Below are 56,497 nucleotides of genomic sequence, written 5' to 3'. Positions count from 1 at the left end.
AGGAGCAGGCCCACCAGCAGCACCTGCCACAGGCCGAGGCCCACGGCGACGGCGGCGATCACCGCGCCGAGCGCGCCCATGCCGTAGCCGAGGACGAGCGCGGGACGGCGCCCGCTGCGTTGCGCGAGCCGGGCACCGGGCAGGGCGAGCAGCGCGGCACCGGCCACGGCCGCTGTCTGCGCGAGTCCGCCGACGGCCTCGGACCCCGACAGCGACGCGGCGATCAGCGTGCTGAACGCGAGGCCGATCGTCACCGCCGCCGAGCCCAGCACCTGGGTGCCGGTCAGCACGCGGACGACCTTGCGCTGCACGCGTTCGACCTGCGGCGCGACGGTCACCATGATCGCGATCGTGGCACGGCCGGACCCCGCCGCGACAGGTCCATCGGGGGCGGTTACTCGCCCGGCTGCACCGACTTCTCGAAGAAATCGGCCATTTCGTCCGGCTTGAGCTCGTCGGCGTTCTCCTCGGCGTTCTTGGTGAGGATGCCGAACATGGGGCGGTCCTTGGCCCGGAACACGAGCACGCCGGTGCCGCTGGAGGTCGCCGCGCGGTAGTCGCCCTGCAGGCCGTTGCCGGTCCAGTCGGCCTCGACGCGGTCGGTCTGGAACGACTTGGCGATGGCGTCGGCGTTGTTCTCCGCGCCCGTGACGCTGTCGGTGAGGATGTACTGCACCGCGTAGCCGTCGCGGATCGTGCAGCTCACGACGGTGCCCTTGATCTCCTCCATGCCGGTGATCTGCGCGGAGTCGGCCTTCTCGCAGCCGCCGCCGTCGGGCACGTGACCCGCGAGCTGGCGCAGGCACTTCGTGAAGCCCTGGTCGTCCTGCGAGACGTCGTCCTTGCACTCGTCGGCGCTCGGCAGGCTCGGGCCGGACAGCGCGACGGTCGCGCCGATGATGGCCGCGACCGCGACGACCGCCGCGCCGACGCCGATGAAGACCTTCTTGTTGTCCTTCTTCGGCGCCTGCTGCTGAGGGAAGTTCGCGGGGTAGCTGCCGCTGACGTTCGGGTTCACCGGGTACGGGCCGGTGACCGGGTAGGTGCCGCTCGCCGAGTACGCGCCGCTCGGGTAGGACCCGCTCGGGTACGAACCGCTGACCACCGGGTTCGGGCCGCTGACGTTCGGGTTCACCGGGTGCGGCCCGGTCACGGCGGGGCTGACCGGCGCGGTCACGACCGTGGGCGGTTCGACGAACTTGGGCTTGTCGTCCTCGGCCTTGAGCGTGATCATCTCGCGGTCCACGACCAGAGCGCCGGTCGCGACGATCGTCTCCGGGTGGTCGGGGTTGGTCGGGACGATGCCGACCTTCTCCGCGATCATCTGCGCGACCAGCGGCATCCGGCAGGAGCCGCCGACGAGGTAGACGTGCTCGGGCGTCACCCCGGCCCTGCGGACCGTCGAGATCAGGACCTCGGTGGTGCGGATCAGGCTCGACCGGACCAGCGCCTCCAGCTCGGCGCGCGTGATGACGACCTTCTCGAACGGCTCCGGCATCAGCACCTCGACCTGAGGCAGCTCGGAGAGGTCCTCCTTCGCGAGGCGCAGTTCCTCGCGCAGGCCCAGGCGGGCGCGGTGGTCGTCGAGCGTGGTGGGGCGCAGCAGCCGCTGCCAGCCCGCCGGGTCCTTGTGCGACACCATGCGGCCGATGTGCTCCAGCAGCGCCTGGTCGACGTCGAGACCGCCGACGTCGCTGAGGCTGCCGTCGGCGAGGATGCGGTGCTGGGCGTCGAGCACGGACACGTCGAACGTGTCGGCGCCGAAGTCGTAGACGGCGAGCGGGCGGCCACCGCCGAGCGACGCGACCGCGATGGCCTCGGGCACCGGCACGAGCTCGCCGGTCATGCCCGCGAGCCTGGCCGACGACAGCAGCCGGTTGCGCCTGCTCGGGCCCCACTCGGCCGGGTGCGTCAGGCGGATCTCGTCGAGGTGCTCGCCCTTGAGCAGCGCCGTGACGGCCGTCATGACGCGCTCGTAGATGGCCGCGAGCGCGTCGTTGACCGGGAGGTTCCGCTCGCCGAGCTTGAGCGTCGCCTTGTCGATGTGGCGCTTGGGGTTCGCCTCGTAGCGCGACGGGTCCTCGCGCGAGCGCCGCTCCGCTTCCCGGCCGACGCGCAGGGAGCCGTCCTCGTCGAGGTAGACGGACGAGGGCATCGTCGGCCCACCGTCCACATCCACCACACCGTGGTCGGACAGCACCGCAACCGTGTTGGCGGTGCCCAGGTCGACGGACAGGACGCGCACCGTGCTCCCCTCGCAGGACGTACCGGGTGATCGTGCCACAGCGGGCTTCGGCGGGTACTCGGACCTGCGTAATCAGAAATTGTCGGACCCGGTTGCCATGATGGTCGCCATGGACGTGATGGAGGCATTCTCACCGGCGACCAGGCAGTGGTTCGCCGGGGCCTTCGCCGCGCCCACCCAGGCGCAGACAGGGGCGTGGGCGGCCGCGGCGGCGGGCGAGCACGCGCTGGTCATCGCCCCGACGGGCTCGGGCAAGACGCTGGCGGCGTTCCTGTGGGCGCTCGACCGGCTGGCGTCGGCGGGCCCCGCGGCGGAACCGAAGCGGCGGTGCCGGGTGCTGTACGTGTCGCCGCTGAAGGCGCTGGCGGTGGACGTCGAACGCAACCTGCGCGCGCCGTTGACCGGTATTCGCCAGGCCTCGCAACGGCTGGGGCTGGCGGAGCCGTCGATCACGGTCGGCATGCGCACCGGGGACACGTCGCCGGAGGAACGCCGGGCGTTCGGGCGCACCCCGCCGGACGTGCTGGTGACGACGCCGGAGTCGTTGTTCCTGCTGCTCACGTCGTCGGCGCGGGAGTCGTTGCGGGGCGTGGAGACGGTGATCGTCGACGAGGTGCACGCGGTGGCGGGCACCAAGCGCGGCGCGCACCTGGCGTTGTCACTCGAACGGCTGGACTCGTTGCTGGAGCGCCCGGCGCAGCGGATCGGGCTGTCCGCGACGGTGCGGCCGGTCGAGGAGATCAGCACGTTCCTGTCCGGTGGGCGCCCGATCACGGTCGTGCAGCCGAAGACGCCGAAGACCATCCAGGTCGAGGTGGAGGTGCCGGTCGAGGACATGGCGCTGCTCGGCCAGCCGACGGGCGAGGTGTCGGGGTCCGCGGCCGGTGCCGAGCAGCGCACGTCGATCTGGCCGTCGGTCGAGGCGCGGGTGCTGGAACTGGTGCGGGCGCACCGGTCGACGATCGTGTTCGCGAACTCGCGGCGGCTCGCGGAACGGCTGACCGCGCGCCTGAACGAGCTCGCGGAAGAGGCCTCCGAGCTGGAGTCGTTCCCGGCCGAGGCGATCGGGCAGTCCGGGATGACGGTGCAGAAGACGGCGTCCGTCGCCCGCGCGCACCACGGGTCGATGTCGCGTGAGCAGCGCACGGCCGTGGAAGAGGATCTGAAGTCGGGCCGGTTGCCGTGCGTGGTGGCCACGTCGTCGCTGGAGCTCGGCATCGACATGGGCGCGGTCGACCTGGTGGTGCAGGTCGAGGCGCCGCCGTCGGTCGCCTCGGGGCTGCAACGCGTCGGGCGGGCCGGGCACCAGGTGGGCGCGGTGTCGCGGGGCGTGATGTTCCCGAAGTTCCGCGGCGATCTGGTGTCGTGCGCGGTGGTGGCGGAACGGATGCGCGACGGCGCGATCGAGGCCGTGCGGTTCCCGCGCAACCCGCTCGACGTGCTGGCGCAGCACGTCGTCGCGATGGTGGCGATGGAGTCGTGGCCGGTCGCGGACCTGACGGCGCTGGTGCGGCGGGCGGCGCCGTTCGCCGGGCTGCCGGACTCGGCGATGGACGCGGTGCTCGACATGCTGTCGGGGCGGTACCCGTCCGAGGAGTTCGGCGAGCTGCGGCCGCGGATCACCTGGGACCGGGTGAACTCCGAGCTGCGCGGGCGGCCCGGGTCGCAGCGGCTGGCGGTCACGTCCGGCGGCACGATCCCCGACCGGGGGCTGTTCGCGGTCATGACGCCGGCCTCGGAGAACGGGCCGGGCTCGCGGGTCGGCGAGCTCGACGAGGAGATGGTCTACGAGTCCCGCGTCGGCGACACGTTCCTGCTGGGCACGTCGTCGTGGCGGGTCGAGGACATCACGCACGACCGGGTGATCGTGGTGCCCGCGCCGGGACAGCCCGCGCGGATGCCGTTCTGGAAGGGCGACGCGCCGGGCCGTCCGCTGGAACTCGGCCGGGCGATGGGGAAGTTCCTGCGCGAGGTGTCCACGATGGAGGATGCGGCCGCGCGCGAACGGGCCACGTCCGCCGGGCTGGACGAGTGGGCGACGGACAACCTGCTCGCGTACCTGGGCGAGCAGCGGGAGGCGACCCGGCACGTCCCGAACGACAGGACCGTCCTGGTGGAACGGTTCCGCGACGAGCTGGGCGACTGGCGGCTCGTCGTGCACTCGCCGTTCGGCGCGCAGGTGAACGCGCCGTGGGCGCTGGCGATCGCCGCGCGCCTGCGGGAGAAGCGCGGGGTCGAGGTGCAGGCGGCGCACTCCGACGACGGCATCGTGCTGCGGCTGCCGGACGCGCTGGACTACGAGGGCGTGGAGGTGACGGCGGGCGCCGAGGACGTGCTGCTCGACCCGGACGAGGTCGAGCAGATCGTGGTCGCGGAGGTGGGCGGCTCGGCGTTGTTCGCGGCCCGGTTCCGCGAGTGCGCGGCCCGCTCGTTGCTGCTGCCCCGCCGCGATCCGCGCCGGCGCACGCCGTTGTGGCAGCAGCGGCAGCGGTCGGCGCAGCTGTTGTCGGTCGCCTCGAAGTACGAGCGCTTCCCGGTGGTGCTGGAGGCGATGCGCGAGTGCCTGCAGGACGTGTACGACGTGCCGGGTCTGCGCGAGCTGATGGCGGACGTCCGCGCGCGGCGGGTGCGGGTGGTCGAGGTGGAGACGAAGTCGCCGTCGCCGTTCGCGCGCAGCCTGCTCTTCGGGTACGTCGGCATGTTCCTCTACGAGCTCGACGCGCCGCTGGCCGAACGCCGCGCGGCCGCGTTGTCGCTCGACTCGACGCTGCTCGCGGAGCTCCTGGGGTCGGAGGCGATCCGCGAGCTGCTCGACCCGGACGTGGTGGCCGAGGTCGAACGCGCCCTGCAACGGTTGAGCGAAGACCGGCGCCCCCGGCACGCCGAGGACACCGCGGACCTGTTGCGGTTCCTGGGAGATCTCTCCGACGCCGAGGCGCTGGACCGCGGCGTCCCGCGCGAGTGGCTGGACGAACTGCTGGCGCAACGCCGTGCGATCCGGGTGCGCATCGCGGGCGAGGAACGCACGATCGCGATCGAGGACGCGGGCCGGGTCCGCGACGCTCTGGGCGTGGCCCTCCCGGTGGGCGTGCCCGAGGCGTTCATGGAGCCGGTGGCGGACCCGCTGGGCGACCTGCTGAGCCGGTACGCCCGCACGCACGGCCCGTTCCCGGCGTCGGAACCGGCCGCCCGCTTCGGCCTTGGCGTGGCCGTGGTGACGGCGGTGCTGGAACGGATGGCGGCGACCGGCCGGCTGGTACGCGGCGAGCTGCGCCCCGGCGGCACGCACACCGAGTACTGCGACGCGGACGTCCTGCGCCGCCTCCGCCGGGCCTCGCTGGCGTTGCTGCGCTCCGAGGTGGAGCCGGTGGAACCCGCGGCGCTGGGCCGGTTCCTGCCGCAGTGGCACGGCCTGGGCCGCCGTCTGCGCTCGGCCCCGACGATCGACGACGTCTTCTCGGTGGTGGAACAGCTGGCGGGCGCCCCGCTCCCGGCGAGCGCGCTGGAGTCCCTGCTCCTGCCGTCCCGCCTGCCCGGCTACTACCCGGCCCTGCTGGACGAGCTGACGGCGTCCGGCGAGGTGACCTGGACCGGCTGCGGCGCCCTGACCGGCGGCGACGGCTGGATCGCCCTGGCCCCCACCGACGTGGCCGACCTCCTGCTGCCGGACCTGGTGCCGGAGTCGATCCCGGAGTCCCCGCTGCACACCGCGGTCCTGGAGTCCCTGGCGGGCGGCGCCCTGTTCTTCCGCCAGGTGGTGGACCGCACGTCCCTGTCGGTGGCGTGCACGGACGCCGAAGTGGTCGGCACGCTCTGGGACCTGGTGTGGGCGGGCCTGATCACCAACGACACCCTGTCCCCGCTGCGGGCTCTGGTGTCCGGCGGCGGCGCGGCCCACAAACCCCGGCGCACCGCTCCCCGAGGCCGCTACGCCCGCCTGCGCGCGGCTCGCCCGGACATGCCGTCCCGCACAGGCCCGCCCACCGCTGCGGGCCGCTGGTCCCTGGCCGTGGTCCCGGCCCAGGACCCGACCCGCCGGGCCCACGCCCGAGCGGAGGCGTTCCTGGAACGCCACGGCGTCCTGACCAGGGGCGCCCTCGACACCGAACGGGTGACCGGAGGCTTCAGCGGCGTCTACAAGGTCCTGCGCGCCATGGAGGAGTCCGGCCAGGTGATCCGCGGCTACGTGGTCGAGGGCCTGGGCGCGGCCCAGTTCGCGGCCCGCGGTGCGGTGGACCGGATGCGTGCCCTCTCCCGCCCGCCGGGCCAGCAGGCCCCGTCCGACCAGCCGGCCGTGGTCCTGGCCGCGGCCGACCCGGCCCAGCCCTACGGCGCCGCCCTCCCCTGGCCGCCCCCGCTGGGCGAGGGCAAACACCGACCGGCCCGCAAGGCAGGCGCGCTGGCCGTCTTGGTTGACGGCACCCCGGCCCTCTACGTGGAACGAGGAGGCAAGTCCCTGCTGTCGTTCACCGACGACGAACCGACCCTCCGCATCGCCGCGAACGCCCTGAGCCGAGCGGTCCGCGACGGCTGGCTGGGCCAGCTGGCCGTCCAGCGAGCCGACGGCGAGGTGGCCCTCACCTCCCACCTGGCCACGGTCCTCCAGGAGGCGGGCTTCCGAGCCACGCCCAAGGGCCTCCGCCTCCGAGCATGATGCCAGAGCGTGCGTGCCCGCTCGCGCATTCCTTGCCACAGCACCGTTTCACGCCCGGCTAGGGCGCTCGTCTCACGCAGCCCGCCGAACGTCCTGCCGCGCCCACGCCCCTGCTCAGCCCGGCCTCACCCAGCACGCTGGACGTCCCGCCGCGCCGCTCCTGGGCTCAACTCGCCTTCGCCCAGTCCGCTGGATGTCCCGCAGCGTCCTCTCCCTTCCCCTTCCTACGCGGGGAACAGGGAGCTGTAGGCGTTCAGTGCCGGCTGTCCGCCCAGGTGTGCGTAGAGGACGGTGGAGTCGCGGCCGATCTCCCCCGACGACACGAGGTGGATGAGTCCCGCCAGGGACTTCCCCTCGTAGACCGGGTCGGTGATCATGCCTTCGAGGCTCGCGCCGAGGCGCATCGCGTCCACGGTGAACTCGTCGGCGATGCCGTAGGTGCCGGCGTGGAAGCGGTCGTCGAGGAGGATGTCCTCTTCGGACACCGTGACCTCGCGCAGCTTGGCGGTGTTGTGGGCGATGCGGGTGATCTGGGCGAGGGTCTCGGCGGGCTTGGCGGAGGCGTCGATGCCCAGCACGCGGCGGCCGGTCTCGCCGGCGAAGCCCGCGACCATGCCCGCCTGGGTGCTGCCGGTGACCGAGCAGACGACGATCGTGTCGAAGAAGACGCCGAGCTGCGCCTCCTGCTGACGGACCTCGTCGGCCCAGTTCGCGAAGCCCATGCCGCCCAGCGGATGGTCGGAGGCGCCGGCCGGGATCGGGTAGGGCTTGCCGCCGTGCGCGCGGACCTCTTCGATCGCCTGTTCCCAGGCGGGTTTTACGCCGATGCCGAACTCGGCGCTGACCAGCCGGACGTCGGCGCCCATCATGCGGCTGAGCAGGATGTTGCCCACCCGGTCGCTGCCGGTGTCGGCCCAGTCGACCCAGCTCTCCTGCACCAGCACTGCCTTCAGGCCGGCGCGGGCCGCGGCGGCCGCGACCTGGCGGGTGTGGTTGGACTGGATGCCGCCGATCGACACGAGGGTGTCGCAGCCGGTGGCGAGGGCGTCGGCGACGAGGTACTCGAGCTTGCGGGTCTTGTTGCCGCCGTAGGCGAGGCCGGAGTTGCAGTCCTCGCGCTTCGCCCAGACCGCGGCGCCGCCGAGGTGGGAGGTCAGGCGGTCGAGGCGGTGGACGGGCGAGGGGCCGAAGAGCAGCGGGAATCTGTTCACAGTTCCTCCTTCAGGGTGCTCCAGTTCTGGTCGACCAAGGTCGCGGCCTGCAGGTCGTCGCCCTTCTCGCAGGCCTCGATGATCTGCTGGTGCTGCGTCACGGAGTGGCGCGCGTGCGGCGAGGAGAAGCGGCTGTGCTCGATCCTGCGCACCAGCGGGGTGTAGCGGTCGATGGTCGCGGTGATCGCGAAGTTGTCGCAGCAGCGGACGGCGACGGCGTGGAACTCGTCGTCGGCGGCCAGCGCGGCGGCGGCGTCGTCGGCGTCGAGCGCCTTCTTGAAGGCCTTGTTCGCGGCGCGCATCGCGGCGATGTCGTCGGCCGTCATCTTCGGCACCGCGATGCCGATGGCGAGGGAGTGCATGGACTGCACGACGACGAGGGCGTCGCGCACGGGTTCCGCCTCCAGCGCGGTGACCCTCGTGTACGCGTGCGGCTTGGTCTCGACCAGGCCCTCGTCGGTCAGCGTGGCGAGCGCCTCGCGCACCGGGGTGCGGGACAGGCCGAGCTTCTCGGCGAGCTCGACGTCCTTGATCGGCGTGCCCGGTTCCAGGTCGCCGCGCACGATGGCCGTGCGGATCTCCGCCGCCGCCCGCTCCTTCAGTGACCCATATCCAATATATTGCATATTGGTGAGGGTAGGGGCGGGACCTGGTGATCGCAACAACAAGCCCCCGAGCCGGAACGACTCGGGGGCTTGAAGGACGTGCGACGAGGGTCAGACGACGGGCAGGGTCCGGCCGAGGACGGCGAACGGGCGCGGGTCGCCGGTGAACTGGTAGTGGCGCAGCACGTCGACGAAGCCGACGCGGCGGTAGAGCTTCCACGCCTTGCTCGGGCCTTCGGGCGTGGAGAGCAGCACGCGGGAGGACGGCACGCCCTCCATGAGGCGGCGCAGCAGGTCCTCGCCGAGGCCACGGCCCTGGGCGCGCGGCAGCACGTGCAGTTCGGTGAGCTCGAAGTAGTCGGTGAGCCAGTCCTCCACGACAGCGGGCGGCGACACCTGCATGAGGCCGCGCCGCACCTGCTCGTGCCACCACTGACCGGCCGCGCCGCGGTAGCCGTAGCCGATGCCGACGAGTTCGTCCTGTTCCCCCAGCGCGACGACGCAGCGCCAGTCCTCGCGCATCATGTGCGCGAGCCACATCGGGGCGCGCTGCTCGACGGTGCCGGGCGGGTAGTTCATGGCCGTCACGTACAGGGCGAGGGCCTCGCCCAGCCGCACGTTCAGCTCCTGCGCGGTGAACTCGACGATGCGCTCCAGGCGCGGCGACGCCGTCATGCCGGCACCTCGCCGGTGGACACGGCCACGGTGGCCACGCGGCCGCCGGTCAGTGCGACGAGGTCCGCGAACGTCGTGGGGTAGACGGCGTGCGGATGACCCGCGGCGGCCCAGATCTCGGCGTAGCCGGAGAGCGACTCGTCGACGAGGGTCTCGATCGGCGCCGGGTGCCCGACCGGTGAGACGCCGCCGATCACCTGGCCGGTGTGCTCGCGAACGAACTCGGGGTCGGCGCGCTTGACGGCGTCCGCGCCCACGAGCGCGGCGACCAGCGACGTGTCCGCGCGGTGCGCGCCCGACGTCAGCACGAGCAACGGGGCGGCCTCGCCGTCGCGCACGGCGGCGAAGACCAGGCTGTTCGCGATCGCGCCGACCTGCACCCCCACCGCTTCCGCCGCGGCCGCCGCTGTCCGCACGGCGTCCGGCAGCACGACGATGCGTCCGGCGGTGGCGGGCGGCAGAGCCTCCGCGACCTTGCGGATTCCGGGGTGTTCGAGCGCACTCACGTCTCCATCAGACCACGACTCGCGCCCACGTGGTGGGGCGGGTTGAGGAATCCATCGGCCGGGAGCTACGCTAGCGGGGACTCGAACATGTGTTCGAGTCTCACCATGCCTCGGAGGTGGGGTGGGGGAAGCACCCCACCTCCGAGAGCCGCCGGCTTCCCCTCGGCGGTGACGTCGTTCGCCGACGCCACGAGGAGGCCGAGATGACAGCCGAAATCACGAATCCGGCAGCCTTCCCAGTCCCCGTCCCGATTCCGTCGCCACGACCCCTGTCGTCACCGCCCGCGTCCGCGCTGGCCCTGCTGCGACAGGCCCACGACTCGCTCACCGAGGCGGAGGGCACACCGGAGCCCTCCGAGCGGTTCGCGACCGCCTACCTCGCCGCGTTGCGCGCCGCCGCCGCGGTGCTCGCGTTGCGGGGCCGTCCTCATCGCGGGCGTTCCCGGCCGACCAGCGCGTGGGTGCTGCTCTCGGCGATCGCCCCCGAACTGGGTGAGTGGGCGGCTTTCTTCGCGTCGTGGTCGTCCACCCGGGCCGCCGTGCTCGCGGGGATCACCAGGCACGTCAACGCGCGCACGGCCGACGACCTGGTGCGCCAGACCGCTCAGTTCGTGGCGCTCGTCGATCGCGTGATGAGCGAGGCACGAAGGTGAACCATCTGGAAGTTCTGCGGCGGGAAGCGGAACTGCTCGCCATGTCCGCGATCGGTCAGCCGCCGCACAAGGGCGTGCCGGCCTGCCCCGGGCTGAACCTCGGGGAGACCGTGCGGCACGTCGGCGGTGGTTACCGCTGGGCGCTGGCGTGGATGGACCTCGGCCGCGAACCCGGGACCGGCGAGTGGCAGGACCACCCGGAGCCTGGCGGCGACCCGCTGGAGTTCATGCGCTCGGGCGCGCGGACCGTGATCGCGCGGCTCGAAGCGCACGACGAGGACGAGCCGTGCGCGACGTGGTGGCCTCAACAACAGGACTACGGGTTCTGGCGGCGACGGCTCGCCCACGAGACGACGTTGCACCGCATGGACGTCCAGGGCGCCGCGGGCATGGAGGCCGGCGCCGTCACCGACGAGGTGGCGGTCGACGGCGTCGACGAGGTGCTCGCGTTGTGGCTGGGCCACAAGCTGGACGTGCTCGGGGTGCTGGGGTCGCGGGACGCCCTCGTCACGATCCAGGTCGAGGACCACCTGTGGCTCACGCGCTGCGGTCCGCATGGCGCGTCGGCGTGGCGGGTGGTCGACCCGGAGGACGTGCACGTCGCGGACGCGCAGGTGTCGGCGAGTCCGATGACGATGTACCGCTGGTTGTGGGGGCGGTTGCCCGACCGGTTGGTCGAGACGATCGGCGACCACGACGCGATCGCGCAGCTGTGGGCGTTACTGCGGCTCGCGACCAAGTGACACCGACGCCGTCTCCCCGCCCGTTGCCGAGATCAGCCGGTAACGGGCGCGGCGGCCGTCGAAGTCCAGCAGCGCCACGGAGTTCCCGAAGTGCGGGCCGCTGGTCTTGCGCCAGTGCACCAGGTCCTGCGGCACACCCACGAACGTCGCGAGCCGCCGGAACACCTTCGAGGCCGGACGGGACCACGACAGCCGGAACCCCGGCCGCAGGATCTTCGGCGCCTCGTTGTGGATCGGCGAGCACACCAGCTGCGCGACGAACGCCTTGGTCGGACTGGCGAACTCGGCCTCGGCGACGTAGCTGTGGTGGACGTCGCCGGAGAGCACGCACACCGTCGCGGCGCCGTTGTTGCCCGCCTTCTCGATCATGCGGGAGAGCCGGTCGAACGACGCGCGGAACGCGGGCCAGTGCTCCAGGTCGACGGCCTGCCGGAACTTCTCGGCGGCCCGGCCCTGCCAGCCGGGCTTCTGCGCGCCGATCTCGTTGATGGACTGGATGTGGCTGAGCGCGTGCGGCATCAGCCACGGCAGCGACGAGCCGATCAGCAGGTGGTCGTACTCGTCGTCGTGCTCGGTGTTGCGTTCGATCCAGGCGAACTCGTCGTCGCTGACCATCTGCCGCGCACCCTCGTCGAGGATGCGGCCGCAGCGCGTGTCGACCATGAGCAGCCGGGCCCGGCCGAAGTCGCGGCGGAAGCTCCACCACGTCGACTTCTTGCCGTCCACCTCCTTGTCGGCGGCCTCGGCGAACTCCTCCAGCAACGGCAGCACGTCCGTGTCCTGGGCCTTCACCTTGGCGTACAAGGGATCCTTCGCCAGCTCGGCCGGGCCGAGGTTGCCCAGGTGCTGGTAGACCCAGTACGACGCGATGGCACCGCGGACCCTGTCCTTCCACCACGGCTTGTCGGCCATCTGCTTGCGCCACGTCTCCGAGGTGTTCCAGTCGTCGCGCACGTCGTGGTCGTCGAAGATCATCGCGGTGGGCACGACCGACAGCAGCCAGCGGATCTCCGGGTCGCCCCAGGTCTCGTGGTAGAGCCGGGCGTACTCACCGAAGTGGACGACCTCGCCGTCGGGTTCCTCCGTGCCGTCACGACGCTTCTTCAGCCACTGCTTGGTTTCCTCGGTGGGCTCGTCGGCGTAGACCTGGTCGCCCAGAAGGATCATGGCCTGCGGCCACTCCTCCTCCGGCGTATTCATCAGGCGTTGCGCGAACGCGTCCAGCGCGTCGGGCCCGAGCGGCTGGGTGGGAGCGGCGCGGCACGACCCGAAGGCGATCCGCCGGACCTCGCCGGTGCGGATGACGGGTTTCGGGAACTCGTTGCCGGGTTCCGGCCAGACGAGCTCGTCGTCGAGCCGGACCTCGTACTCGGTGCGCGGCCCCAGATCTTCCAGCCGCACGAGCGCGAAGTGCTGATCACCTGCCTGGAACGTGCGCGCGGCACGTCCGTTCACCGCGACCTCGCACGAGGTGTCGGTCTCGACCCACACCGTCGCGGACGTTGCGTCGACATACCTGAGAAGGGGTCCGAGCACCAGCTTCGCCACGCGCGAGACAGTACCCTCGCACGCGTGGAAATCACGTTCGAGTCGGCGGATCCCTCCGCGCTGGCCGCGTTCTGGTCCGAGTTCGCCGGCGACGAGATCGAGCTGACGTTCGTGTGGAGCGACGCTCCGAAGATCGAGAAGAACCGGGTCCACATCGACCTGGCCTCGACATCGCCCGAACACCAGGCGGACATCGTCGCGCGCGCCCTGAAGCTCGGCGCCGAACCCGCCGACGTCGGCCAGGCCGACGTGCCCTGGGTGGTGCTGCGCGACCCGCAGGGCAACGAGTTCTGCGTCCTCGAACCCCGCCCCGAGTACCCCGGCGTGATCGCGGCCGTCGTCGTCGACTCCCCCGATCCGCAGGCGTCGGCCGAGGCGACCGGCCACCCGGTGGTGCGCAGCGGTGACGGGTTCGCGTCGGTGCGGCCCGAGCCTGGCCCTTGGCTCGAGTTCGTGCGGACCGACGACCCGGAGCCGATCACGAACCGCGTGCGCATCAGCTACGCCGATCCCGCCTAGCCGGCGCTGATATCCGATACATCGGATATCAGCGCCGTTCAGGGCGTTGCGACCAACCGGTTGGTCAGAGCGCGGCGAGCCGTTCACGCAGGGTGTCGAGGCCCATCGCGCCCATCTCCAGCGCTTCCTTGTGGAAGAGCTTGAGGTCGAAGTCGGCGCCCTTGCGGGTCCGCGCGTCCTCCCGGGCGGCCAGCCACAGGCGTTCGCCGATCTTGTACGACGGCGCCTGGCCCGGCCAGCCGAGGTAGCGGTCGATCTCGTCGTGGACGTGCGCCGCCTCGGAGAGGGTGCGGGTCAGCATGAACTCCAGGCCGAGTTCGGGCGTCCAGCGCTCGCCGGGGTGGAAGCCGGTGCCGGCCGGGATCTCCAGCTCCAGGTGCATGCCGATGTCGATGATGACGCGCGCCGCGCGGAACAGGTGCGCGTCGAGCATGCCGAGCAGGTCGCCGTCGTCGCCGAGGTAGCCGAGCTCGCGCATGAGGCGCTCGGAGTAGAGCGCCCAGCCCTCGCCGTGGCCCGACACCCAGCACATGAGGCGCTGGAAGTCGTTCAACGTCGAGGACTGGTACACGGCCGTCGCGCACTGGAGGTGATGGCCCGGCACGCCCTCGTGGTAGACGGTCGAGGTCTCGCGCCACGTCGGGAACACCGACTTGCCCTCGGCGATCGACCACCACATGCGGCCGGGACGGGAGAAGTCCGCGGTCGGCGGCGTGTAGTAGGCGCCCACGGCACCGCCGGGCGGGGCGATCTTGCACTCGAGGTTCATCAGCGCGTCGGGCAGGTCGAAGTGCACGTCGCGCAGGTCGAGCAGGGCCTTGTCGGACAGCTCCTGCATCCACGTCCGCAGGCCGTCCTGGCCGTGCACCTGGTAGCGCGGGTGCTCGTCGAGGTAGTCCGCCGTCTCCTTGAGGGAGGCGCCCGGCTTGAGCCGCGCCGCGATCTCCTTCATCTCGGCCTCGATGCCGAGGAACTCCTCCCAGCCCCACGCGTACGCCTCGGCGAGGTCGAGGCGCGAGCCGGTGAAGTAGCGCGAGCCGAGGCGGTAGCGCTCCTCGCCGACGGCGTCCTTCGCGGGCGCCTGCGGTGCGAGCGTCGTGCGCAGGAACGAGGCGAAGTCGGCGTAGGCGGCGGCTGCGGCCTGTGCGCCCGCGTCGAGAGAGGTGCGCACGGTGCCGTCGACGTTCGCGGACGCGGCGAACGGGAGGAAGAAGGTGGAGGCGAAGGTGTCGCACTGCTTGGCGACCTGGGTGACCTGGCGCAGCGCGGAGACGTTTCCGCGGGAGGCGGCGTGTGAGAGAGAGGCGCGCAGACCGTCCAGTGCGGCGGGCACGGCGGCGAGGCGGCGGCCGATCGTGGCCCACTGCTCCGGGGTGTCGGTGGGCATCTGGTCGAAGATGTCGCGCACCGACTGGATCGGGCTCGCGATGACGTTCAGCGAGGACTCGGTCTCCCCTGCCTCGTACAGCTCGTGCTCCAGGCCGATCCGTTCCAGGAAGACGGCGCGGGCCGCCTCCTCGGAGGCATCCGCGGGCTGGGCGGCGGTGACGTCGGCGAGGGCGCGGGCGGCGAGGTCGTCACGCGCGGCGTGCCCGTCCGGGGAGAGGTCCGTGAGCTGGTCGTCGGATCCCGCGAAGCCCAGGCTCGTGGCCGTGATGGGGTCGAGCGCCACGAAGTCGCGGACGAATTTGTTGCTGATGTCGTGCACGGATGCCATGTTTCGAGACGCTACCTCGCGCCCCTCGGCGCCAAAAGGTAGTTAGTCAAGCTCACGACCTTCGGAGGGGACCTGCGTCGTTCGGGCCGTCCTGGCAGGATGTCCGCCGTGCGTCGTTCCCGGGCACTGCTGCTGCCGGTCTTCTTGCTGCTCACCCTGTTTTCGTTGAGTGGCTGCGTGCGCGTGTACGCGGCCATGGCCGTGTCGGACGACGACCGCATCTCCGGCGAGATCGTCGCGGCGACACCCCCGACGCAGGACAACGATCCCGGTCCCCAGCTCAAGGTGCCACCGGAGCTCGCGAGCCGGGTGACCACCAAGCCGTACCGGGTGGAGTCCTACGCCGGTACGCAGCTGTTCTTCAACGGGCTGTCGTTCGACGAGATGCGGACGCTGTCGATGACCACCAGCTCGTCGAACAGCCGCTACAGCCTCAACTTCCGCCGGTCGGGTGATCTTGTCACGCTGTCGGGGTCGGTCGACCTGACGCAGGTCCCGGTGGAGCGCGCGGACATCCAGATCAAGGTCAGCTTCCCCGGCAAGATCGTGAACACCAACGGCCGCGAGGAGGAGAACAACACGATCGCGTGGTCTCCGAAGCCCGGTCAGGCCTCGATGCTCCAGGCGACCGTGCAGTACGCGGGCGAGAACTCCCAGTCGTTCTTCGGCTGGGCGCTGCTGGTCGCCGGGCTCACGGGCGGCGCCGCGCTGATCGTCGTCGTGCTCGCGCTCATCGCGCACAAGCGCAACGTGACGATCTAGGCGCGCGCCACCAGACCCAGGCGCCCCAGCACTTCCTTCGTCGCCTTCGACCTGTTCATCGTGTAGAAGTGCAGCGCCGGAACGCCTTCGTCGAGCAGCCGCTGGCACATCTCGGTCGCGATGTCGATGCCGGTCGCCCGGAACCCCGCGACGTCGTCGGCGTACGGCTCCAGCCTCCGCACGACGTCGAGCGGCAGGTCGGCGCCGGACAGCTCCACGATCTTGGACAGCCCGCGCGGCGACAGCATCGGCATGATGCCGGGCAGGATCGCGGCGGTGCAGCCCGCCTCCGCCACCCGGTCGCGCATCCGCAGGAACGGCTCCGGCGCGTGGAACAGCTGGGCCACCGCGTAGTCCGCGCCCGCGTTGAGCTTGCGCAGCAGGAACTTCAGGTCGGTGTCGAGGTCGGCCGAGCGCGGGTGCCCGTACGGGAACGCCGCCACGCCCACGCAGAAGTCGCCGAGCTCGCGCACGAGCGACACGAGCTCGTCGGCGTAGTTCAGGCCTTCGGGGTGCGCGACCCACTCGCCCATCGGGTCGCCGGGAGGGTCGCCGCGCAGCGCGAGGACGTTGCGCACGCCGATCGCCGCGTACCAGCCGATGACGTTGCGCAGCTCGGCCACCGAGTGGTCGACGGCGGTGAGGTGCGCGACGGGCAGCAGCGTCGTCTCCTGCGCGATGCGGCCGGTGGCGCGGATCGTGCGGTCCCGGCGCGACCCGCCGGCGCCGTAGGTGATCGACACGAACGCCGGGTCGAGGCCCTCGAGCTCGCGGACGGCCTTCCAGAGGACCTTCTCGTCCTCCGCGTCCCTGGGGGGCAGGAACTCCACCGAGAACTTGGGAGACTCTCCCCGGAGCCGTTCCACCACCGACGTCATGGGACCAACCCTAGTGGGTCTTCCGGTAGGTGAGACACCAGCTCACCATGTGGTACGCCGGACCCGACATGCGCGTGTCCCGGGACACAGCGGACCATGGACGTGTGTCCCACCACCCCATCGACGTCGCCTTGCCCCAGCACGTCGAAGAAGCACTGACCGCCTATCTGGCCTCCCGGCGCGCGTCCGGAGAGGCGATGGATCCGAGCTTCGCGAGCGCCGTCGACGCTCTCTCCGACTTCGTGCTGGGCGGGGGCAAGCGCATCCGCCCGACCTACGCGTGGTGGGGCTGGCGCGCGGCCGGGGGCGACCCCGACGGCGAGCTCGCGGACGAGGTGCTCACGGCGGTCAGCTCGCTGGAGCTGATCCAGGCTTGCGCGCTGATCCACGACGACCTGATGGACGCCTCGTCGGTGCGCCGGGGCAAGCCGACGGTGCACATCGCGTTCGGCGCGCAGCACCGCGAGCAGGGCTGGCTCGGGTCGTCGGAACGCTTCGGCATGTCGGCGGCGGTGCTGATCGGCGACGTCGCGCTGGCGTGGGCGGACGACATGCTGTTCGCCGCCGGGCTGCCGTCCGAGGTGCTGCGCCGGATGAGCGAGCCGTGGCGGGACATGCGCACGGAGATGCTCGCGGGCCAGTACCTGGACGTGCTGACGCAGGCGCGGGGTGACTCGTCGCCGGACGCCGCGGTGCGCATCGACCGGCTCAAGACGGCCGCCTACACCGTCGAACGGCCGTTGCACATGGGCGCGGCGATGGCGGGCGGCTCGCCGGAGCTGATCGACGGGCTGCGCGCGTTCGGCGCGGACATCGGCGTCGCGTTCCAGCTGCGCGACGACCTGCTGGGCGTGTTCGGCGACCCCGAGGTCACCGGCAAGCCCGCGGGTGACGACCTCGCCGAGGGCAAGCGCACGCTGCTCGTGGCGCTGGGCATGCAGTACGGCGCCGATATATTGGATATCGCCCTGGGCAAGCCCGACCTCGACCTCGAGACCGTCGAGGAGGTCCGGCGCGCGCTGATCGATGTCGGCGCCGTCGACGCCGTCGAGGAGCGCATCGAGGAGCTGACGAAGAGCGCGCTGGCCGCCCTCGACGACGCCCCCGTCGCCGAACCGGCCGCGGCCAAGCTCGCGGACCTCGCGATCAGCTCGACGAAGCGGGCCTTCTGAAGTCGATCAAGGAAGCCCTTTCCTGAGAGTTGGTTAACTGCTCGTGACCGTGTGGGCCGTTGCGTGCTGACGCTTCCGCGCGTTGTGCAACGATGTTCGGGCGATGGCAGCAACTCCGTCCCTCCCCCGCACGAGCTCCGAGGCGTCTCCACAGGAGCTTGATCCAGTCGTGCGCGCGAACACCTACGCCATCCCCATCCGCACGACCATGCTGGGCCTGCTGGGCGTGGCGCTGATCGCGCTCGGGGGCATGGGTGCCGGCGCGATCCTGGAGCGTGACCCGCTGCTCGCCCAGGTGGGGCTGAGCTGGCTGCGTTACGGCCACGGCCGCGACCTCGCGAGCATGGTCCTGTACCTCGGCCTCGGCCTCGTCATCTGGGCGTGGATCCGGCTCGGCCGCCTGGTGCGGTGGGGTGAGATCGGCGACTTCGCGGTGCTGGTCGCGGTGACGGTCTGGACGTTGCCACTGCTCTTCGCCCCGCCGCTGTTCAGCAAGGACATCTACAGCTACCTGGCCCAGGGCCAGCTCGCGCTGAGCGGGTACGACCCGTACACGGTCGGACCCGCGGTCCTGCAGAGCACGCTGAGCGAGAACGTCAGCTGGGTGTGGCAGCACACACCGGCGCCGTACGGGCCGTTGTTCATCCTGGTCGCCAAGGCGATCGTGTGGATCACGGACGCGAGCGTCATCCTCGGCGTCGTCGCCATGCGGTTCTCGCTCGCGGGCGGCCTGGTGCTGCTGTGCTGGTCACTGCCGGGCCTGAGCAGGCACCTGGGCGGCAAGTCGACGATCGCCCTGTGGCTGGTCGCGGCGAACCCGCTGGTGCTGATCCACCTGATCGGCGGCGCGCACAACGACCTGCTGATGATCGGGCTGATGGCGGCCGGTGTGCTGCTGGTGCTCGACCGCCGGCACGTGCTCGGCTTCGTGCTGCTCTCCCTCGCGTTCTCGGTGAAGGCGACGGCGGTCGTGATCGTGCCGTTCCTCGTCTGGATCTGGGCGGCGCGCCTCGAGGGCGACCGGAAGACCCAGTTCCGCAAGGCGCTGGTGCCGGGTCTGGTCGCGTTCCTCGGGACGTTCGCGGTGTGCACGGTGATCGCCGGGGTGAGCCTCGGCTGGATCCCGGCGCTGCGCAGCTCGTCGATGATCATCAACTGGCTGTCGGTGCCGAGCGCGGTCGGCGACTTCGTGCGCATGGTCGTGAACTGGTTCGTCTACGTCGACGGCGGCATCTTCCTCGGCGTGGCGCGGGCCCTGGGGTCCGTGGTGCTGGTCTGGATCGCGTACACGCAGTGGTGGGCGTCCCGTGACGGCGAGGTGCGCGACACGATCCGGCGCGGAGCACTGACGATGCTGGCCGTGGCGCTGCTGTCCCCGGCGACGCTGCCCTGGTACTTCACCTGGCCGCTGGCCCTGGCCGCCGGGTTCGCGTGGACGACGGGCGCGCTGGTCACCGGGGTGGTGGCGTCGCTGTTCCTGATGCTGGTGACGTTCCCGAACGGCGACACGGCCCTGTACTCGTGGGGCTACCTGTTCTTCGCGCTGGTGGTGTCGGGTGTCGCGGCGCGGTCGCTGGTGAAGCCGGACCCGTTCGGCCTGTCCTCCCGCTACGAATGAGCCTCGCCTCGGACTACGCCGCTTGCCGCCGCGTGAACGCGCGGTACGGCAAGACGTTCTTCCTGGCCACGACGCTGCTCCGGCCTGAGCAGCGTCCCGCCGTGCACGCCCTGTACGCGTTCGCGCGCTGGGCCGACGAGATCGTCGACGCCGCCGGGGTCGCGGACCGCGCGGGCGAGCTCGACCGGCTGGAGCGGCTGCTCGACAAGGAGCCGTCGAACCCGGTCCTGAACGCGCTCGCCGACACGATGCGCCGCTACGACATCGACCGGTCGCTGTTCGCCGACTTCCTCACGTCGATGCGGATGGACCTCGACGTGACGGAGTACGCGGACCTCGACGCGCTCGGCGTCTACGTGCACGGCTCGGCGGAGGTCATCGGCCTGCAGATGCTGCCGGTGCTCGGCACCGTCGTGCCGCGCGAGGAGGCCGCCCCGTACGCGGCCCGGCTCGGCGTGGCGTTCCAGCTGACGAACTTCCTCCGCGACGTCGGTGAGGACCTCGACCGCGGCCGCGTCTACCTGCCGCAGGACGTCCTGGCCGCGCACGGCGTCGACGTCGACCGCTTGCACTGGGTTCGTCGCCGTCGTCAGGCGGACGAGCGGGTGCAAAGGGTGCTCGACGACCTCGTCGCGCACTCGTATGCGATATATCAGTCGGCGGAGCCGGGCATCGGGATGCTGGCGGCGTCGTCGCGGCCGTGTGTCCGGACCGCGTACACGCTGTATCGCGACATCCTCGGGCTCGTCGGCTGCGAGGTGTTGTGGCGGCGGGTGGCCGTGCCGGCGCGGCGGCGGCTGGCCGTGGCGGTGCCCGGCGCGGGCCGTGCCCTCCTCGCCCGCGTGACGGCCCCTGCGACCCCGCGGTGAGGCCTGCTTTAGCCGTGGACGCGCACGGCGGCTCCGGGCGTCTCTCATCTGCGGAGACGCCCGGAACCGCCGTGTCAGGTGACCTAGAAGCCCATCGACTGCGCGCGGCGCTTTACCTCGCGCCCACGGTCTCCGCGCAATGCTTCGATCGGAGTGCCAGGGAGGCTTTCGTCCTCCGTGAAGAGCCAGCGCAGAATCTCGTCCGTGGAGAAGTTCTGGTCGCGCAGCACCGTGATGGTGCCGGGCAGACCCTTGACCACGGCCCCGGCGGCGAGGAACGCCGCGGGGATGACGAGAACGCCGGAACGCCGCTCGGCGAGCAGTTGCCCGTCGCGCAGCAGTTGGTGGACCCGGGTGACCGGAAGCCCCATTCGCTCGGCGACCTCGGGGAGGTCGAGAACCTCCAGGTCGGCAGCCAATACATCCGCAGCGGCAGGAATCGCACTCACGGGGGTCACAATGCCATAACCGAACTGGGAACGCCCTTCCGCCAACCGGGTCATCCTGAGCTTTACCATCTCGCACTGTGGAGAGGTCGGTTTCGAACGTGATGGGTGGACTGCTGGAGCAGCGCTACCGGGTGGACTCCGTGCTCGCACGGGGTGGCATGTCCACCGTCTATCGAGGTCGTGACACCCGCCTCGATCGCGATGTCGCCATCAAGGTGATGGATCCTCACCTGACGGCCGACCCCGCGTTCGTGGCGCGCTTCGAGCGCGAGGCACGGGCCGCGGCCCAGTTGCATCACCCGGCCGTGGTGTCCGTGCACGACCAGGGTGTCGACGGTGACCAGGTGTACCTGGTGATGGAGCTGATCGACGGCGGCAACCTCCGTGACCTGCTCAACCAGCGAGGCAAGCTCCCTCCGGCCGTCGCGTTGAGCATCCTCGGGCCGGTGTTGTCGGCATTGGGCGCGGCACACCGAGCGGGGCTCGTGCACCGGGACGTGAAGCCGGAGAACGTGCTGATCGGGCCTGGTGGCCAGGTGAAGGTGGCGGACTTCGGGCTGGCGCGCTCGATCGGCGTCAACGGCGTCACGAGTGACAGCGAGATCCTCGGCACCGTTGCCTATCTGTCACCCGAACAGGTGGAAACGGGGTCCGCGGACGCGCGCAGTGACGTGTACGCGGCCGGCATCGTGCTCTACGAGATGCTGGCGGGCCAGGCGCCGTACCGGGGCGAGACGCCCATCTCGGTGGCCTACCAGCACGTGAACTCGGACGTCCCGTCCGTTCCGGACATCCCGCTGGCACTCGACACGCTGGTGCGCAAGGCGACGCGGCGCACCCCGGCGTTGCGGCCCGCGAACGCCGACGCGTTCCTGGCCGAACTGGAGCGCGTGGGCACGGAGCTGGGCCTCACGCCGCAGCCGGTGCCCGTGCCCGGTTCGCTGCCGGAGAACGACCGCACGGTCATCATGCGGCCGGTGCCGGTCGCGGTGGGCGCGACGCCTCCGTCGGCGGCGGAGCTGACCAGGCCGGTGGTGCCGAAGCCGCCGATCAGCCCGGCGAGCTCCAACGCGGCGGCGATGACGACCATCAACACCGGTCCGCCGACGCCCCCTCCCGGCATTTCGGCGACGCGCACGATGCAGCGGCAGGACCCGCCCGCGCCGCCGCGCCGCCGTCCCGCGCAGAAGAAGCCGAAGGTCGACCCGGTCGAGGAGCAGCGCAAACGACGCAAGAAGCTCTTCACGATCTGGGGTTCCGTGGCGGCCGTGCTGATCATCGCCATCGGTGCGTTCACCTACTACGTGAACGCCAACCGCTACACCGAGATGCCCACGGTGACCGGCCAGTCCGAGCAGAACGCGATGTTGCTGCTCACGAAGGCCGACCTCACCGGGCTGGTCGAGAAGGTGGCGTCCAACGACGTGCCCAACGGCACCGTCATCAGCTCGGATCCCGCTCCCGGCACCGAACTGCGCAAGAACCAGTCCGTGAAGATCGTCGTGTCGCGCGGCAAGCCGGTGGTGCCGTTCATCCAGACTGGCGCCGAGGTGGACGCGGCGACCAAGGAGATCCAGGCGGCGGGCCTGAAGACGGCGAAGGACCCGGCCAAGGACGCGTTCCACGACACCGTGCCGATCGGCAAGGTCGTGGGCGTCGACCCGCGTCCGGGTACGACGCTCAACCTCGACTCGCCGGTCACCCTGATCCTGAGCAAGGGACCGCCGCCGCGCCTGCCGGTGCCGAACGTGGCCGGCAAGACGAAGGACGAGGCGTTCGCCGAGCTGCAGCGCGCCGGCCTGGAGGCCGTCGAGGCGGGTGGCGAGGACGCCGCCGAGAACGGTCAGTCGCGGGTGGCCCGCACGGACCCGCCCGCGGGCACCGTGCTCGACCCGACGCAGAACAAGCGCGTCACGGTGTTCTTCGTGAACAACCGCGAGGTCGAGGTGCCGGACGTCGCCCGCAAGAAGGTGCGGGAGGCCAAGGAGGAGCTCGAACGGGCCGGCCTGAAGGTGAAGGTCGAGTTCAACAAGAGCAACAACGCGACCGTGGTGAACCAGTCGATCCCGCCGGGTCAGCGGGTGCGGCGAGGAACCGAGATCACGATCGTCGGCCTCTAGCAGGGGCAAAGCGAAGGGCCCCGCGTTCACGACGCGGGGCCCTTCGTTCTTCAGCTGGTCTTCAGGAAACGCTCAGGAGCGCAGCATCTCGGCCACGAGGAACGCGAGCTCCAGCGACTGCTGCGTGTTCAGGCGCGGGTCGCACGCCGTCTCGTAGCGGCCGGCGAGGTCGTCGTCCGAGATCTCCTGGGCGCCGCCGAGGCACTCGGTGACGTCCTCACCCGTGAGCTCGATGTGGATGCCGCCGGGGTGCGTGCCGAGCCGGCGGTGCACCTCGAAGAAGCCCTGGACCTCGTCGACGATGCGGTCGAAGTGCCGGGTCTTGTAGCCGGTCGACGACTCGTGCGTGTTGCCGTGCATCGGGTCGCACTGCCAGATGACCTTGTGGCCGCTGGCCTCGACCTTCTCGATGATGCCGGGCAGCACGTCGCGCACCTTCTGGTTGCCCATGCGCGAGATGAGCGTCAGGCGGCCCGGCTTGTTGTACGGGTCGAGGCGCTCGACGTACTCGACGGCCATCTCCGGCGACGTCGTCGGGCCGATCTTGAGACCGATCGGGTTCGACAGCATCTCCGCGAACGCGATGTGCGCGCCGTCGAGCTGACGGGTGCGCTCACCGATCCACACGAAGTGCGACGACAGGTCGTAGAGCCGGGGCTCGTCACCCGTCGTGTCGAGGCGCAGCAGCGCGCGCTCGTAGTCGAGGAGCAGCGCCTCGTGCGAGGCGAAGATCTCCGTGCCGTGCAGCGACTGGTCGTTCACGCCGCACGCGGACATGAACTTGAGGCCGCGGTCGATCTCGCCGGCCAGCGCCTCGTAGCGCTCGCCGGCGGGCGAGGTGCGCACGAAGTCGCGGTTCCAGTCGTGCACGCGGTGCAGGTCGGCGAGACCCGCGCCGGTGAGCGCACGGAGGAGGTTCATGGCCGCGCCCGCGTTGGCGTACGCGCGGATCATGCGGCCGGGGTCGGCGATGCGCGCCTCGGGGGTCGCGACCAGGGAGTTGATGATGTCGCCGCGGTAGGACGGCAGGCCGAGGGCGTCGATGCCGGACGAACGCGGCTTGGCGTACTGGCCGGCGATGCGGCCGACCTTCACCACGGGAAGGCTCGCGCCGTAGGTCAGCACCACGGCCATCTGCAGCAGGGTCCGGATGTTCGCGCGGATGTGCGGCTCGGTGTTGTCAGCGAACGTCTCCGCGCAGTCACCGCCCTGCAGCAGAAATGCCTCACCGTTCGCGACCTGCGCCAGTTGCGTGTGCAGCCGGTCGATCTCGGCGGGCACGGTGATCGGCGGCACGCTCTCGAGCACGGTCCGCACGCGACGCACCTGTTCGGCGTCGGGCCACTCGGGCTGCTGGGCGGCCGGGCGCGACAGGGCGTCGTCCAGGCGCTTGCGCATCTCGGGAGGCAGCGGCGGAAGCTCGGGAAGCGTGTCGATGGGCACGTCCACGGTCCAGTTCACGCTGCTCATCCTAGTTGTCTCACACTGAGAGACCCTGCCGGGCCTGTCAGCTGTCCAGCACGTGGTTTCCACGCGACGTGGCCCACACGGCAGCCGGGTGAAGTCTGTTACTTGTCAACGATCGCCCTCTGCCCTATCGAGACGTCTCGCTGCATGATGTGGGCCATGGACGCCACCCGATTGGATGACAGCACCGCGACCCGGCTGCTGGGCATCGCGATCGACAACATCCAACGCGATCACCCGGTGCACTGGACGCACGTGATCGACGGAGACCACCGCCTCGTGCCACAGCGGGTGCTGCATCCCGTGTTCGCCGGGTCGTTCGACTGGCACTCGTGCGTGCACCAGACGTGGCTCGCCGTGCGGCTGCTGCGACTGCGCCCCTCTCTCTCGGGAGCGGACACGGCGCGCAACGCCCTCGACAAACTCGTCACGGCCGACAACTGCGCCGTCGAGGCCGACTTCTTCGCCTCCCCGGCCGGCCGCTACTGGGAGCGCCCGTACGGCTGGGCGTGGCTGCTGCTGCTCGACGCGGAACTGCGCACCTCGGACCTGCCGTGGTCGGTCGCGCCGATCGCGGACGTGCTGCGCGACCGATGGCTGGAGTGGGTCTCGGCCGCGCGCCTGCCGATCCGCACCGGCACGCACAGCAACACGGCGTTCGCGACGGGCCTGGTCTTCGACTCCGCCATGGCTCTGGGCGACACCGAACTGGCCGACGCGTGCGTCGCCGCCGCCTTGCGCTGGCACCAGGGCGAGGCCGGGTACGGCGGCTTCGAACCGGACGCCGCCGACTTCCTCTCCCCCGCGCTGACGACGGCCGACCTGATGCGCCGCGCCCTGCCCGCCGACGCGTTCGCCGACTGGCTCGACGCCTACCTGCCGGACCTGACGTCGGAACGGTGGCGCGTGCTGCGCGAGCCGTTCCCGGTCGACGACCCCAGCGACCCGTACGGCTCGCACCTCGCCGGGCTCGCGTTGTCGCGTGCCTGGAACTGGGAGGCGATCGCGGACGCCCTCCCGGACGGGCACCGGTACGTCGACCTGGCCCGCACGGCTTCGGCGGCGCACCGCGAGGCCGGGTGGAGCTACGTGTTCGGCGGGCACGGCTACATGGCCGACCACTGGCTCGGCACGTTCGGCGCGTACCTCGACGTGAAGGCCTTCTGACCCGGAACTGATATATCGGATATCACTGGCCGCTACATCACTGGCCGCTATCTCACTGACTGGCGGTGAGACCGGCGCGCCGGATCAGGGTGAGCGCGATGCCCGTCGCCGCCGCGTGCACGGAGGCGGCGTGCGCACGCGGGTCGAACCGGGTCGTCGGCCCGGCGACGCTCACCGCGGCGACGACGGCGCCGTCGCGGTCGAGCACCGGCGACGCCACGCAGCACAGCCCGACGCGGGACTCCTCGAACTCGTAGGCCACCCCCGTCTCGCGGATGGTGGCGAGCTGACGCCGCAGCATCCCGGGCGTTGCGATCGTGCGCGGCGTCCGGCGCTCCAACGGGCCTGAGAGCACCGAGGTGCGCAACGGCGCGGGTGAGTGCGCGAGCAGGGCCTTGCCGATCGCCGACGCGTGCAACGGCATCCGGCCGCCGAGGCGTGACGGCGTCGGCGTCTGCCGGTGGCCGCCGATCTTGGCGACGTAGACGACGTCGTGCCCCTCCGTGATGCCGAGGTGGACGGTCTCGTGGGTGCGCTCGTAGAGGTCTTCCAGGTACGGCGTGGACACCTCGACGAGACGGCGTTCGACCGAGGCGCGGATGCCCAGCTGGAACAGGTGGCCGCCGAGGCGGTAGCCGCGGGTGCCCCGGTCGAGCAGGCGGACCTCGACCAGGTCGCCGAGCAGGCGGTGCAGGGTCGCCTTGGAGAGACCGGTGCGGCGGCCCAGTTCGGCGAAGCCGAGCTCGTCGTCGTCGGCTCCGAACGCGTTCAGCACCGTCATCACCTTGCCGAGCAGGGTGTTCGGGACCTCGGTCATCACCTGATCGTGCCACTGAGTTCCGGTGAGCGGAACTTTCCGGTGTCCACCCGCCTAGGACCGCCTCCACGATGTGCGGCATGAACGAAGTCCGAACCGCAGCGGAGCGACTCGCGCAAGCGACCCGCGACAAGGTCACGTGTGCGCCCGTCCGGGATCTCGTCGGCGACGCCGAGGCCTACGAGGTGCAGCAGCTCAACATCGCCGCGCGCGTCGCGGACGGCGCCGTCAGGGTCGGGCGCAAGATCGGCCTCACGTCGCCCGCCGTGCGCAAGCAGCTCGGGGTCGACCAGCCGGACTTCGGGGTGTTGCTCGACGACATGGCGTTCAAGGACGGCGACGTGCTGCCGACCAACCGGTTGTTGCAGCCGCGGGTCGAGGCCGAGGTGGCGTTCGTGCTGAGCGACGACCTCGACGAAGGCCCGTTCGACGAGGTGTCGGTCGCGAAGGCGGTCGGGGCCGTGCTGGCGTCGCTCGAGATCGTGGACAGCCGCGTCGAGGGCTGGAACATCACCTTCGCCGACACGGTCGCCGACAACGCCTCGGCCGGCCTGTACGTGCTCGGCAGCGAGCAGAGGGACCTCCGGGACGTCACGACCAGCGACGTCCGGATGGTGCTGAAGCTGAACGGCGAGGAGCGGTCGACCGGCACCGGCGCCGACTGCATGGGCGACCCGCTGACCGCCCTCGCCTGGCTCGCCACGACGTCGGCGGCGCTCGGCACCCCGCTGAAGGCGGGCGAGGTCGTGCTGAGCGGCGCGCTCGGTCCCGTGGTGCCGGTGCAGGCGGGCGACGAGGTCGAGGCGACCATCACCGGGCTCGGCACCGTCCGCGCGATCTTCGGGGAGAGCGCGTGAAGGTCGCGATCATCGGGTCGGGCAACATCGGCACCGACCTCGTCATCAAGGTGCTCAAGCGGTCCAGCGCGCTCGAGGTGGCGGCGCTCGTCGGCATCGATCCCGGCTCCGACGGCCTCGCCAAGGCCCGCGCGCTCGGCGTCGCCACCACGTCGGACGGCATCGACGGCCTCGTGACCATGCCCGGCTTCGAGGACGTCGAGATCGTGTTCGACGCGACGTCCGCGGGCGCCCACGCGAAGCACGCCGAGATCCTCGCACGGCACGGGAAGAAGGTCATCGACCTCACCCCGGCGGCGATCGGGCCGATGGTGGTGCCGACGGTCAACCTGGACGAGCACCTCGACGCGCCCAACGTCAACATGGTCACCTGCGGCGGCCAGGCCACGATCCCGATCGTCGCCGCGATCAACACGGTCACGCCCGTGCCGTACGCGGAGATCGTCGCCTCGATCTCGTCGCGCAGCGCCGGCCCCGGCACGCGGGCGAACATCGACGAGTTCACCGAGACGACCGCGCAGGCCATCGCGGACGTCGGCGGCGCGCGGCGGGGCAAGGCCGTCATCGTGCTCAACCCCGCCGACCCGCCGATCACCATGCGGGACACGGTGTTCGCGCTCGTCCACGCGCCGGACCCGCTCACGCAGCACCGGATCCGCGAGTCCGTCGAGTACATGATCACGCAGGTCGCGGCCTACGTTCCCGGCTACCGCCTCAAGCAGCCGGTGCAGATCGACCCGGTCGACCAGCCGCACACGCTCACGGAGGAACCCGTGACGCACCAGGTCACGGTGCTGCTGGAGGTCGAGGGCGCCGCCGACTACCTGCCCTCCTACGCGGGCAACCTGGACATCATGACCAGCGCGGCGCTCCAGGTCGCCGAAACGATGGCAGCAGCGAAGGCCCCCAAGGAAGTCACGGTGCGCGCATGAAGCTCTACCTCCAGGACGTGACGCTCAGGGACGGCATGCACGCCCTGCGGCACCGCATCGACCCTGCGAAGGTCACCGAGATCGCCAGGGCGCTGGACCAGGCCGGGGTCGACGCCGTCGAGGTCTCGCACGGCGACGGCCTCAGCGGCGGCTCGCTCGTCTACGGGCCCGGCAGCCACACCGACTGGGAGTGGATCGAGGCCGCCGCGGAAGCGTTGACCCAGGCCAAGCTCACGACGCTGCTGCTGCCGGGCATCGGCACGCTTTACGACCTGAAACGTGCGCACGGCCTTGGCGTGCAGTCGGTTCGTATCGCCACGCATTGCACCGAGGCCGACATCTCGGCCCAGCACATCGCCGGCGCGCGCGACCTCGGCATGGACGTGTCGGGGTTCCTGATGATGAGTCATCTCGCCGAACCGAAAGAGCTCGCACGGCAGGCGAAGCTCATGGAGTCGTACGGCGCGCACTGCGTCTACGTGACGGACTCCGGTGGCCGCCTGCTGCCGAACGACGTCCGCGACCGCATCCGCGCCTACAAAGACGTACTGGAGGAAACAACCGAGATAGGCATTCACGCCCACGAGAACCTCTCACTCGCGGTCGCGAACTCCATCACGGCCGTCGAGGAGGGCGCGAACCGCGTCGACGCCTCGCTGGCCGGGCTCGGCGCGGGAGCGGGCAACTGCCCCATCGAGCCGTTCGTCGCCGTCGCGAACCTCCAGCAGTGGCAGCACAACGCCGACCTGTTCCAGCTCCAGGACGCCGCCGACGACCTCGTGCGGCCGCTCATGGACAAGCCCGTGCGCGTCGACCGCGAGAGCCTCACCCTCGGCTACGCGGGCGTCTACGGCTCGTTCCTGCGCCACGCCGACACGGCCGCCCAACGCACGGGCGCCGACGTCCGCACGCTCCTGCTGGAGGCGGGACGCCGGCGCCTGGTGGGCGGTCAGGAGGACATGCTCACCGACATCGCCCTGGACCTGACCAAATAGTTGGTTGGCCAGGTAGCCGGCGACCGAACAGTTGGTTGGCCGGCTACCTGGCGACCGAACAGTTGGTCGGCCGGGTGCTGGCCACCGAACAGTTGGTTGGCCGGTCACCAGGCCACCGAACAGTTGGTTGGCCAGGTAGCCGACCACCGAACAGTTGGTTGGTTGTCTGAGGCAGCCGGCCACCGAACGGTTGGTTGGTTGTCTGAGGCAGCCGGCCACCGAACAGTTGGTTGGTTACACGGCGAACGTGGTTCCGATGCCCATGCCGGTAATCCATTCCGGCACGGGCTCGTAGCTCGTCCACACCAGCGGCAGGCCGACGGCGACCTGTCCGATCAGCCAGCAGCGGATCTCGTGCCCGCCGCTGCCGGCGTGGTCCTCCAGGGCCTCGTGCCCCAGCGCCGCGACCTCCCCGGCCGACCCCACCGCCAGCCGGTCGAGGAACCACTCGTCCCACACCGCGTTGACGCGCGCCTCCGGGTTGCCCCCCATCGCCCGCACCCGAGGCTCCCGCGCCGCCGCGAACTCCTTCGCGTAGGCCCGGCCCCGGATCAGCGACTCACGCCGCTCCCCCACCACCGAGGGATCGCGCGGGTCGTTGGACGGCAACCAGTGCGACAACCCGCCCGAGGCGACGACCAGCACACGTCCGGGGAACGCCGACGACCGCAAAGCCGCCCCGAGCGCACGCCCGAGCTCCACGCACCGGTCCAGCGACGGCAACGGGGGCGCGGCCGTGTTGACCACCAGTGGCACCAGCGGCAGCGTCGTGCCGCCGGTGATCATCTCGTAGCTCTGCACGATCCCGTGGTCGACCGTCAGCGAGTACGACAGCGACACGTCGAAGCCCGCGTCGGCCAGCCCGCTGTGCGCCGACCAGGCCAGCGTCCGCTCCACCGGCAACGGCCCCGAGCTGCTGCCGAAGTCGCCGAACCCCACCGCCTCCTCGACGCCCAGCACGAACGGCGGCATCACGTCGTAGAAGTTGGCGTGGAAGTGGTCCGGCCCGACCACGACGATCGCGTCGGGCGCCAGCTTCTCCACCGCCGCCCGCACCCGGTCCGCGTCCCGCAGGAACACCGACCCCGGCCCCTCGACACCCTCCGGCGGCAGCAACGTCGCGAACGGGCTGTGCGACATCCCCGCGAATCCGATGATCTCGGCCATCAGGACGGGTCCTTTCCGTGCAGCAACCAGGTGCGGTGCGTGTCGAGGAACTCCGAGACCTTCTCCCACTGCGGCCAGTGCCCGGCGTCGTCGATGACGTGCAGCCGCGCGTCCGGCAGCCACCCGAGCAGCATGTCCGCCTCGTCCAGCCCGCCCGTCGGATCGTGGCTGGTCCACAGCAGCAACGTCGGCGCCGCGACCTTCCCCACCCATTCCGGGTCCCACGCGAAGTCCTTGCGCACCACCGGGTCCTGCAACACCAGCGTGTTGGTGATGGCCTGCACGAACCCCGGTCGCGAGTACACCTGGCGACGGAGGTTCACCAGTTCGTCGGTGACCATCTCCTTGTGGTGGAACAGGAACTCCACCCGCCGCCGCACGGTCTCCTCGCTCGGGTCGAGCACCGCGGCCATCGTGCTGTCCCGCATGCGTTGCATGACCTCGGGCTTGTTCGCGATGTTGCCCGGCGTGTTCAGCACCAGCCGGTCGACACGGGAAGGGAAGTGCGCGGCGACCCACGCGACCACCCAGCCGCCCAACGACTCCCCGGACAGGTGCGCGCGCTCGACGCCTAACGCGTCCAGCAGTCCCACGAGGTGCTCGGACAGCACGTCGATCGTGTACGGCAGGTCGGGCAGGTCGGACCAGCCGTGCCCGATCATGTCGTAGGCGGTGACGTGGAAGTCCTCGGCCAGGCCTGCGATGTCCCGCGCGTACGCCTCCAGGTGGCCGCCGGTGCCGTGCAGCAGCACGAGTTCCGGACCGGCCCCGGCCTGCAGGACCCTCGTTCGCACGGTGTGGCCGCGCACCGGGACGTCGACGTGCCGCACCACATGGTCCACATGCGACAGTTCGCCCCAGATGCTGACGTGTTCGGGAATCACTGTTCCTCCCCTTGTGTGTCGAAACGGGCGCGGGCCTCGTCGAACGTCGCGAGGCCGGCGCTCTGCCTGCGGGCGAGCCCGAACAGCGCGAGCAGCCGCGAGTTCTCGATCGTGAGGAACTCGACCGGGTGCTCCGAAGAGTCGTTGTAGTGGCGGTGCCAGGTCCACGGCGGCGTGTAGACGAACGAGCCGGTGGTCCACGACACGGTGTCGCAGGCGTCGGGTTCGGCGAGCTGGATCTCGCTGTGGCCCTCGCCGGAGATCACGAAGTGCACGGTCTCGTGGTAGTGCCGCTGCATGTCCGAGCTCTCGCCCGGCGGGATGACCTGCCGGAACAGTTCGAAAGTCGACGTCGGCAGCTTGCCCGCGATGCGCAACGTCGTCGGGTTCGGCACCGCGCCCGGCGGGATCGTCTCCAGCTCGTCGTCGTGCACGACCAACGGCCGCGCGCCGTCCGGCCGGACCGCGTGGGTGAGCGCCCCGAGGAAGTCGGTCATGGCGAAGTCGGGTCCTGAGGTGGCCAACTCGATCCCTTTCAGCCTGTCTTGATTCACACGGAGAACTCGGTGCGTCCGCCGTCGACGGTCAGCACGGTGCCGTTGACGTAGGAAGCCTGCGGTGAAACCAGAAACGCGACGGCGGCGGCGATCTCGCTCGGATCGGCGGCGCGCAGTGCGGGGATGTCCGCCATGTCCGCAGCCGCGGCGGTGTCGAAGTCCACGCCCAGCGACTCCGCCCTGCGCACCAGCACCTCCATCCGTCGCGGAGTCAGCGTCGCGCCCGGTGCGACGCAGTTGACCGTGACGCCGTCCGCCGCGAACTGCCGTGACGCCAGCTTCATCGCCGACGTCACGGCAGCGCGCAGCACCGTCGACGACGCCAAGCCGGGTTGCGGCTGCCGCACGGCCGTCGAGGTGATCGTGACGACCCGGCCGTACCCCCGCCGCGCCATCACCGGCAGGGCCTCTCGCAGCAACGCGAGGGGCCCGAGCAGCAACAGGTCGAGGTCGCGGTGCCACTGCGCGTCCGGCACGTCGAGGAGCGAGCCCGGTGACGGGCCGCCCGCGTTCACGACCAGCACGTCGAGCGAGCCGAACCGGTCGGCGACGTCACCGACGACCGCGGTGGCCTCGGCCGGATCGGCGAGGTCGCAGACGAGGTAGTCGGCGCCGAGCGCCCCGGCGGTCTCCTTGAGCGTGGCCTCGGTGCGTCCGGCCAGCACGACGCGGTGCCCGCTCTCGACGAGCGCCGCGGCCGTCGCCGCACCGATTCCGCCGGCGCCGCCTCCGACGAGCGCGACCCGCGTGGTGTTTGCGTCCATGAGCTCCTACAGTCGCCGTGTGCGAATGGTTGACCAAGGATGAGTCCCAGTCACCGGGACTCGCAGTCAGGCGAGCCGAGCGGTTCACTCGAACGCGCGGCGGCGATCCTCGACGCGTTCGACGTGACGCACCGCGAGCTCGGCCTCGCCGAGCTGGTGCGCAGGTCCGGGCTGCCGCGCTCGACGGTGCACCGCACGGCGGGGCGCATGATCGAGCTCGGCTGGCTCGACAAGCCGGGCGACCGCTACCGGATCAGCACGGGCCTGTTCAAGCTCTCCAGCCTGGTGCCCGTGCGGCATGAGCTGCGGGAAGCCGTGCTGCCGTTCCTCCAGGACCTCTACGCCGCCGCCCGCGTCACCGTGCAGCTCGGGGTGCTCGACGGCACCCGCGTGCTGGTCGTGGACAAGATCACCGGGCACCGGCCGATGCCGATGCTCGACCAGGTCGGCGGCGTGATCCCGGCGCACTGCTCGGGGCTGGGCCGCGCGATGCTCGCCTACGCCGACGCGTCCACTGTGGACGCGGTGATCGCCGCGGGCCTGGAACGCCGCACTCCCCGCACGATCACCAGCCCGACGACGTTGCGCCGTGAGCTCGCCGCGATCCCGGACCGGGGCTGGGCCTACGACCGCGAGGAGGGCATCGTCGGCATCAGCTGCATCGCCGCGCCCATCTTCAGCGCTGGTGGCGGGGTTGCGGCAGCGTTGTCGGTGACGGGGCCGAGCGCGGCGGTGCGCCCGGAACGGATCGGCCCGGCCGTGCGGATGGCGGCAGCGGCGGCGACGCGCGCCTACTCGACGCGGCGCTGGGAGTCCCACTAGCCGGGACTCCTGGTTGGTCGCCGGCGGCTGAGCGCCCCACAGTGTGCTCCGTCACGTCCTCACCGAGGAGGCCAAGGATGCGAGTCGCGATCATCGGCGCCGGAGTCGCCGGCCTGACCACCGCGAAGGTGTTGTTGCAGGCAGGGCACGAGGTCGAGGTCTTCGACCGCACACCGGACGTCGGCGGCGTGTGGAGCCGCACCCGGCGGTACCCCGGCCTCACCACGCAGAGCCCGAAGGCCCAGTACTCGTTCTCGGACTTCCCGATGCCGAAGGACCTGCCGGAGTGGCCGACCGGCGAGCAGGTGCAGGCGTACCTGGAGGCCTACACGTGGCACTTCGGCGTCGACGCGTGCCTGCGCCTGGAAACGACGGTGACGTCCGTGGTGCCCGTGGGCAGCGGCTGGGAACTGACGACGCACACCGGTTCGACGTACCGCTACGACCGCGTGGTGGTGGCGAACGGCGTGTTCTGCGAACCGCTGGTGCCGGACTTCCCCGGCCGTGACGAGTTCGAGGCGGCCGGTGGGCGGGTGCTCGCGGGCACCGAGTTCCTCGACGTCGAGGAGGCGCGCGACAAGCACGCGCTCGTCGTCGGGTACGGCAAGTCCGCGTGCGACGTGACGGTGCCGATCAGCGGGGTCGCCGCGAGCACCGACATCATCGCGCGCCAGTTGCTGTGGAAGGTGCCGCGCAAGATCGCCGGTGTCGTGAACTTCAAGATGCTGCTGCTGACGCGCATGGGCGAGGGACTGTTCCGCTACCGGTGGGTGCGCGGGTTCGAGAAGTTCCTGCACGGCCCGGCGAACAAGATGCGCCGGTCGATGCTCAACTCGCTCGGGTCGGTGTCGGTCAAGCAGTTCGGGCTCGCGAAGCACGACCTGGTGCCGTCCGGGCAGATGGAGGACATCGTCAAGGGCGCGATCGGCCTGGCCACCGAAGGGTTCTTCGAGGGCGTCGAGTCCGGGGCGATCCGGGTGCACCGCGACCGGACGATCGCGCGGTTGAAGGCCGGCGGCGCGGAACTGTCGGACGGCACGGTGCTGCCCGCGGACCTCGTCGTGTGCGCGACCGGGTTCACGCAGGGCGTGCCGTTCCTGCCCGACGCCGTCCAGCAGCGGCTGTTCGACGAGCGCGGGAACTTCGTGCTGTACCGGCAGATCCAGCCGATCGACGTGCCCGGCCTCTACTTCAACGGCTACAACTCGTCGTTCTTCAGCCCGTTGAACGCGGAGATGGCGGCGTTGTGGATCGCGGCCGACCTGGTGGGAGCGCTCTCGCTGCCCGACGCCCAGGCTCGCCGGGCGGACGTCGTGGCACAGCTGGCGTTCATGGACGGCGCCACGAACCGGCACCACTGCCGTGGCACGAAGATCATCCCGTTCTCGCTGAAGAACGCCGACGAGGTGCTCGCGGACCTCGGGTTGCAGATCAGCAAGGCGACCCGAGCGTCGCACTGGCTCAACCCGGTCGCGCCCTCGGCGTACCGCAAGGTCACGCCCCAGTTGCTCGCCCGGCTCAGTCGAAATGAGGTTGGAGACCATGGAAACCCCCGTGAAGCATCACGTCTACCGCAGCGGTGAGGGCACGAACGTCGGCGCGATCGGCCTGGGCATCTACACGCGGCTGACCGGCGCGGACACCAAGGGCGCCTACTCGTTGTTCGAGTACGTGGTGCCGCCGAACCTGGGCGGGCCGCCCACGCACATCCACTCGCGCGAGGACGAGCTGTTCACGTGCGTGCAGGGGCGGGTCGTGGTCGAGCTCGACGGCGAGGAGCACGTGCTGGGGGCCGGGGACTCGCTGCTGATGCCGCGCGGGGTGCCGCACATGTTCCACAACCCGTTCGACGAGGAGACGCGGGTGGTGGCCGTGGTGTCGCCTCCCGGCCTGGAGAACTACTACCAGGCGTTGTCGGAGCTGCCTCCCGGTCCGCGCGACATGAAGCTGGTCGCGGAGATCATGGTGCAGCACGGTCTTTCGTTGCAGAAGAAGCCATGAGCCGCGCGGAGATGGTGCGGCGGATGTGTGCCGCCGTGGACGGCGGTGACGCTGAGGCCTTCGGCGCCTGGTTCGCTGCCGATGCTCGTTACGTGTTCGGGAATTCCGAGCCCTTGATCGGGCGGGACGCCGTCGTAGCGGCGACCGCCGGTGCCGCCGGGGCGTTGCCGTGGGTGCGGCACGTGATCGACCAGGTGGCCGAGGTCGGGGACCAGTTGTTCTGCCGGTTCACCATCGAGACCGAGGCACGGGACGGGAAGCAGCTCGCGTTGCCGTGCGTGACGGTGATCTGGATGTCCGGGGACGAGATCGTGGACTACCGCGTGCACATGGACATAGCGCCGGCACTGGCGTGAAAGGGGCCCGGGTTCACCGGGCCCCTTTTCCGTTACGCGGCTTGGACGTGCTGGGCGGCCGGGCGGCGGAGCGTGGCGAGGAACCGTTGGCAGGACTCGAAGTCCAGCTCGTCGCAGCGCCAGGCGACGTGGCCGTCGGGGCGGATCACGTACAGGGCCTGGGAATCTGGTTCGGTGAGGCCGTAGTGCTCGAACACCTGCGGTGAGTCGGCGCGGTGCACGCGGTCGTCCGTCCGTCGTTCGACGCGGGCGACCAGGTGGTGCACGACGTCGAGTCCGGCGAGCTCCGCGGTGTGCGCGGTGATCTCCTCCGTCGTGAGGTGTTTGCGGGACAACGCGACCACGTGCAGCTGGTAGTCCTGGAGCAGGTCGAACACCTGCTCGCGGTCGTTGATGCGCGCGTCGGGGACGCGCTGGCCCGCCAGGGGTCCCTTGAGGGAGTAGAGCAGCTCGTTGACGTTGATGTCGCTCGGCCGGTAGCTCAGGCTGATCTGGCTGAGCCGCTGGAACGACTTGCGGTGCGGGAGGGGTGCCGCCGACATCCGTCCGATCAGGAACGGGCCGGCGGTGTCGCGCAGCCAGGCCTGGGGGCCTTTCAGCCCTGCCGCGACGCGGTAGAGGCGGTCGGTGAACTTCAGCAGCCTCACGCCCGCGGGGTGCCGTTCGGCGGAGTAGGTGTCGAGCAGGTCGACGTCGTCGTTGATCGCGGTGGCGAGCTTCCAGGCGAGGTTGGCGGCGTCGTGCAGGCCGGTGTTCATGCCCTGGCCGCCCGCCGGGGAGTGGATGTGGGCGGCGTCGCCGACGAGGAACCCTCGGCCCTTGCGGTAGTCGTCGACGCCTTTGAGGTGGACCTGGTAGCGGCTGGTCCAGATCGGTTCGCTGAGGGTGACGTCGAGGTTCATCGCCTTGCGGAGTTCACGCTGGAGGTTGTTCAGGTCGAACTCGGCCTCCGGGTCGCCGAAGTCGGTGACCATGACCCTGGACGTCTCGGCGCCCCTGAGGGGAAGGAACAGGCCGATGCGGTCGCGGTTCATGAACACCCGGAAGTGCGCGTGGTCGAGCGGCCAGTCGACCTTGCAGTCGGCCAGCAGGTAGCGCTGGCCGTACTTGTCGCCGCTGAAGCCGATGCCCAACTGGTTGCGGACCGTGCTGTGCGCGCCGTCGGCCCCGACGACGTACTGGGCGGTGATGGTCCGCCCGCCCGCGGTCGCGGTGACGGCGTCCTCGGTCTGGTGGAGGTGCGTCAGCCTCGTGCCGCGGCGGACCGTGACGCCGTGCCGCGCGAGGTCCTGGAGCAGCACTTCCTCCACTTCGGACTGCGGCGCCATCAGGATGAACTGGTACGGCGTGGTCGCCGCCCTGGCCCGGTCGAAGTCGAGGCCGCCGACGTGCCTGCCCCTGATGTGGAAGCGGATGCCGGTGGTGACGACGCCGCGCGCGAGCAGCTCGTCGGCGAGTCCGATGCCGCGGAACAGCTCGATCGTGCGGGCCTGGACGGCGAACGCCCGCGACTCGGTGGCCGGTCCGGCGTTGGCGTCGACCACGCACACCTTGACGCCCTGCCGGACCAGCAGCGCCGCGGTCATGAGCCCGCTCGGCCCGGCGCCGACGACGAGCACGTCGCAGTCGTAGCGGGGCAGGCGCGGTCCCGCGTTCTTCGGCGGAGCGACCGACGGTTTCGGACGGGTTCGCGACTTGCCCAGGTTGACCAGGAAGCCGCGGCCGGGGCGGGCGGTCACCTGGGGCAGCGGGTTGCCCCGGATCCTGCCCCACATGCGGCGGGTGAGCAGGAAGAGCAGGGTGACGACGGCGAAGACCAGCAGACCCACGGCTACCTCACCGCCGGCAGGTCGCTCGACATGCGCAGGAACTGCTGCACGAGCGGTCCCTCGACGAGCGGCCGGATCGCCTGGACGAACTCCTGGACGTACGGCTCGGCGAGGTGCTTCTCGAGGTCCTGCTTCGACCGGAACATCTCGTAGATCACGAACTGCCGCCGGTCGGCCCGGTCGCGGTGGACGTGGAACTCGATCGAGCCCTCTTCCGCGCGCAACGGCTCGACCAGCCCGAGGATCAACGCCTCGACCTCGTCCTCGTGGCCGGGCCTGGCCGTCGCGAACCCGAGGTGCGTGTACGGACCTGTCTCGTCCGCGTCCGGCTCGGGCAGGACCGGTGCTACTCGCGCGTCGCTCATCAGCTCTCCTGAGGCTGCTCAACGGATGGTGAATTCACCATCGCAGTCAGCGAGAGCGCGATCACAGCGCGAGTCCCAGCGAGCGGGACTGCCCCGGACATCGTGGACGTCGTGGACACCGGCGGTATACAAGCAGAATGCCGGGTGTCGACTGTGCGTCGACACCCGGCATTCGCGAGCCGATATCCGATATATCAGGCCCGAGGATCAGGCCCGAGGATCAGGCCCGAGGATCAGGCACCGAAGAAGACCTCGGCCTCTTCGTAGCGCTCGGCCGGAACCGTCTTGAGCTCGGCCGTCGCCTCGGACAGCTTCACGCGGACGATGTCGGTGCCGCGCAGCGCGACCATGGTGCCGAAGTCACCGGCGGCGACGGCGTCGACGGCGTGCAGGCCGAAGCGGGTCGCGAGGACGCGGTCGTAGGCCGTCGGCGTGCCACCGCGCTGGATGTGGCCGAGGACGGCCGCGCGGGACTCCTTGCCGGTGCGGTCCGCGATCTCCTCCGCGAGCCACTGGCCGACGCCACCGAGGCGGACGTGACCGAAGGCGTCGCGCTCACCGGAGTGCAGCACCTCGGCGCCGCCCTCGGGGATCGCACCCTCGGCGACGACGATGATCGGGGCGAACTCGCTCTCGAAGCGGCGCTCGACCCACTCGACGACCTTCTCGACGCTGAACGGGCGCTCCGGGACGAGGATGACGTTCGCGCCACCCGCGAGACCCGAGTGCAGCGCGATCCAGCCCGCGTGCCGGCCCATGACCTCGACGACGAGCGCGCGGTGGTGCGACTCGGCCGTGGTGCGGAGGCGGTCGATGGCCTCGGTCGCGATGTGCACGGCCGTGTCGAAGCCGAACGTGTAGTCCGTGGCGCCGAGGTCGTTGTCGATCGTCTTCGGCACACCGACGACGCCGATGCCGTCGTCGGTCAGGCGCTTCGCGACACCGAGGGTGTCCTCGCCGCCGATCGCGACGATGGCGTCGATGTTGTTCGCCGCGATGGTCTCGCGGATGCGGTCGACACCGCCCTCGACCTTGTACGGGTTGGTGCGCGACGAGCCCAGGATGGTGCCACCGCGGGTGAGGATCTCCTCGACGTCCGCGAGGCCGATCTCCTTGGTGAGGTTCTCGATCGGGCCCTGCCACCCGTTGCGGAACCCGACGATCTCCCAGCCGTGTGCCTTGATGCCCTTGCGGACCACGGCCCGGATCACGGCGTTCAGACCGGGGCAGTCACCACCGCCAGTGAGCACACCGATGCGCATCTGCTTCCCCATCTCTCGTGTTCTGTGTCACGCAGACTTTCACGAGCTGTATCGGTGCAGCAACGCGGGGTCTCACCTACCGGACAGGGAACCCGATTTTGCGCCGCTGTTCCTCGATCACCTTCCAGCGCGCGAGGTTGTGCCGGGCGTCAGCGAGGGCGTCGTGGGCGTCCGCCGGAGGGGCGGGCAGCTTGGGGCGGCCGACGTCGTCCCAGCGTTGCCGCAGGTCGCGCGTGAACCGGGGCAGCGCGCGCGGCAACGCCGGCATGGCACCCCACAGCTGCGCGAGCGCCACGTGGTCGTAGGCGGCGAACCAGGCCCACAGCTCGACCTCGTCGCGCGCGGCGTTGCGGGCGCCGAGGAAGTCGAGCAGGTCCTCGCGGATGCGCTCACGGCTGCGCCACGCCTTGTCCGCGGGCGAGGGCAGCTGGTTGAGGACGTTCTGCCGCACCCACGGCCCCGCGCGATCGGGGTCGAACTCGGTGGACACGGCGTAGAACTCGCGGCCTTCCTCGTCGACCACACCGATCGACACGAGGTCGATCGTCAGCCCGTCCTCGATGAACTCACAGTCGTAGAAAAACCGCACCGCGACACCCTAGGGGTGCGGTCAGCTCGCCTTCTTCTCGGGCACCCGGTCGCTCTTCTTGCCCTGTTCGGGCACGTCGGCGGTCTGCTCCTTGGCCTTGGCCGCGTAGACGTCGACGTACTCCTGGCCGGAGAGCTCCATCAGCGCGTACATGATCTCGTCGGTGATGGACCGCAGCACGAACCTGTCACCCGACAGGCCCTCGTAGCGGGAGAAGTCGAGCGGCTTGCCGATCTTGATGCGGATCGGGTGCGGCTTCCACATGCGCGAGCCGATGGGGTTGGCCTTGTCCGTGCCGAACATCGCGACCGGGATGACCGGCGCGCCGGACTCCAGCGCGATCCACGCGACGCCGACCTTGCCCTTGTAGAGCCGGGCGTCGGGCGAGCGCGTGCCCTCGGGGTAGATGCCGAGCAGCTTGCCCTCGCGCACGATCCGGACGCCGGTGTCGAGCGCTCCCTGCGCGGCGGACGCGCTGGACCGGTCGATCGGCACCTGGCCGACGCCGGAGAAGAACCACTTCTGCAGCCTGCCCTTGATCCCCGTGCCGGTGAAGTACTCGATCTTCGCCGGGAAGGTCACCCGCCGCGACAGCATCAGCGGCAGGAAGAACGAGTCGGAGACGGCGAGGTGGTTGCTCGCCAGGATGGCGCCGCCGTCCTTCGGGATGTTCTCGGCGCCCTCGATGATCTTCGGCTGGAAGAACAGCCGCAGAATCGGTCCCAGGAGGACGTGCTTCATCAACCAGTACAGCACCTTGGGAAGCGCCTCCCTTAAGACCCCGCGAACCTTGATCCCGACAATCAGCCTACGGAGCCGACCGCATCTCACACAACGAGTCCCGTCTTAGTGCGTCACGGCGGCCGCTGAGCCGACTGCCGTAACCCGCAACACATCCGGCCCGTGCAACGATGTGGGGTCAGAGGGTTGCTGCTTTGTGGAGAGGCTCTGGATGAACGCCCGGCGCGACTCGACCGACGGACCGGAGAACGTCGACGAGCTCTTTGCCGAGATCGTCGCGGGTCTCGAACGGGACGGGGTCGGCAAGGACTGGCTCGACCTGGACGAGGCGAACACGGACACCGATGACGGGCCCGACAGCGGCCCTGAAGGCGGACGCAGCGGGCCGGAACCCCGCACGGCGGTCGCCGACGAGCCGGTGCCGGACCTCGACGACGAGCCGAAATACCGAGATCCGGCCGACGAGGACCACTACGTCCCGCCGGAGCCGCCGCCGTTCCCGGTGCTGCGCGCCTCGACCTTCGCGGCACTCGGCCTGTTCGTGCTGGGCATCCTGCTGCTGGTCGCGCCGGGCATCTTCGGACTCCAGTCGCGCATCGGCACGCCCCTGTCGCTGGTGGCGCTGTGCGCGGGCGTCGGCTGGCTGATCCTGCGCATGCGCAACACCCCGCCGCCGGACTCCGGATGGGACGACGGCGCCCAGGTGTGACACGTCACGCCGGATTCGGTAACGACGTGATAACGGCCACTCAAACCTTCAGATAACGATTCGGTCATGCCTACCGTGGCGCCCATGGACCAGATGCAGCACCTGATGATGGCCCGCGCCATGGCGACCCTGAGCAAGAAGGACGCGGAGCGCGCCAAGCGCCGCCGCCCGCGCATCCTGCGCCTGCTCGGCCGCTAGATCCCCGGTCCGGCCACGTCGGGCCGGACGATGGAGCAGGGTGTTCGCGGCGGGTGAACAACCCCGACACGCCCGCCGCGACACTCCACATCCGATATATCGGACGCTGCGCTACCAACCGGTTGGTTGCGTGGCACGGTGAGCGAGTCCCTGAGCGACCAACCGGTTGTTCGCACCGGTCAGGTGCGGCGTGAGTGGTTCCGCGTGCCCCGCGTGGTCAGGGAGGCGGCCATCTCGCGCGCCAGGGTCGCCGCGCCCACGATGCCCGCGTCGTCGCCGAGCTGTGCGGTCCGGATGCGGGCCAGCGGACGGTGGCCCGCCCCGGTGACGACGGAGGCGTAGCGCTCGCGGGCGTCGTCCAAGAACAGCGGCGCCGAGGTCGACACGCCTCCCCCGATGACGATCACCTCGGGGTCGTAGACGTCGGCGACGAGTGCCAGGCCCTCGCCCAGCCAGCGGGCCAGGTCGGCCATCGCGCGTTTGGCCAGCGGGTCGCCATCACGGGCGGCTCCGGCCACGCGGCGGCCCGTCACGGCCCGGGAGTCGCCGGCCGCCTCGCGGGCCAGGACGGTGGAGACGCCGGGGTGTTTGGCGAGCAGTTCCACGGCGGTGGCGCTCAGGGCCGTGCCGCTGCAGTAGCGCTCCCAGCAGCCGTTCTTGCCGCACGGGCAGGGGCGGCCGTCCGGGACGACGCGCAGGTGGCCCAGTTCGGGGGCCACGCCGTGGGCGCCGCGGAAGACCTCGCCGTTGAGCAGCAGGGCGGCACCGATGCCGGTGCCGATGGCGACCAGCACGGCGGTCTTGGCGCCTCGGGCCGCGCCGAAGCGGTGTTCGGCGAGGGCGGCGGCGTTCGCGTCGTGTTCGAGGACCACCGGCATGCCGAGGCGGTCGCTCATGCGGTCGGCCACGTCGGCCTGCCGCCACGCCAGGTGCGGCGCGAACCGGACCGTGCGGCGGTCCGAGGCGATGAAGCCCGCCACGGCGAGGCCTACAGCGTTCACGGCGTGGCGATCGGCCACTTCCTCCACGGCGGCGACGATCGCGTCCTCGAGAGCGCGCTCCCCGGCGGGCGTGGGGGCGCGGGAGGTGTCCAGGACGGAGCCGCGCGGGTCCACGACGCCCGCGCGCACGCTGGTGCCACCGATGTCCACTCCGACGGTGAGCACTAGTCGGTCTTCCTGACGACCTTGATGTGCTGCACGCGCCGGCCCGCGTCCGGCCGCGGCTCGTCCGAGGGGGGCGGCGGGGTGCCGGGTTCGCGCAGGGCCGCCCGCAGCACGGCGACCAGGCCCGCCGCGTGTTCGGCGGCCTTCGCGGCCAGTTCGGAACGGTCGCCGCGCAGCAGCGCCACGCCGTTGCACAGCGGGCACCAGCCGCACGTCTCGGGCGTGTGCGTGCCGTCGCCCGCCTCCGCGACGCGCTGCAGCCACGGCTGCATGCGCTCGGCCGCGGTGTCGAGCAGCAGCCGCAACTCCTCGGCGAGCTTGCCTGCGTTGTCCTGGGTCATCTACGAACTCCTGATCAGCGCCACGGTCAGCGCCAGAGGGAAGGGTCTGGACGGAACCCCACCGTCACGCCGCCCGAGTCCATCTCCGCACCGGTGACGATGCAGCGCCTCAACAACGACGGCAGCGCCACGAGCCGACGCCTGCTGTCGACGGTCAACGCCAGATCGTCGCCCACGCGCGCGAGGTCCAGCTCCGTGTCGTCGGCGAGCGGCAGCGCGATCCGCAGCGAGTACCGGGCGTCGAGGCCGCGTCCGCTGCCCGACACCTCCAGCATCGAGGCGGCGTCGGCGTCGCCCGGCAACGGGTCCGCGGAGCCGTAGAGCTGCTCGGCGACCTCCAGCAGCGCCGGCACGCCCACGGGCTCCGACGCGCGGTGGTCGACCGTGCGGATCTCGCCGATCCCGGTCAGCTCGGCCAGCACCGCGTCCTGCTCGTGCCGGCGGGTGCGCAGCCACGAGGCGGCGGCCCCGCGCGCGGCACCCGGCGACGGGACCAGCCGGTTCGCGATCACGCTGTCGACCCGGATTCCCTGCAACGCCAACGCCGTCAGCGTGCGGCGCGTCTCGGCGGCGACGACGCGCTCAGGCGTCAGCACCAGCCGCACCGAACACGACGACGGGTCCGCGAGCATCGACCGCAACGCGTCCAGCCGTTCGGCCAGACGACTCAGCGCATCGGCCGTGGCGTCCCACTTCTCGACGGTCCCGGTGCCCGCCACGCCCGCCAGCAACCCGCGCACCACGCGCCGGTGCGTCGGGAAGAGCCGCTCCAGGTACCCGGCGAACGCCTCCGGCAGCGACAGCAGCCGCAACGTCTCCGCGGTCGGCCCGCAGTCGACGACCACGACCTCCCACGGCCCGGACGCCGCGAGCCGCCGCACCTCGGCGAGTGCCAGCAGTTCCTCGACGCCCGGCAGCACGGTCAGTTCCTCGGCGTCGAGCTCGTCGACGCCGGCGCCTGCCAGCACGGTCCGGAGGTGCCCGCGCAGCTCTCCCCACGCCTCGTCCACGAGCCCACGCGGGTCGATCTGGCACGCGTACAGGCCCGCCGAGCCGTCCACTTCGGACGGTTCGGCGCCGAGCCGCACGTCGAGCGCGTCGCCCAGCGAGTGCGCGGGGTCGGTAGACACCACGAGCGCCTTGCGGCCGTTCGCCGCGAGCGAGGCGGCGGTGGCGGCCGACAAGGTCGTCTTGCCGACCCCGCCCTTGCCGGTGAAGAGCAGGACCCGGCTCAAGCCGCCTTCTCCGCGCGCTTCTTGAGCTCCTTGAGCGCGGTGTCGAGGATCAGCTTCTCGGCCTTGCGGCGGAACAGGCCGATCATCGGGATCACGAGCTGCACGGACAGCGTGTAGGTGACCTTGGTGCCGGTGCCGGACGGCGCCAGCACGTAGCTGCCCTGCTGCGCCTTCTGCATGGTGCCCTTGACGAGCTCCCACTTCACCGACAGACCGTCGGCGGCCCAGTCGTACTTCAGGGTGTACTCGTCCTTCACGGGACCCTGGTCGATCGCGAACCGCACCTGCTCGGCACGGCCGTCGTCGCGGGAGTCGAGGACCTCAACTTCCTTCATCCCGTTCGCCCAGTCCGGGTACGACGGGAAGTCCGCGATGATCGCCATGATCTTCTCAGGCGGAGCGTCGATGACGATGGACTGAGTGGACTCGTCGGCCATGAACGTGGAGGTTACTCGCGTGGTCACCAGTTGAGGACGTGAGGCTTGCCGCTGCGCTGGAAATGTCCCACGTTGACGCACTCGGTGAAGCCGACCCGCACCCGGCGCGCCAGCGGCTGGTGCACGTGCCCGAACACCGACCAGCGCGGACGTTCGCGCACGATCTTGTCCAGGGCGGCCCGCGAGCCCCATTCGGGACGGCGCGCGACGACGTCGTAGGTGAGTTCGGGCACCAGCGGCGGGATGTGCGTGCACAGCACGTCGACCTGACCCATCCGGTCGAGCGCGGCGGCCATGTCCTCCTCCGTGCGCAGGTACGGGAACCACGGCGCGTTGGGGTTGCGGACGAGCCCGGGCACCATCAGCCCGCCGCCCGCGAAGCCGAACCTGAGCCCGCCGATCTCCGCGGCCTCGCCGTCGAGGACGTGCACGCCGACCCCGGCGAACTGGGGCCACAGGTGCGGACTGTCCACATTGCCCGGTGTGGCGTACGTCGGCGCGGACATGGCCGCGAACAACGCCGTGTACTGCTCCAGCACTGCTTCCTCGACCACGGACCGCGCGTCGGCGAGACCGTCCCACAGGGAACGGATGTAGCTCGCCGTGTCCGCGCGCCGGGTGCCGCGGCGCAGCTCGGCGAAGATTCCGACCTTCTCCGCGCCGAAGACGCGGCCGAGGATTCCCCTGGAGTGGTCGTGGTAGTCGACGAAGTCGATCAGGTCGCCGAGCACGACCAGGGCGTCGGCGCCCTCACCGGCGCGCGCCAGCGCCTCCGCGTTGCCGTGCACATCCGAGACCACGTGAACCCGCACGCTTCCAACTTAGTTGACGCCGCATGGGGGTGTTCCTCAGGAGCCGGGCGCAATACCTTCTTGGCAAGATCACCCGGCTGGCGGGCAGCCTGCCGGACGACCGTCCTCCAGAGTCAGCTTGAGCCCCAGCGAGACGGACTTGGCGTCGAGCTGACGGCGTTGCACCTCACGGCGCGCGTCGCGGGGCGTGAACGACCCGGCGGGCGGGTCAGCGCGGAGGAAGTAGTGCAGCACAGTGCCGTCGAGCACCGGTTCGAGCCAGACCTCCATGGTGCCGACGAGCGCGCCGCCGACGGTCCAGCGCAGCCCCTCCTCGCCCCGGTCGGCGTAGACGTCGAGCTCCAGATCGGGCCAGAACCGACGCCACGACGAGGGCATCGCGAAGGCTGCGGCGACCACTCCGGGTGGTACCGCGAGGAAGGTCTCGTCGACGACGTCCACGCTGGCCATAAGGACAAAAGGTAACGGAAGGGCGTACCGACCTTTGTATCGCCGGAATCACACGCTAAGTTTCCCCACCAGTAACAAATCACCGTACGGAGGTTGACGTGCGCGAGTTCAGCGTCCCCGCCACCGCCGCTGTGGCTCCCGAGGAGAACCTCACCGACATGGTGTGGGCCAACGCGGAGCGCTTCGGCAACGCCGTCAGCTTCCGCAGGCAGGTCGACGGCACCTGGGTCGACATCACCGCGCGTGACTTCGCCGCGCAGGTCATGGCGGTCGCGAAGGGCCTGGTAGCCGCCGGTCTGGAGCTCGGCGACCGGGTCGGCCTGGTGTCCAAGACGCGCTACGAGTGGTCGCTGCTCGACTTCGCCATCTGGGCGGCGGGCGGCGTCGTGGTGCCGATCTACGAGACGTCGTCGGCGGACCAGATCGAGTGGATCCTGTCCGACTCCGGCGCGACGGCGGTGTTCGTCGAGGCGTCGTCGCACCGGACGATGGTCGACGACGTGGTCGGCAAGCTGCCCGAGCTGCGGCACGTGTGGCAGATCGAGGGTTCGGCGGCCGCGGTCGACGAGCTGACGGCGCTGGGCGCCGAGATCACCGACGAGCAGGTGCACGAGCGCCGCGGTCAGGTGCAGGCGGACGCCACGGCGACGCTGGTCTACACGTCCGGCACGACGGGCCGTCCCAAGGGCTGCACGCTGACGCACCGCAACCTGCTGTCCGAGGTGCGGTCGGCGCTGTCCCGGTTCCCGGAGATCCTCGCGGCCGGCAACTCGCTGCTGCTGTTCCTGCCGCTCGCGCACATCCTGGCGCGTGCCCTGTACCTCGCCTGCGTGTACTCGCGGGCGACGCTGGGCCACACCGCGGACGTGAAGAACCTCGTCGAGGACCTCGGCCAGTTCCGCCCGACGTTCGTCGTCGCGGTGCCGCGCGTGTTCGAGAAGGTCTACAACGGCGCGAAGCAGAAGGCGCACGCCGGCGGCAAGGGCAAGATCTTCGACGCCGCCGAGGCCACGTCCGTCGCGTACAGCCAGGCGCTGGACAACGGCGGTCCCGGTCTCGGGCTGCGGGTCAAGCACGCCGTGTTCGACAAGCTGGTGTTCACGAAGCTGCGGGCCGCTCTGGGCGGCCGGGCGATCGCGGCGGTCTCCGGTGGCGCGCCGCTGGGTGACCGGCTGTCGCACTTCTTCCGCGGCGCGGGCATCCCGGTCTACGAGGGCTACGGCCTGACGGAGACGTCGGCGGCGGCCTGCGTGACGTTCCGCGGCCAGGAGAAGGTCGGCACGGTCGGCCTGCCGGTGCCCGGCACGTCGGTGAAGATCGCCGACGACGGCGAGATCCTCATCAAGGGCGACATCGTCTTCACCGGCTACTGGAACAACGAGGCCGCCACCAAGGAGGCCTTGGAGGACGGCTGGTTCCACACCGGTGACATCGGCGAGCTCGACAATGACGGGTTCCTGAAGATCACGGGCCGCAAGAAGGAGATCATCGTCACCGCCGGTGGCAAGAACGTCTCCCCCGCGCAGCTCGAGGACCGGATCCGCGCGCACCCGCTGATCTCGCAGTGCATGGTCGTCGGTGACAAGCAGCCGTTCATCGGCGCGCTGATCACGATCGACCCGGAGTTCTTCCCGTCGTGGAAGGAGTCGCGCGGCAAGCCGGCGTCGGCCGAGGTGCCCGACCTGATCGAGGACGCGGACCTGCTGGCCGAGATCCAGGCCGTGGTGGACGAGGCGAACAAGTCGGTGTCGAAGGCCGAGGCGATCCGCAAGTTCCGGGTGCTGCCGGTCGACTTCACCGAGGCGGGTGGCGAGATGACGCCGTCGCTGAAGCTGAAGCGCTCGGTCGTGGCGACGACGTACTCGGCGGACATCGACGCGATCTACGCCAAGTAATCGCAGGTGGACAGCGCGAAAGGCCCAGGAGCTGAGAGAGAGCTCCTGGGCCTTTCGACCCCCAGCGATCGTGATCCGCGGAGTGCTCCGCCGAACCCGAGAAGTTTGTTGCCCCGGCCCCCCGACCGGGACATGCAGAAGATTGCCGTACGGCGCTGACGTATCGCTGACGCGCCGATGTCACTCGGCGACAGCGCGCTAATAGGCTGTGCGGCAGACGGGGATCTTCCGGCTGGGGATCACCTGGCTCGCACGAGGGGTAGGCGATGGCTTCGGGTCCGCAGTTCCGGCTGCTCGGCCCGTTGGAAGTACGCCTGGACGGCTCCGCTGTCGTGTTGCGGGCGGGCAAGCACAGGGCGTTGCTGGCGGCGTTGCTGCTGCGGCCGAACCGCGTCGTCGCCGTGACGGAACTCGTCGAGCACGTGTGGGGGGACGCTCCGCCCGCGCGCACGCGGGGCACGTTGCAGACGTACGTGATGCGGTTGCGCGCGGCGCTGGGTGATCCGTCGTTGATCCAGACGGCCGCGGACGGCTACCGGATGCGGGTGGACCCGCTGGCCGTGGACGCGCACCGGTTCGCTGACGCGGCGGCGCGCGGGCGGCTGGCCGTCGCGGCGGAGGACCTGGAGACGGCGCGGAAGGCGTTCGCCGAGGCGTTGGAGCTGTGGCGCGGGCCGGTGCTGTCGGACGTGCCGTCGGAGACGTTGTACAGCGAGCACGCGCCGCGGCTGACCGAGCTGCTGATGACGGTGCACGAGCAGCGGATCGACGTGGAGCTCGCGCTCGGCAACCACGCCGACCTGGTGCCGGAGCTGTTCGGGCTGACGCGGGACCACCCGTTGCGGGAGAGGTTCTGGGCACAGCTGATGCTGGCGTTGTACCGGTCCAGCAGGCAGGCGGAGGCGCTGGAGGCGTTCCGGCAGCTCGACCGGACGCTGGACGAGCAGCTGGGCATCGACCCGTCGGCGGAGCTGCGGTCGTTGCACCAGGCGATCCTGGTGGGGTCGCCGTCGCTGGCGGCGCCCGTCGTGGCCGCGGTGGTGGCGCGGGAGCCGGCGGCGCCGATGCGGCTGCCGGACGACATCGCGGACTTCACCGGGCGGTCGGCGCACGTGGAGCGGATCTCCGGGCTGGTCACGGGGTCGGTGCCGATCGTGACGCTGGCGGGGCCGCCGGGGGTGGGCAAGACGACGCTGGCGGTGCACGTGGCGCACCTGCTGCGGGACCGGTTCCCGGACGGGCAGCTCTACGTCGACCTGCGGGGCTACGCGCTGGGGGCGCCGGCGGACGGGGTGGACGTGCTGTCGCGGTTCCTGCGGGCGCTGGGGGTGCCGCCGGACGAGATCCCGCCCGACCTGGACGAGCAGAGCACGATGCTGCGGTCGTTGCTGTCGGGGCGGCGGATGCTGCTGGTGCTGGACAACGCGTCGGCGCCGGACCAGGTGCGACCGTTGCTGCCGGGGACGGCGTCGTGCCGGGTGATCGTGACGTCGCGGGACGACCTGCGCGGCCTGATCGCCCTCAACGGGGCGCGGACCGTGCCGGTGGACGTCTTCTCGGCCGCCGAGTCCGCGTCGTTGCTGACGACCCTGCTGGGACCGGGCTCGCACGCCGAGCTGGCCGAACGGTGCGGGCACCTGCCGCTCGCGTTGCGGGTGGCGGCGGCGTACCTGGCGGGGCGCGGCGACGTGACGATCTCAGGTTCGCCGATCGAGCTCGCCTACGCCGCCCTGCCACCCGCCCCGCAACGCCTGTTCCGACTGTTGTCGCTGGTCCCGGGCCCGGACTTCACCGCGGAGGCCGCGTCCGCGCTGGCCGACGTCGACGCCGAGGGCCTGCTGACGGTGCTGGAGATCGCCAGCCTCGTCGTCTCCGCCGGCCCCGGCCACTACCGCTTCCACGACGAGTTGGTCCGCTACGCCGCCGCGTTGCGCGAGGAGTCCGACAGCCCGTCCGAGCAGCAGGCGTCCTGGACCGCCCTGCTGAACCACTACCAGCGCGGCGTCGAACGCTGCGCCGAGCTCCTCTACCCCGGCATCGTGCGGCTGGCGTCGTCGGCCGCGGGCCCCGCGCCCCGGATCCCCGGCTCCGCTGAGGCCCTGGCCTGGCTGGACGCGGAACGCCCGAACCTGATCGCCGCCATCCGTCACGCCGCCGAGCACGGCCCGGCCGTCATGGCCTGGCAACTGGCCGACGCCCTGCGCGGCTACCTCTGGATCGGCCAGCACGTCGGCGAGTGGCTGGCGACGGCCCACCACGGCCTGGAGGCCGCCCAGGCGTCCGGTCACCGCCCGGCCGAGGCCGCGATGCACGCCAACCTGGGCACCCTCTACCTGCGGCTCGGCGAGTACTCGCGCTCGATCGAGCACCACGACCGCGCCGTGGCGCTGTACCGGGAGCTGGGCGACGAGGACGCCGAAGCGGGCGTGCTCAACAACCTGAGCCTCGTGCACCGCCGCTCGGGCAACCTGACCGCCGCCCGCGAGGTCCTGCTGCGCTGCACGGACATGCTGCGCTCCTCGTCGGCCGACACCATCAGCACCAGCCTCTACAACCTGGGCCAGCTCTCCGTCGAGCTGGGCGAGATCGACGGCGCCGTCGAACACTTCTCCCAGGCCCTGGCGCTCGCCCCGAACGCCGACAGCCACACCTACCTGGGCATGGCCCTGCGCCTGCAGGGACGCCTCGACGAGGCCCGCGGGCACCTCGGCCGGGCCCTGGAGATCGGCAACGTCCCGGCCGGCGAGGCCGAGACCCTGGAGAACCTGGCCGCCGTCGAACTGGCCGCCGGCAACACCGACGCGGCGACGTCGCTGGCGACCCGAGCCCTGCGGCTGGTGGCCGACGGGGGCGACCAGCAGGTGGCGACCTCCGCCCGCATCACCCTGGGCGAGGTGCGCCGCGCCCTGTCCGACTTCGAGGCCGCCACCGACCTCTTCCAGCAGGCCCTCACGACGGCCCGGCGCATCGGCTACGCCTCGGGCGAGGTGCGCGCACTGATCGGCCTCGCCCTGGTCCTGCACGATCACGGCCGCGACGCCGACTCCCGTTCCACGGCCGACCAGGCCGCGCGGCGCGGCGCCGAACTCGGCCTGCGCGCCCTGGAGCTCAGGGCCCGCGAACTCATCTGACCTGGGCCGATATCCGATATATCAGCACCCACGTGGATGACAACGTTGTCACTAACAGCATCACGTGCACATCAAGCTTGACGACATTGACGTGGATGTTGACGAGGACGTTGACGACGTCATGCAGTCAACGTCGTCGTCAACGTCATCAACATCAGCGTCAACATTGAGGCCGTCGTCAATGTTGACGCTGATGTCGTCAACGTCGTCCAGTCATGCGATACGTCGGACAGCGCGTCAGCCGATGAGGGATTCGAGGCGGTGCGCGAGCTGGTCCCAGCGCCAGTGGTCGCTGACCCACTCCCGGCCGGCGCGCCCCATCTTGGCGGCGGTCTCGGGGTCGGCGAGCAACGAGGCGATCCGCTCGGCGACGTTCTCGACGTCGCGGCCGTCGACGACGTTGCCGGTGATGCCGTCCCGCACTGTCTCGGGAGCGCCGCCGGACCGTCCGGCCACCACGGGCAGCCCGGTCGCCGAGGCTTCCAGGTAGACGATGCCGAGCCCTTCGACGTCGAGGCCGCGGCCGCGGGTCCGGCAGGGCATCGCGAAGACGTCACCGGCGTTGTAGTGCGCAGGCAGTTCCTCCCACGGCACGGACCCGGTCAGCACGATGTCGCGCGATCCGGCGGCGAGCTTCTCCAGCGTCCCCCGGTACGGGCCGCCGCCGACGATCAGCAGCGCCGCGTCCGGCACCGAACGCTGGATCAGCGGCAGCGCGCGGATCAGCACGTCCTGCCCCTTGCGCGGCACCAGGCGCGACACGCACACGATCACCGGCCGGTCACCCAGCCCGTAGCGGCGGCGCATCTCGGCGCGCGCGGCCGGGTCCGGGCGGTACTGCTCGGTGTCCACACCGGACGGCAGGTGTTCGAGCGCCGCCATCGGCCCGAACGCCGCCGCGAACCGCGACCGGGTGTAGCGGCTGACGTAGGTCACGACGTCCACACCGGACCCGATCGCCCGCAACGCCTGGCGCGCCACCGGCAGCATCGACCAGCCGACCTCGTGCCCGTGCGTGCACGCCACCGAGCGGCTCAGTCCGAGCGACGGCGCCAGCAACGCGAGCGGTGCCGCCGCCCCGAACCACGCCGCCTCGCACGACTCGGCGCGGGCGATCTCGCGGGCGCGGGACAGGACGTCCGGCGTCGGCAGCATCAGCGACGTGGGGTGCCGCACCACCGGGAACGGCTGCTCGGCGTCGAACTCCTGCGCGCCCTTCCACTTCGGCGCGTACACGACCAGCGAGTCAGCGGGCATCCGTGTCGCCAAAGCGTGCAGGTAGGACTGGATGCCACCGGGGCGGGGCGGGAAGTCGTTGGTCACCAGCAAGGTTCGGCGCACGAACCAACGCTATCCGATGCTCGTTCTCAGGAACTCACGCCAGCCCGCCACGTCGACGACACCGGGATCCACTGCGGACAACGACGCGGTGCGCAGGAAGAAGTCCACGACCCCGCGCTCCCCCAGCCGCGACTCGAGATAGACCATGATCGAGTACGCCTGCTGGTAGGCGAGGTCGCGACCCGAACCGCCGAAGTCGGACGGCAGCGCCGAGACGTCCGATTTCAGCAACGGCGCAGCCTGGCGGAGCGACAGCCCCAGCCCGTGGAACGCGACCCAGTCCGCGAACCCCTCCACCAGCCACAGCGGGGCCGAGTCCGAGGTGAGATCGCGGGTCGCGACGTGCGTGATCTCGTGCCGCAGCAGCACGCGCAACTCCAGGTCCGTCAGCGTCGCCGCGCGCACCCGGTTGATCACGACGCGCTGCCCGGAACCGTCCCGGATGGCGATCCCGGCCATGTCCGCGAACGCCGGCCCGACGAGCGAAACGAGCTCCGAGTCCGAGGCCGGAACGACGACGTCGACCCGGCGAGCCCAGCCGATGTCCACTACATCGCCGACCTCGCGCACCGAGGAGTCCAGCAACCCCGACACCCGCGCCGCCAGCTCGCCGTCGCAAGAACTGCTGGTCACCGTGCCCGACGCCGCCGTCAGCACGGCCTCGTGGCACTGGATGTCCGCAGTCGACCGCACCTCAACAGGCCGCAACGCGACGCTGAGGCTCAGCAGGAACGTCATGGCGACGGTGACCGCCATCAACGTCCGGAGGTGCTTCACCGGCGCAACGCTAGCCCTCGATGCGCCGGATCACCGCGATGGGCCCGATGGCGTCGATCGGCGCGATCTTCACGGGCTGGCCCTCGGTCGAGGCGTGCACGGCGCGTTGGTTGTCGACGGCCATGGCGACGTGGGAGCGGCTCGGGTAGTAGACGATCAGGTCGCCCGCGCGGACCTCGCCGCGGGACACGACGCGGCCGACCCCGGCCTGTCCGCCGGAGGTGCGCGGAATCGTGAACCCAGCGGCGGCGTAGGCCTTCATCGTCAGCCCGGAGCAGTCCCAGCCCTCGGGCCCGATGCCGCCGTACTGGTAGGAGTCGCCGCGCTGCCCCAGCGCGAACGCCAGCGCCTGCCCCGCCACACCGGCGGGCACGCCGACCTGGCCGCGGTCCCCCGGATCACGAAGCTGGTTCACGACGGGCGCCGGCAGTCGCGTCAGCGCCGTCCGCACCTCGTTGATCTGCGTCTGCAACGCCGCGTTGCGCGCGTCCAGGTCGCCCTTCAGCTTCTCGGCCGCCGCGGTGGTCTCCGCGGCACGCGCGCGGGCGTCCTCCGCCACCTGGTGCGCCTGCTGGGCCTGCTCGACCGCGCCGGACAGCCGCGCGAGCGACTCCTCCTTGTCCGAGGCCAGCACGCGCATCATCTCGAGGCGGTGCAGGAAGTCCTGCTGCGAGTCCGCGACGAGCAGCGCCGACAGCTGGTTGAACCGGGCGCCTTCGAACGACGCCTGGGCGATGAGGTCCACCTGGCCCTGGAAGTCGTCCCTGTCGCGCTTGGCCTGCCGCTCGACCTGCTGCGCCGCCCCCACCGTCGCGGTCGCGCGTTCGAGCTCGCCCTTGCGTTTCACGAGGTCTTCCTGCGCGCGCAGGACCTCCTCGTTGAGCTTCGTCGCCTGCGCCGTCAGATCCGCGTACGCGCGCGCGGGATCAGCCGGTTGCGCTGCTGAGGACACAGCCGGAGTCACCGGAACCAACAACACGAGAACCACGAGAAAGCGGGTGAAGTTGCGCGACATGAGGTCGCCGATCCCCTTCGCCAGAACCAGACCGCCAAGATCGACGGCGTCAGGCTACCGGGTGATCAAACGCGCCCGAGACGGGCCAGCAACACAGCGGAAGGCACGGGGTGCGCACCCCGCCGTCGCACCGAATCCGCGACCGCGCGATCCGACGTCACCACCACCACCGGCCGCCCCTCGGGCTCCGCGGTGACCAGCGCACGGATCACGTCATCGGCCAGCACACCGGGGTCGCTGAAGAGCACGCGCACGCCACGAGGAGCCGCCGCGGGCACGGCCACGACACCGGCGCCGTCGAACACCAACGTCACCTCGGCACCCGTGCGCGCCGCCAGCACCGCGAGCTGATGCACCAGCCGGTCGCGCTGATCCGACAGCGACAGCTCCGGATAGCCGGTCTTCGTGACGTTGTAGCCGTCCACCACGAGGTGCACGGCGGGCAACGCCAGCAGCCGGTCCAGCGCCGCCGGGTCCTCCACGCGTCCCACGACCCCCTGCGACGCGCTGGCGCCCCGCACGAGGTCGGCGGGACGCGGCCCGCTGCCTCCCAGCGCGAGCTCACGACGCAGGCCCGTGACGGCACCGTCGAGCGTGTCCACGAGCAACGCGAGCCGCACCTCGTCGGCCTGCCGGGCCTCGCGGGCGGACTGCCGCGCCACCTCGGCGTCGGCGATCGCGCGCTGGGCCTTGCCGCGCTCGGTCTCGGCTCGGTCGCGTTCGCGGTCGCGTTCGGTGGAGAGGCGTTTGACCTCGTCCGCGGTGCGCACCTGGATCTTGTTGACCTCGGCGGCCGCGGCCTCGGCGGCGTCCTTGGCCTCGCGCAGCTTCACGCCCTGCTCGCGCAACCGCTTGCGCAGGCGTTCCAGCTCGATCTCGGCGTCCGCGCGGACGCGTTCGGCGGCGCCGTCGAGCTGCGTGCGCTCGGCCCGCAGCCGTTCCAGCTCGCCTTCCAGCCGTTCCGCGCGCACGACGGCGGCGTCCCGTTCGGCACGCAGCGTCGCGTCACCGACCCGTCGCGACACCAGCTCCACGTAGTGCGGGGCGACGTCGTCGCCGGTCAGCACCGCCGCCGCGGCCGCCGTCACCGGGTCCGGCGACGTCACCTCCAGCGTCGACGGCCTGTTCTTGCGCAGCCACTCGACCACGGCGGTGCGGAAGTTCGCCGAGTCCCGCAGCCCCGCCACCACCTGCGAACCGCCCAGCCGGGCGCGTTTGGTCGGCGCGAACTTCGCCACGGGACGCAGGTGCTGCGGCACGTCGACCTTCGCCATCTCGCCCAACGCGTCCGCGCCCAGTTCCGCGAGTCTCACCCGCAACGGCTCCGGCAGCGCCGACCAGTCCACAGTGGATTCTTCCGGGGACTCCTCCACGACGGACTCACCCGCCTCCTCAGCAGGCAGGTCGATCTCCGGGTCGGGCATCGGGTCGGGCACCCCCACAGGCTAGAGCCCTCGCGCTTGAGCAACGCACGGACGTGTCCGCCCTTCGGAACAACGATCTGGAAAAGATCACCCGATCGCCACTCCAATGGAGCAACCGCAGGTCAGAGCAGCCCCAAAGATCAGCTCCGAAAATTGTCAGACCCCGTCGCTAACGTCACCGCCGTGACCGGACAACTGTCCTTCGACGAACTCGGGACGCCCCTGCGCGACACGACGTTCGTCGTCTTCGACCTGGAGACGACGGGCGGCAGCCACGAGGAGGACGCCGTCACCGAGATCGGCGCGGTGAAGGTGCGCGGCGGCGAGATCCTCGGCGAGTTCGGCACGCTCGTCGACCCCGAACGCGGCATCCCGCCGCAGGTGGCGCAGCTGACCGGGATCACCCAGCTGATGGTGACGGGCGCGCCGACGATGAAGACGGTGTTACCCGCGTTCCTGGAGTTCGCCGCCGGGTCGGTGCTGGTCGCGCACAACTCGGGCTTCGACGTCGGCTTCATGAAGGCCGCCTGCGAACGGCACGGCTACCGCTGGCCGAAGCCGTCGGTGGTGTGCACGGTGAAGCTCGCCCGGCGCGTCCTGAGCCGCGACGAGGCCCCGTCCTGCCGCCTGTCCGCGCTCTCCGACCTCTTCCACACCGAGACCAAGCCCACGCACCGCGCGCTCGCCGACGCCCGCACGACGGTCGAGGTGCTGCACTCGTTGCTGGAACGCGTCGGCAACGTGGGCGTGCACTCGCTCGAGGAACTGCTGGCGTACCTGCCGGAAGTGACACCGGAACAGCGCCGCAAGCGTTCCCTGGCCGCCCACCTGCCCAACAAGCCGGGCGTGTACCTGTTCCGCGGCCCGAGCGAGGAGGTCCTCTACGTGGGCACGGCGTCCGACCTGCGCCGCCGCGTCCGCCAGTACTTCACGGCCAGCGAGGGCCGCCGCAGGCTGCGCGAGATGGTCGCCCTGGCCGTCCGCGTGGACGCCGTCGAATGCGCACACCCCTTGGAAGCGGAAGTCCGCGAACTGCGCCTCTTGCGCGCA

Annotated in this window: 53 protein-coding genes (2 of these 53 only partly in view); 22 read left to right on the top strand and 31 right to left on the bottom strand. The window is 70.9% G+C overall.

The window, feature by feature from the left end; translation table 11 throughout:
• Both ACFWNN_RS11395 and ACFWNN_RS11390 read right to left on the bottom strand, forming a co-directional pair.
• Positions 1 to 341 carry the 5' end (the start) of an MFS transporter gene (locus ACFWNN_RS11395; protein WP_382439780.1) on the bottom strand. The gene continues 916 nt to the left of window position 1, outside the view, so 341 of the gene's 1,257 nt are visible here — the first part of the coding sequence; the start codon lies at positions 339 to 341; its stop codon lies off the left edge, out of view.
• A gap of 53 nt (positions 342 to 394) precedes the next feature.
• Positions 395 to 2,245 carry an Hsp70 family protein gene (locus ACFWNN_RS11390; RefSeq protein ID WP_382439779.1) on the bottom strand — a complete coding sequence of 617 codons (1,851 nt, stop codon included), beginning with the start codon at positions 2,243 to 2,245 and terminating at the stop codon, positions 395 to 397.
• A gap of 109 nt (positions 2,246 to 2,354) precedes the next feature.
• Between ACFWNN_RS11390 and ACFWNN_RS11385 the strand changes: the two genes are divergently transcribed.
• The gene (locus tag ACFWNN_RS11385) at positions 2,355 to 6,899 is read left to right on the top strand and encodes an ATP-dependent helicase (protein ID WP_382439778.1); all 4,545 of its coding nucleotides are present in this window, start codon (positions 2,355 to 2,357) and stop codon (positions 6,897 to 6,899) included.
• 224 nt (positions 6,900 to 7,123) lie between these two features.
• On the opposite strand, the gene ACFWNN_RS11380 is transcribed toward ACFWNN_RS11385, so the two are convergent.
• From ACFWNN_RS11380 to ACFWNN_RS11365, 4 genes are all read right to left on the bottom strand, one after another.
• Positions 7,124 to 8,110 (bottom strand): 1-aminocyclopropane-1-carboxylate deaminase, encoded by a 987-nt coding sequence (locus tag ACFWNN_RS11380; protein WP_382439777.1) that lies wholly within the window; start codon positions 8,108 to 8,110, stop codon positions 7,124 to 7,126.
• Positions 8,107 to 8,736, bottom strand: coding sequence for a GntR family transcriptional regulator (locus tag ACFWNN_RS11375; RefSeq protein WP_382439776.1), 630 nt, complete (start codon positions 8,734 to 8,736; stop codon positions 8,107 to 8,109). The genes ACFWNN_RS11380 and ACFWNN_RS11375 overlap by 4 nt, the downstream gene beginning before the upstream one ends.
• Before the next feature lie 90 nt (positions 8,737 to 8,826).
• Entirely contained in the window at positions 8,827 to 9,390 is a 564-nt protein-coding gene (locus ACFWNN_RS11370) for a GNAT family N-acetyltransferase (RefSeq protein ID WP_382439775.1), read from the bottom strand.
• Positions 9,387 to 9,896, bottom strand: coding sequence for a YbaK/EbsC family protein (locus tag ACFWNN_RS11365; protein ID WP_382439774.1), 510 nt, complete (start codon positions 9,894 to 9,896; stop codon positions 9,387 to 9,389). The genes ACFWNN_RS11370 and ACFWNN_RS11365 overlap by 4 nt, the downstream gene beginning before the upstream one ends.
• Before the next feature lie 203 nt (positions 9,897 to 10,099).
• On the opposite strand from ACFWNN_RS11365, the gene ACFWNN_RS11360 reads away from it, so the two are divergent.
• Both ACFWNN_RS11360 and ACFWNN_RS11355 read left to right on the top strand, forming a co-directional pair.
• Positions 10,100 to 10,549, top strand: a complete 450-nt coding sequence (locus ACFWNN_RS11360; RefSeq protein WP_382439773.1) for an SAV_6107 family HEPN domain-containing protein — start codon at positions 10,100 to 10,102, stop codon at positions 10,547 to 10,549.
• Positions 10,546 to 11,292: a maleylpyruvate isomerase N-terminal domain-containing protein gene (locus ACFWNN_RS11355; protein ID WP_382439772.1), complete on the top strand. Its 747-nt coding sequence runs from the start codon at positions 10,546 to 10,548 to the stop codon at positions 11,290 to 11,292. The genes ACFWNN_RS11360 and ACFWNN_RS11355 overlap by 4 nt, the downstream gene beginning before the upstream one ends.
• On the opposite strand, the gene ACFWNN_RS11350 is transcribed toward ACFWNN_RS11355, so the two are convergent.
• Positions 11,269 to 12,840 carry an alkaline phosphatase D family protein gene (locus tag ACFWNN_RS11350; RefSeq protein ID WP_382439771.1) on the bottom strand — a complete coding sequence of 524 codons (1,572 nt, stop codon included), beginning with the start codon at positions 12,838 to 12,840 and terminating at the stop codon, positions 11,269 to 11,271. The two genes, ACFWNN_RS11355 and ACFWNN_RS11350, sit on opposite strands and share 24 nt — an antisense overlap.
• Before the next feature lie 24 nt (positions 12,841 to 12,864).
• On the opposite strand from ACFWNN_RS11350, the gene ACFWNN_RS11345 reads away from it, so the two are divergent.
• A complete protein-coding gene (locus ACFWNN_RS11345; protein WP_382439770.1) occupies positions 12,865 to 13,359 on the top strand; it encodes a VOC family protein in 495 nt (164 codons plus the stop codon).
• Positions 13,360 to 13,423: 64 nt separating this feature from the next.
• Here ACFWNN_RS11345 and ACFWNN_RS11340 read toward each other — a convergent pair whose 3' ends face one another.
• Positions 13,424 to 15,076, bottom strand: coding sequence for a DUF885 domain-containing protein (locus ACFWNN_RS11340; protein WP_382439769.1), 1,653 nt, complete (start codon positions 15,074 to 15,076; stop codon positions 13,424 to 13,426).
• Positions 15,077 to 15,184: 108 nt separating this feature from the next.
• On the opposite strand from ACFWNN_RS11340, the gene ACFWNN_RS11335 reads away from it, so the two are divergent.
• Positions 15,185 to 15,838 (top strand): DUF3153 domain-containing protein, encoded by a 654-nt coding sequence (locus ACFWNN_RS11335; RefSeq protein WP_382439768.1) that lies wholly within the window; start codon positions 15,185 to 15,187, stop codon positions 15,836 to 15,838.
• Here ACFWNN_RS11335 and metF read toward each other — a convergent pair.
• Complete coding sequence (gene metF, locus ACFWNN_RS11330; protein WP_382439767.1) at positions 15,835 to 16,716, bottom strand: methylenetetrahydrofolate reductase [NAD(P)H]; 882 nt, start codon at positions 16,714 to 16,716, stop codon at positions 15,835 to 15,837. The two genes, ACFWNN_RS11335 and metF, sit on opposite strands and share 4 nt — an antisense overlap.
• Before the next feature lie 104 nt (positions 16,717 to 16,820).
• Here metF and ACFWNN_RS11325 point away from each other — a divergent pair, with 104 nt between their 5' ends.
• The 3 genes from ACFWNN_RS11325 (at position 16,821) to ACFWNN_RS11315 (ending at position 20,375) form a co-directional block, all read left to right on the top strand.
• Positions 16,821 to 17,888 (top strand): polyprenyl synthetase family protein, encoded by a 1,068-nt coding sequence (locus ACFWNN_RS11325; protein ID WP_382439766.1) that lies wholly within the window; start codon positions 16,821 to 16,823, stop codon positions 17,886 to 17,888.
• 169 nt (positions 17,889 to 18,057) lie between these two features.
• Positions 18,058 to 19,506 (top strand): polyprenol phosphomannose-dependent alpha 1,6 mannosyltransferase MptB, encoded by a 1,449-nt coding sequence (mptB, locus tag ACFWNN_RS11320; RefSeq protein ID WP_382439765.1) that lies wholly within the window; start codon positions 18,058 to 18,060, stop codon positions 19,504 to 19,506.
• A complete protein-coding gene (locus ACFWNN_RS11315; protein WP_382439764.1) occupies positions 19,503 to 20,375 on the top strand; it encodes a phytoene/squalene synthase family protein in 873 nt (290 codons plus the stop codon). The genes mptB and ACFWNN_RS11315 overlap by 4 nt, the downstream gene beginning before the upstream one ends.
• Before the next feature lie 83 nt (positions 20,376 to 20,458).
• Here the strand turns inward: ACFWNN_RS11315 and ACFWNN_RS11310 are convergent, their stop codons facing one another.
• The gene (locus ACFWNN_RS11310) at positions 20,459 to 20,824 is read right to left on the bottom strand and encodes an Rv2175c family DNA-binding protein (RefSeq protein ID WP_382439763.1); all 366 of its coding nucleotides are present in this window, start codon (positions 20,822 to 20,824) and stop codon (positions 20,459 to 20,461) included.
• A gap of 77 nt (positions 20,825 to 20,901) precedes the next feature.
• On the opposite strand from ACFWNN_RS11310, the gene pknB reads away from it, so the two are divergent.
• Entirely contained in the window at positions 20,902 to 22,944 is a 2,043-nt protein-coding gene (pknB, locus tag ACFWNN_RS11305; RefSeq protein WP_382439762.1) for a Stk1 family PASTA domain-containing Ser/Thr kinase, read from the top strand.
• A 72-nt stretch (positions 22,945 to 23,016) separates the two neighbouring features.
• Here pknB and ACFWNN_RS11300 read toward each other — a convergent pair whose 3' ends face one another.
• On the bottom strand, positions 23,017 to 24,405 hold the full coding sequence (locus ACFWNN_RS11300) for a class II 3-deoxy-7-phosphoheptulonate synthase (RefSeq protein ID WP_382439761.1): 1,389 nt from the start codon (positions 24,403 to 24,405) through the stop codon (positions 23,017 to 23,019).
• Between the two features lie 165 nt (positions 24,406 to 24,570).
• On the opposite strand from ACFWNN_RS11300, the gene ACFWNN_RS11295 reads away from it, so the two are divergent.
• Positions 24,571 to 25,578, top strand: a complete 1,008-nt coding sequence (locus ACFWNN_RS11295) for a DUF2891 domain-containing protein (RefSeq protein ID WP_382439760.1) — start codon at positions 24,571 to 24,573, stop codon at positions 25,576 to 25,578.
• A 52-nt stretch (positions 25,579 to 25,630) separates the two neighbouring features.
• Here the strand turns inward: ACFWNN_RS11295 and ACFWNN_RS11290 are convergent, their stop codons facing one another.
• A complete protein-coding gene (locus tag ACFWNN_RS11290) occupies positions 25,631 to 26,395 on the bottom strand; it encodes an IclR family transcriptional regulator (protein ID WP_382439759.1) in 765 nt (254 codons plus the stop codon).
• An 80-nt stretch (positions 26,396 to 26,475) separates the two neighbouring features.
• Here ACFWNN_RS11290 and ACFWNN_RS11285 point away from each other — a divergent pair, with 80 nt between their 5' ends.
• From ACFWNN_RS11285 to dmpG, 3 genes are read left to right on the top strand one after another with little or no spacing between them, the layout of a single operon-like run.
• A complete protein-coding gene (locus ACFWNN_RS11285) occupies positions 26,476 to 27,252 on the top strand; it encodes a 2-keto-4-pentenoate hydratase (protein WP_382439758.1) in 777 nt (258 codons plus the stop codon).
• Positions 27,249 to 28,184, top strand: coding sequence for an acetaldehyde dehydrogenase (acetylating) (locus tag ACFWNN_RS11280; RefSeq protein WP_382439757.1), 936 nt, complete (start codon positions 27,249 to 27,251; stop codon positions 28,182 to 28,184). Before ACFWNN_RS11285 ends, ACFWNN_RS11280 begins: the two co-directional genes overlap by 4 nt.
• Positions 28,181 to 29,179: a 4-hydroxy-2-oxovalerate aldolase gene (dmpG, locus tag ACFWNN_RS11275; protein WP_382439756.1), complete on the top strand. Its 999-nt coding sequence runs from the start codon at positions 28,181 to 28,183 to the stop codon at positions 29,177 to 29,179. The genes ACFWNN_RS11280 and dmpG overlap by 4 nt, the downstream gene beginning before the upstream one ends.
• Positions 29,180 to 29,413: 234 nt before the next feature.
• On the opposite strand, the gene ACFWNN_RS11270 is transcribed toward dmpG, so the two are convergent.
• From ACFWNN_RS11270 to ACFWNN_RS11255, 4 genes are read right to left on the bottom strand one after another with little or no spacing between them, the layout of a single operon-like run.
• Complete coding sequence (locus tag ACFWNN_RS11270; protein WP_382439755.1) at positions 29,414 to 30,346, bottom strand: 2,3-dihydroxyphenylpropionate 1,2-dioxygenase; 933 nt, start codon at positions 30,344 to 30,346, stop codon at positions 29,414 to 29,416.
• Entirely contained in the window at positions 30,346 to 31,230 is an 885-nt protein-coding gene (locus ACFWNN_RS11265) for an alpha/beta fold hydrolase (RefSeq protein WP_382439754.1), read from the bottom strand. The genes ACFWNN_RS11270 and ACFWNN_RS11265 overlap by 1 nt, the downstream gene beginning before the upstream one ends.
• The gene (locus tag ACFWNN_RS11260; protein WP_382439753.1) at positions 31,227 to 31,727 is read right to left on the bottom strand and encodes a cupin domain-containing protein; all 501 of its coding nucleotides are present in this window, start codon (positions 31,725 to 31,727) and stop codon (positions 31,227 to 31,229) included. The genes ACFWNN_RS11265 and ACFWNN_RS11260 overlap by 4 nt, the downstream gene beginning before the upstream one ends.
• A 53-nt stretch (positions 31,728 to 31,780) precedes the next feature.
• Positions 31,781 to 32,551 carry an SDR family oxidoreductase gene (locus tag ACFWNN_RS11255; RefSeq protein WP_382439752.1) on the bottom strand — a complete coding sequence of 257 codons (771 nt, stop codon included), beginning with the start codon at positions 32,549 to 32,551 and terminating at the stop codon, positions 31,781 to 31,783.
• Positions 32,552 to 32,590: 39 nt separating this feature from the next.
• Here ACFWNN_RS11255 and ACFWNN_RS11250 point away from each other — a divergent pair, with 39 nt between their 5' ends.
• From ACFWNN_RS11250 to ACFWNN_RS11235, 4 genes are all read left to right on the top strand, one after another.
• Complete coding sequence (locus ACFWNN_RS11250; protein WP_382439751.1) at positions 32,591 to 33,373, top strand: IclR family transcriptional regulator; 783 nt, start codon at positions 32,591 to 32,593, stop codon at positions 33,371 to 33,373.
• Between the two features lie 77 nt (positions 33,374 to 33,450).
• Positions 33,451 to 34,956 (top strand): flavin-containing monooxygenase, encoded by a 1,506-nt coding sequence (locus ACFWNN_RS11245; protein WP_382439750.1) that lies wholly within the window; start codon positions 33,451 to 33,453, stop codon positions 34,954 to 34,956.
• Positions 34,916 to 35,374 (top strand): cupin domain-containing protein, encoded by a 459-nt coding sequence (locus tag ACFWNN_RS11240; protein WP_382439749.1) that lies wholly within the window; start codon positions 34,916 to 34,918, stop codon positions 35,372 to 35,374. The genes ACFWNN_RS11245 and ACFWNN_RS11240 overlap by 41 nt, the downstream gene beginning before the upstream one ends.
• Positions 35,371 to 35,730 (top strand): nuclear transport factor 2 family protein, encoded by a 360-nt coding sequence (locus ACFWNN_RS11235; RefSeq protein WP_382439748.1) that lies wholly within the window; start codon positions 35,371 to 35,373, stop codon positions 35,728 to 35,730. The genes ACFWNN_RS11240 and ACFWNN_RS11235 overlap by 4 nt, the downstream gene beginning before the upstream one ends.
• Positions 35,731 to 35,762: 32 nt before the next feature.
• Here ACFWNN_RS11235 and ACFWNN_RS11230 read toward each other — a convergent pair whose 3' ends face one another.
• The 5 genes from ACFWNN_RS11230 to ACFWNN_RS11210 all read right to left on the bottom strand — a co-directional run bounded on the left by ACFWNN_RS11230 (position 35,763) and on the right by ACFWNN_RS11210 (position 40,531).
• Positions 35,763 to 37,559, bottom strand: a complete 1,797-nt coding sequence (locus ACFWNN_RS11230; RefSeq protein WP_382439747.1) for an FAD-dependent monooxygenase — start codon at positions 37,557 to 37,559, stop codon at positions 35,763 to 35,765.
• A 2-nt stretch (positions 37,560 to 37,561) separates the two neighbouring features.
• Entirely contained in the window at positions 37,562 to 37,924 is a 363-nt protein-coding gene (locus ACFWNN_RS11225) for a putative quinol monooxygenase (RefSeq protein WP_382439746.1), read from the bottom strand.
• A gap of 233 nt (positions 37,925 to 38,157) precedes the next feature.
• Positions 38,158 to 39,186 carry a 6-phosphofructokinase gene (locus ACFWNN_RS11220; RefSeq protein ID WP_382439822.1) on the bottom strand — a complete coding sequence of 343 codons (1,029 nt, stop codon included), beginning with the start codon at positions 39,184 to 39,186 and terminating at the stop codon, positions 38,158 to 38,160.
• Positions 39,187 to 39,262: 76 nt separating this feature from the next.
• Entirely contained in the window at positions 39,263 to 39,775 is a 513-nt protein-coding gene (locus ACFWNN_RS11215; RefSeq protein WP_382439745.1) for a polyadenylate-specific 3'-exoribonuclease AS, read from the bottom strand.
• Positions 39,776 to 39,796: 21 nt separating this feature from the next.
• A complete protein-coding gene (locus tag ACFWNN_RS11210; protein ID WP_382439744.1) occupies positions 39,797 to 40,531 on the bottom strand; it encodes a lysophospholipid acyltransferase family protein in 735 nt (244 codons plus the stop codon).
• A gap of 181 nt (positions 40,532 to 40,712) precedes the next feature.
• Here ACFWNN_RS11210 and ACFWNN_RS11205 point away from each other — a divergent pair, with 181 nt between their 5' ends.
• Both ACFWNN_RS11205 and ACFWNN_RS11200 read left to right on the top strand, forming a co-directional pair.
• Positions 40,713 to 41,225 carry a hypothetical protein gene (locus ACFWNN_RS11205; protein ID WP_382439743.1) on the top strand — a complete coding sequence of 171 codons (513 nt, stop codon included), beginning with the start codon at positions 40,713 to 40,715 and terminating at the stop codon, positions 41,223 to 41,225.
• A 66-nt stretch (positions 41,226 to 41,291) separates the two neighbouring features.
• Positions 41,292 to 41,423 (top strand): hypothetical protein, encoded by a 132-nt coding sequence (locus ACFWNN_RS11200; RefSeq protein ID WP_382439742.1) that lies wholly within the window; start codon positions 41,292 to 41,294, stop codon positions 41,421 to 41,423.
• A gap of 179 nt (positions 41,424 to 41,602) precedes the next feature.
• Here ACFWNN_RS11200 and ACFWNN_RS11195 read toward each other — a convergent pair whose 3' ends face one another.
• The 6 genes from ACFWNN_RS11195 to ACFWNN_RS11170 form a co-directional block, all read right to left on the bottom strand.
• Positions 41,603 to 42,589: an ROK family glucokinase gene (locus tag ACFWNN_RS11195; RefSeq protein ID WP_382439741.1), complete on the bottom strand. Its 987-nt coding sequence runs from the start codon at positions 42,587 to 42,589 to the stop codon at positions 41,603 to 41,605.
• Entirely contained in the window at positions 42,589 to 42,930 is a 342-nt protein-coding gene (locus tag ACFWNN_RS11190) for a hypothetical protein (protein WP_382439740.1), read from the bottom strand. Before ACFWNN_RS11190 ends, ACFWNN_RS11195 begins: the two co-directional genes overlap by 1 nt.
• A gap of 26 nt (positions 42,931 to 42,956) precedes the next feature.
• A complete protein-coding gene (locus tag ACFWNN_RS11185) occupies positions 42,957 to 44,165 on the bottom strand; it encodes an ArsA family ATPase (RefSeq protein WP_382439739.1) in 1,209 nt (402 codons plus the stop codon).
• The gene (locus ACFWNN_RS11180; RefSeq protein ID WP_285647274.1) at positions 44,162 to 44,602 is read right to left on the bottom strand and encodes an SRPBCC family protein; all 441 of its coding nucleotides are present in this window, start codon (positions 44,600 to 44,602) and stop codon (positions 44,162 to 44,164) included. The genes ACFWNN_RS11185 and ACFWNN_RS11180 overlap by 4 nt, the downstream gene beginning before the upstream one ends.
• Before the next feature lie 23 nt (positions 44,603 to 44,625).
• Positions 44,626 to 45,414, bottom strand: a complete 789-nt coding sequence (locus ACFWNN_RS11175; RefSeq protein WP_382439738.1) for a metallophosphoesterase — start codon at positions 45,412 to 45,414, stop codon at positions 44,626 to 44,628.
• 69 nt (positions 45,415 to 45,483) lie between these two features.
• Positions 45,484 to 45,864 carry a polyketide cyclase / dehydrase and lipid transport gene (locus ACFWNN_RS11170; protein ID WP_382439737.1) on the bottom strand — a complete coding sequence of 127 codons (381 nt, stop codon included), beginning with the start codon at positions 45,862 to 45,864 and terminating at the stop codon, positions 45,484 to 45,486.
• A 98-nt stretch (positions 45,865 to 45,962) separates the two neighbouring features.
• Here ACFWNN_RS11170 and ACFWNN_RS11165 point away from each other — a divergent pair, with 98 nt between their 5' ends.
• Together ACFWNN_RS11165 and ACFWNN_RS11160 are read left to right on the top strand one after the other, a co-directional pair.
• Positions 45,963 to 47,759, top strand: a complete 1,797-nt coding sequence (locus ACFWNN_RS11165; RefSeq protein ID WP_382439736.1) for an AMP-dependent synthetase/ligase — start codon at positions 45,963 to 45,965, stop codon at positions 47,757 to 47,759.
• A 266-nt stretch (positions 47,760 to 48,025) separates the two neighbouring features.
• Positions 48,026 to 50,890, top strand: coding sequence for a BTAD domain-containing putative transcriptional regulator (locus ACFWNN_RS11160; protein ID WP_382439735.1), 2,865 nt, complete (start codon positions 48,026 to 48,028; stop codon positions 50,888 to 50,890).
• A 237-nt stretch (positions 50,891 to 51,127) separates the two neighbouring features.
• Here ACFWNN_RS11160 and ACFWNN_RS11155 read toward each other — a convergent pair whose 3' ends face one another.
• The 4 genes from ACFWNN_RS11155 to ACFWNN_RS11140 all read right to left on the bottom strand — a co-directional run bounded on the left by ACFWNN_RS11155 (position 51,128) and on the right by ACFWNN_RS11140 (position 55,447).
• Positions 51,128 to 52,231 (bottom strand): glycosyltransferase family 4 protein, encoded by a 1,104-nt coding sequence (locus tag ACFWNN_RS11155; protein WP_382439734.1) that lies wholly within the window; start codon positions 52,229 to 52,231, stop codon positions 51,128 to 51,130.
• A 9-nt stretch (positions 52,232 to 52,240) separates the two neighbouring features.
• Positions 52,241 to 53,008, bottom strand: a complete 768-nt coding sequence (locus tag ACFWNN_RS11150; RefSeq protein ID WP_382439733.1) for a hypothetical protein — start codon at positions 53,006 to 53,008, stop codon at positions 52,241 to 52,243.
• A gap of 10 nt (positions 53,009 to 53,018) precedes the next feature.
• A complete protein-coding gene (locus tag ACFWNN_RS11145) occupies positions 53,019 to 53,960 on the bottom strand; it encodes a C40 family peptidase (RefSeq protein WP_382439732.1) in 942 nt (313 codons plus the stop codon).
• 128 nt (positions 53,961 to 54,088) lie between these two features.
• A complete protein-coding gene (locus ACFWNN_RS11140) occupies positions 54,089 to 55,447 on the bottom strand; it encodes an NYN domain-containing protein (protein WP_382439821.1) in 1,359 nt (452 codons plus the stop codon).
• A 183-nt stretch (positions 55,448 to 55,630) separates the two neighbouring features.
• Between ACFWNN_RS11140 and ACFWNN_RS11135 the strand changes: the two genes are divergently transcribed.
• Positions 55,631 to 56,497, top strand: partial view of a DEDD exonuclease domain-containing protein gene (locus ACFWNN_RS11135; protein WP_382439731.1) — the 5' portion only. It continues 834 nt past the right edge of the window; only the first 867 of its 1,701 coding nucleotides appear in the window; its start codon is at positions 55,631 to 55,633; the stop codon falls past the right edge of the window.

Source organism: Lentzea sp. NPDC058450 (assembly GCF_042721395.1).
GTDB lineage: Bacteria > Actinomycetota > Actinomycetes > Mycobacteriales > Pseudonocardiaceae > Lentzea.
This window is presented reverse-complemented; position numbering and strand designations above follow the sequence as displayed.

Coding starts and splice junctions, on each gene's coding strand:
- ACFWNN_RS11385 (WP_382439778.1), top strand. CDS start 2,355: ATGGACGTGATGGAGGCATTCTCACCGGCGACCAGGCAGTGGTTCGCC.
- ACFWNN_RS11375 (WP_382439776.1), bottom strand. CDS start 8,736: ATGCAATATATTGGATATGGGTCACTGAAGGAGCGGGCGGCGGCGGAG.
- ACFWNN_RS11370 (WP_382439775.1), bottom strand. CDS start 9,390: ATGACGGCGTCGCCGCGCCTGGAGCGCATCGTCGAGTTCACCGCGCAG.
- ACFWNN_RS11360 (WP_382439773.1), top strand. CDS start 10,100: ATGACAGCCGAAATCACGAATCCGGCAGCCTTCCCAGTCCCCGTCCCG.
- ACFWNN_RS11340 (WP_382439769.1), bottom strand. CDS start 15,076: ATGGCATCCGTGCACGACATCAGCAACAAATTCGTCCGCGACTTCGTG.
- metF (WP_382439767.1), bottom strand. CDS start 16,716: ATGACGTCGGTGGTGGAACGGCTCCGGGGAGAGTCTCCCAAGTTCTCG.
- ACFWNN_RS11315 (WP_382439764.1), top strand. CDS start 19,503: ATGAGCCTCGCCTCGGACTACGCCGCTTGCCGCCGCGTGAACGCGCGG.
- ACFWNN_RS11295 (WP_382439760.1), top strand. CDS start 24,571: ATGGACGCCACCCGATTGGATGACAGCACCGCGACCCGGCTGCTGGGC.
- ACFWNN_RS11290 (WP_382439759.1), bottom strand. CDS start 26,395: ATGACCGAGGTCCCGAACACCCTGCTCGGCAAGGTGATGACGGTGCTG.
- ACFWNN_RS11285 (WP_382439758.1), top strand. CDS start 26,476: ATGAACGAAGTCCGAACCGCAGCGGAGCGACTCGCGCAAGCGACCCGC.
- dmpG (WP_382439756.1), top strand. CDS start 28,181: ATGAAGCTCTACCTCCAGGACGTGACGCTCAGGGACGGCATGCACGCC.
- ACFWNN_RS11270 (WP_382439755.1), bottom strand. CDS start 30,346: ATGGCCGAGATCATCGGATTCGCGGGGATGTCGCACAGCCCGTTCGCG.
- ACFWNN_RS11260 (WP_382439753.1), bottom strand. CDS start 31,727: ATGACCGACTTCCTCGGGGCGCTCACCCACGCGGTCCGGCCGGACGGC.
- ACFWNN_RS11255 (WP_382439752.1), bottom strand. CDS start 32,551: ATGGACGCAAACACCACGCGGGTCGCGCTCGTCGGAGGCGGCGCCGGC.
- ACFWNN_RS11250 (WP_382439751.1), top strand. CDS start 32,591: ATGAGTCCCAGTCACCGGGACTCGCAGTCAGGCGAGCCGAGCGGTTCA.
- ACFWNN_RS11245 (WP_382439750.1), top strand. CDS start 33,451: ATGCGAGTCGCGATCATCGGCGCCGGAGTCGCCGGCCTGACCACCGCG.
- ACFWNN_RS11240 (WP_382439749.1), top strand. CDS start 34,916: ATGGAAACCCCCGTGAAGCATCACGTCTACCGCAGCGGTGAGGGCACG.
- ACFWNN_RS11235 (WP_382439748.1), top strand. CDS start 35,371: ATGAGCCGCGCGGAGATGGTGCGGCGGATGTGTGCCGCCGTGGACGGC.
- ACFWNN_RS11225 (WP_382439746.1), bottom strand. CDS start 37,924: ATGAGCGACGCGCGAGTAGCACCGGTCCTGCCCGAGCCGGACGCGGAC.
- ACFWNN_RS11220 (WP_382439822.1), bottom strand. CDS start 39,186: ATGCGCATCGGTGTGCTCACTGGCGGTGGTGACTGCCCCGGTCTGAAC.
- ACFWNN_RS11200 (WP_382439742.1), top strand. CDS start 41,292: ATGCCTACCGTGGCGCCCATGGACCAGATGCAGCACCTGATGATGGCC.
- ACFWNN_RS11190 (WP_382439740.1), bottom strand. CDS start 42,930: ATGACCCAGGACAACGCAGGCAAGCTCGCCGAGGAGTTGCGGCTGCTG.
- ACFWNN_RS11180 (WP_285647274.1), bottom strand. CDS start 44,602: ATGGCCGACGAGTCCACTCAGTCCATCGTCATCGACGCTCCGCCTGAG.
- ACFWNN_RS11170 (WP_382439737.1), bottom strand. CDS start 45,864: ATGGCCAGCGTGGACGTCGTCGACGAGACCTTCCTCGCGGTACCACCC.
- ACFWNN_RS11160 (WP_382439735.1), top strand. CDS start 48,026: ATGGCTTCGGGTCCGCAGTTCCGGCTGCTCGGCCCGTTGGAAGTACGC.
- ACFWNN_RS11140 (WP_382439821.1), bottom strand. CDS start 55,447: ATGCCCGACCCGGAGATCGACCTGCCTGCTGAGGAGGCGGGTGAGTCC.